We start from the raw sequence: 49,775 nt of genomic DNA on the forward strand, positions 1-49,775 counted from the left end.
GAGCGGTAGCACACGATAATAAAAAGGCAGTACGGCCGGCGAGTAAAACGGAAATCGAAGAATTGCTCAAAATACAGAAAGAAGATAAGGAGGACACACAAAATGAAAGCACATAAATATTGGTCACTTGGCGCACTTGCCTGCATGGCAGGATGCTTCTACACGGGCTGCAAAAAGCTGATGCAAGCTCACAAGTATTTCGTTTACGGCTCTCTGGTCTGCATTGGTATGGCAATCTACTCCGGTCACAAAATTGCACCGAAGAAGAAAAAAGCTGAAAAGCCTGAAAAATAAGAACACACGCCCTCGCCGCAACAAGCGAGGGCTTTTTTGAACTCCAGGAGTTCACTTTATTTCCGTCACAAACTATATACTTCCATCATGAGTCGTATTCCGACTTTCAGACCTTCCTCAAAAGCGGTCTTCTCCCATGTGCAGCACACCGTCCCCTGCCGGTCCATAATCTTTTCCCAGAGTGGGATCTTATCGCCGACATAGTCATCTACGAGCCTATCCATTCCTTCCAAGCCACGCAGCCACTCTTCCAGTTCCTTTTCCTTGGCCTTTGCTGCTTTCCCGGCAACTGTGTTTTTCTCTACTGGGTTGTTCTCCGTGTAATGCTCGTAGATCAGATCCAGCAGATTCTCCACTGGCGGGTAATACTCCAGCTCTGTTTTCTTCAAATACTCCTCCAGCATTTCCTTCAATTTTTCTATAATGCTACCATCCTTCCCAACTGAGATTCACATCCTCAGTTACGGCACATATTACCGTAGACTTTTGCACATAGCAACCTATTTTTTACGGTTTTTCAGATCCCCATCTTTTCCTTCACTTCATCTGGCACATCGATCAGCCCGAACCGATAGAACATTCCGTAGATGTAAGTCACTCCCCGGATATCGCCCAGAGCTTTCGGGCGGTCTACCACTTCTCCTTTAATATTCTTCAGCGCCAGCAGCACTGAACTCCATGCTAGACTTTTACTCTTCTCCCGGCGGTCGATCCACAGCTCTTTTGTGTACTCACCGTTCCTGCCTTTTTTAATTTCGTAAGAGAATGGCAATCCAGAGTAGGTTTTAAATCCTACCCCGGCATAGGACACAACCATGCCCCAGAAGTTTTCTTCTGTCGGATCAACCCTCCACCGCTTCATTGTTCTGTATCTCCGCTGCCGCTCTGCTCCGACACTGATCTTCTCTTTTCCTGCTGTGCTTGGGAAGTACACACCTTTCCGATATGGCAGGTACGAGGTGACAGAGGCTTTGGAAAGCTGAAGAATGTTTGCGGTTGAAAGTATGGAGGTTTTGTAGTCCTGTGTTTCTCGGTATTCTTGAAAGGTAGCTTGCACCTTCTCCGCCACTTCTGATTCATACACACCTGCCGTGATGAGCAGCTTTCTTACTTTGATTGGATTTAATCCCAGTTCTTCGCCGATGGCCTGCAAGGACATCTCAGAATCATAAAGTGCCACAGCACTTTCCATCTGCTCTTTCAGATTTTTCCCGGCATCGTACTCTGGCTTCAACTTCTTCCGGCCACCGCCTGGTTTTCTTGTTTTCTTCATTTTACTCGTGCAGCTCCAACGGCAGTCCGTCCGGGTCATGGAAGAAAGTCATCTTCTTGCCGGTGTAATCATCCACACGAATTGGCTCACATTCAATTCCTACCTCTGTCAACTCATTCACTGTCTGCTCCACGCTCTCCACACAAAATGCAAGGTGACGCAGCCCACAGGCCTCCGGGCGGTTCACACGCTTCGGAGGATTTTCCTCAGCGAAAATCTCCAGCTCTGTGTGTTCGTTAACACGAAGATCCAGTTTCCAGTCCTTACGCTCCGAGCGGTAGTTTTCTCTTATGACAGAGAATCTCAGCTTGTTCACATAAAAGTCCTTTGCAGCTTCGTAGTCGGATACGATGATTGCGATGTGATGTATTTTTGATAAGTTCATTGTTCTCACGCTCCTTTTTATTTCCGTTATAAGCTATACAGCAATCCTCAAAATATACCGTGCGTTTTCCAGCTCCCAGAGGGGCCTGTGTTCCACACACGGCATTTATTTTTCTTGTTTATTTCAGTTTTTCAAGGATCTCGTCCGCGCTCATCCCGCTTGCCAGCAGTTTCTTAACCATAGCCTCTGCTTCTGCCTTTTTCGCTTCTTCAGCAGCTTTCTGATCCGCTTTGGCTTTCTTGGCTTCGAGCTTGGCGATTTCCTTTTCGACCTGCTTGATCTCAGCTCTCTGCGGCTTCAGCGATTCACGCATAGACTTGATGTCTGTCTTTAGCTCCTCGATCTGAGCGACCGTCTTGGCTACACCCTCTTCTAAGAGAGCTTTGTCCTTCTGCAGCTTTGCAATCTGTGCATCGAAGTCGGTCTTGGCGCGGTTCTTGCTTCCTTTGGTTCTGGGCATACTTGTGTACCTCTTTTTTACTCTATAATTATATTTTCAAAATGTCAGGTATTATCTATTTCCGGATTTATCTTTGAAGCTTTCCACTTCTTTGAGAAGCTCATTGCTTTCTCTAATGCTCTCAAAATTGCCTGCATTTCATTTAAAAAATCATCACCCTGATCAAAAAATGTATCGTGCAAATCTTCATATACTGCTTGAACTCTATCCATTGCTTTCTGTGTATAATAATCGAGCTGATCATCAAATGCACACTGCGAATAATCTGACTGCATAATCTCACCGACTTCTGCTTCAGAATCAAACGAGGCCAACTTATACAAATCTCCGTCTTCGGATACAACTTCTTCTAACCACTCAATATTCAAAGCTTGGAGTTCTTCTTTTAAATCATCAAGTTCTTCATTATATCCATCATTTTCTTCGTCATATGTTTCTTCCGCAATATTACATAAACCTTCTAGTTCTTCCAAGTCTCGATATAATGCATCAAGCTCATCAACACTTATGAAAATTGTTTCCGCAACCACTAGTTTCGTTCTCTCATAATCCGTATAAACATTTGTTATTATTTTATTATAATGGTGTTCAAACTTTGCATATAGTGACAACACAAACAGACTAAATGCACTGAAGCTCTCGTCATAATATGAAAGAGATTCATTTTTTACTGCATCGAAAAATTCACTATATAATTTTTGGATGAACACCTTGTCTTCAATAATAACTCCGGTTTCTATATTATTTGCACTTTCATTTGAAAAATTGGCCGAGCCAATATAAACTATATCTTCTGTTCCTATAATTTTAGCATGATTATGAACGTTAAAGAAAGGAACAAATCCATTCTGGAAATTTTCTGGATTCAATTTCGATATATAGACATTAATATTCCGTCTTGCCGTCATCCTCATGTGATTTCCCGCATCTGAATTATAATATCTCTCCATCCTAGACGGAACATTTGTAATAATTTGAACATCAGCATTCGTTTCTTTTAATGCGTTTAGCAATTTATCGTCCTGCTGATTTCTTGAAATATTGTAGGTAAGAATTCTAATTATACTTGCACACGGAAAATGATTAAGAACCTCTTCATAATTCAGTTCTTCTCGATTGGAAACAAATCGTCCCCCATTAAAAGAAATTTCCGTCAACTCTCCTCACCCCTATATTAGTTTTTGTTTTTCTTTTCATCACATCTCAGCCGATCACCGAATCCCTGATTCTTAGATCGTTGCCTGCTGCTCACCACGGAGAGGTGTGTGATTAATCAAAAAGATTTTCGATTTGTCCGAGCAGCGTAGGGAGCTACCGCTCCCAGTATATCACAATTTCATCCAGTTTTACAGACGCTTTCTTACCTTCATCACCGCACAGTACATCAATCCGCCTATCACTCCGCCGACTGTGTTATAGAAGATGTCCGATAGCTGGAATGTACCCAAGCGAAGCAATAATTGCACCATCTCTATGCTTATCGAAAAGATAAATGCTATCTTCCCGCTTTGCCACAGGATCTTTTTCCAGCTGTTTCCTATCTTCTCTTCGAATGTCCACATCACTACTGCTGAAAACGGCACCATCATAATCACATTCTCAATGCACTCGGTTGTCAGCTTCTGTTCGCCGTTCACTGTCTCCCAGATGCCCCAGCCGCCCATGATATCAGCCAAAGGATTCATCCACTGGCTTCGATTCAACAAGGTGCGGAACAGAACAAGTGAGGTAACAAAAGCCAAGAAAAACAGTTTCCGAAAGAACACGCTCTCTTTGAACTTTTGATACCACGTCACAATGGCACTCTTCCAACCTTTTCCGGCCTCTTGAGGCTCATACGCATACAGGTAGAAAAACATTGCGAGGAAGGAAAGCAGGAGTGAAAATCCAAACGGCTCATACAGAGCAGTCAAGATGTTTCTGAGGATTTTGGCTAACATTTCAAGCACATTCATTACAGATCACTAAACAGGTCAGCCTTGTACACACCGTTCTCCAGCATCTTTTTAAAGCTATCCTTTACTGCTACTACATCCTCGTGGTAGGTCATACCATACCAGGTATCGTTGGTTTTCAAAACCTTTACGGACATCTTTCCCTGCTCCAGCAGTTCACCAATGAAGATAGGAATCAGATACTCTGCTTTCAGAGGATTGCTCGGTACTTCTTTCTCGAAAAACTCCTTGAAACCATTTTCCAGCACATCCAGAAAATCAGGAGTCAAGCCCCACATATTCATGGATACCAGAGAATTCACATCAACAACCACACCGTCTGCTTCTGCTCCAGTTGCGGTCTTTACAATGTTCTTTGTTTCCACAACCTCTGTCAGATTATTCGGGTCGTCCATCTTGCAGATGCCACGAGTCACACCACCGTTATCAGACAGAGTATTCTTCAGCACAAAACCCGCCATGCAGGACTCACCGCCATTTACAAGATACTCATGAACAGCCTTGAAGCCTTCTTTACCATAGTAGTCATCTGCATTGATGACAATGAACGGAGTATCAATCACATTTTTTGCTGCAAGCACAGCCTGACCAGTTCCCCACGGTTTTGTGCGGCCTTCTGGCAGAGTTCCCGGAATATCGTTGATATCCTGGAAAGCATAGTCAACAGTTACATTATGAGAAGAGCAAATGGAGGCAATGCGATCACCGATGACTTCTTTAAACTCCTTCTCGATATCCTTGCGGATGATAAATACCACATGATTGAAACCAGCTTCAATCGCATCATGGATTGAGTAATCCATGATGATATGTCCAGCATCATCCACTGGCTCCAACTGTTTGATTCCTGTTCCAAAACGGCTACCGATACCGGCAGCCATGATAAGCAATGTTGTCTTCATAATTTCTCCTCTTTTCTTTATGTTCCAATATGTAAAACGTAAATATCTCACCTAATAAATGTCATTAGGTTATCTCGAATTTTTCTAGGCAAGCTAGATTTGATTCTCCTTAGAAAATTCACAATTATCAAACTAATGGCAAAAACCACTGCAACAACCACCAATGAGCACAATGTATTTTCCTGAAGTTCCGTAATAGTAACATTCATGCCTACACGTTGCGTTCCCATTTCAGCAATTTTTAATACGACTCTTTTAATTGGCTCATGCACTGCTAAAATTGTAATCGTATTCTGACCGAGGAACTGTAGGAATGTATTCCGTGTAACGAACCACTTACATACAAATCCTAGCCATATGGAGCCGATAATTCCGCCTAGTATAAATAATAAATAATTTTTCCCATATGAATTACTCCACATCGACACCCCTGGATTCAAATATCCTATTGCTACTGAAAACAAAAGAAGTAGACTTGTCAAAAATATTTTCTGCTTAGATGCTAATGATATCATTCTTATATCTTGCTCAACGATTCCGCATACATATCCGAGGATGTACCACATTAAACCATTTAAAAATCGTAAAAACCACGATGACAAAAAGTTTGCTGGCAGCACCAACTTTAGAGTAAACCATAAAACAGCAACTAAGCAACATACGGAAACGATCCAAAAAGAGTTACTTTTTTTATTGTAAAAAATCGGATATGCCACAAGTTCCGCAAGATATAGTATAATAAGAAACCATATCGGCCCCATATCAAAATCTCTAAAATGAGATTCAATTACAATCCAGTATATAAACAGTAATAATCTAAACAGAATAAACGGCCAAAGAATTGATTTAGTTCGCTTCTGCAAAAATTTATGAAAAGGAATATACTTTCCAAATTTGTATAGTATGTAACCTGATAATGCAAAAAACAGTGGCATATGGAATGTATAAAGCCATTGGACTAGAAAACCTTTTGTGTTCACATGACCAATGACCACTAGGATGATTCCTATACCTTTTAGTACATCAATCCAGTCTGCTCTGCTCTGCTCTGCTCTCAAGAGTATTCTCTCCTTTGTACATCTTGTCAATCCCTTTTAAATTTCTTCTCAACTTTATTTATTGCTTGTCTTATCGTCTGTTCTCGAAATACTAACAGCGCACAAACATAAATAACAACACCTATTACTCCACCAACAAAACACCTACAAAGATCATTGAGCGAATCAACCAATGGCATGATTCCCGCAATTCCTGCGCACATACAAGTCATTGCCAAAAGTGCCTTTATAAATGTTCCAATTGCTTTTCTATATTTAAATTCATCCATCTTTTTGCACATTTGAACTAAAAGCAATATTGTACAGACCGTTGCAGAAACAGACGTTGCGAAAGCCAATCCAAGATATTTAAATTTCTTTACCAGTAAGATATTCAAACCAATATTTACAGCAACTGCAATCGATCCATTAATCATTGGTGTCTTTGTGTCCTTCATAGAATAGAAAACTTTATTCAGTACATCTCTAAAAGACGCTCCCACAATACCTAATGCGTAAATCTTCAAGGCACGGCTTACAAATAAGACTGTATTTTCATTGAATGCTCCACGTCCAAATAAAATTTGTACAATCTCTTTAGAAAACACAAAAATCAATGCGGCTAATGGAAGTACCAATAATGACACCACATTAATATAAGTCAGAGTAAAGGAATTTTTTTCTGCCTTGTCATTTCTTGCGAATAACTCAGTCATTTTAGGATACAGGATCGTTGTCAAGCTTAAAATAACGACTTGCGTAACCATATTTGCAACTTCACTTGAATAGTTCAGTGCAGAGACACTTCCCTCTATCAAACCAGAAGCCATCGAACGATCAACAATTGAATTTAACTGGTTAACACCCGTACTAATAAACACTGGGCCAACTAGAATCAGCATTTGTCTGATATTTGTATCCCGAAAGTTCAATACAGGCTTATGCTTAAAATCTGTTTTCTTTTTCACTAGCACCCTTAGATAAACAAGTTGTCCAAAAGATGCCAAAAGAAGTCCAACTGCAAGAATATATGAATTTCCACTATAAAACCCAATTGCAATAAAAACGATCTGAATCAAATTATAGGGAACATTCATCAATGAATTTTGATTGAAATATCCCTCTATTTGCAAATACGCATTATACACATATACTAGAATAATGGCAATGCATGTGGGCATAATGATCTTTGCATACTGATTGCATAAAATAAAAGTTTCACCTTTAAACCCACCCGCAAACAATTTTACAAGTTGTTTTGAAAAAAGAACTCCTAACGTTGTTAAAAGAAGAGACAGCAAGAGAAAAATATTAAACACATTATTCGCAAATGTGTCAGCCGATTCTTTGTTTTTTCTAATTTTAACTTCTGTATATAATGGAATAAACCCTGTTGTGACTGCAGTTCCAAATATCGTAAATATAATGGCAGGAATATTTTGAACAGCAACATAAACATCGGAAACATAGCTTGTTCCATAATAATTAGCTAAAACTATTTCTCTTACAAATCCAAATCCCTTTGCAACAAATGCAAAAAAAATCAATTGTATAACTTTTACTGCAAAATTACTCTTTTTTTCCATTTAGTCTATGCCTTCATCTGATTTTATTTGATATCGTTGCACGTTTTGAATTAACCCTGTCTCTCTCTCTCTTGTATTTCAGTCTAAATGCATTCAAAATCTTTTTTACAGTTATTTTATGTCGATTAAAATAAGCTACCTTTAAATAAAAATACAAAGAGCTGCAGTGCCCATATTTTTTTAAGTAAGCCACATCAACTTCTTTTGTCAAGTTTTCGACAACATGAGGTCTTGCTACATATTTACACGAGATATCAATTTTAGTTGTTCTATAGGTAATCGGTGCCGAAAAGAAATGGAGATACATGTACTCTTCTTGGCATACCGATTTTTGTTTCAAGTAATAACGTATTATTTTCCCATTATTCCAAACAAACACTTGTCTATCATTTTTATAGTCCTCTGATATCGGTTGATGCCCAAGGAAAAAGCTCGAATGAAAACGGTCAAGATGGGCAAAGTTAGTTTCTCTAAAATATGATATTTTCAGAAATTCGTATATATTTTCTATACCATTTTCATCAAAGCAATGCCCTTCTGAACTGTTAAAGATGTCTTTGTAACTCAATTGTCCAGGAATAATAGTTTTATATCTTGAGTTAACTTCCGGTGTATTTCTATATAACGTTGAATGACCTTGAAATCCAATCTTATCATACTTCTCAAGAATATCATCTGTGATAAAATTCCTAATATCTCCCCAAATCAAATCCGTATCACAGTGTCCCCAAAAATCATATTCTCTTAATTCATGAGAAAATATTTCACCATAAGCTGGTCTGAATTCGCAAAGCTTCCATGGTCTATCGATTACTACCGGAAAATCAAAGTAATCAACAATTCTCTTCTTGAAAGCATCATATGAAATATACTTTACTTTAACATTCTCAGGGTAATTATATTTAGTTCGATCGTCGGTGAATATAAGCCAGTCTATACTTGGATTTGCTTGGCATGTTAACAACCACAAATCAAATCCCTTCGGTAAATTGCCGAAATATGGAAGCAGATAACCTATTCTAAACATTCAAATTCAACTTCCTTTCCTAAAATTAAAAACAAAAACATAATAGAAAGTGTTGCCGCAGGATAGTTATATTCTCCATTAAAAAATGCATTAAACGCAAATATAAATACAGACAATAACACTGCAGCAAATTTGACTTTTTGTCTCTTTACCGTTTGCACAATAAAGTCCATTAAAGCGACAATATAGATTAATAATCCAACAACTCCATTTGCTATTAATATATTCAAATAATCATTATGCGCGTATATATAAGCATCAATCGCCTTTTTGTTAACATAATATACCAAGTTATAGCCCTGTCCAAATAATCTATGCATTATAGTTGCATTCTTGAATGCCTCAAAATCTTTTGCCCAAAAAACAGTTCTACCACTTGTAAACGATCCCCAGAAATCAAAGACACCAACTTGTTTTGGCAGAAAATACTGCATCATATCAGAATTGAAAATGATAACTGCGGAAATCAATGCAATTGGAATTATTGAAAAATAAAACAATTGTTTATTTTTTAATTGTTTATAATATGCTATTAAAAGAAATATTGCTGCCATTATCAAATAAGTTCTGCTTGTACTATTCAATATTGCAACGCACGGCCAAAGCACACAAATCCAATATCTATTATTTTTAGTTTTCTTTATATAATAATAGGATTCAAGCATCAGCAAGAATGCTCCTGATGCCATTCTGTGTCGTCCATTGTAGAAATATGATCTTTCCATAATGACGAAACCTAGCATGAGTAAATTCCCAAATAATATCGAAAATCTAATCAGTCTCAGCTTATCCTCAAGCAAATTCTTGTACACATCATACTTCGTTGTCAAATACGAAAGAAACAATACCCAAAAAGGCAAATACAAAACATCATTAAAATTAATCAGCGATTCTCCAGTAATGTTATAGTCATACAAAGCCAGCACCACTACTAGAGTCACCATTACAAAAGCTTTTATTTTTTTCTTTGTATTAGCCCTCAATGTATTCAATACAAACGACAGCAGAAGCATCAACACAAGTAAAGTAAAGAGAAATCTGTTTGGGATATTATTATATCGTTGTATAATTACTGTAATTGGGAACAAACAAATCAAGCTAATTATAGCGCTATTAACATTTATTATCATCGATCAATCTCTTTTCGTAGACTTGAATGAATTGACTCACCAATGCATCCCACGTAAATCTATTCAGTATTGTGTTTCTTGCATTCATAGAAATGTCAGCTATAGTACCATCTTTAATCTGGATAATTTTCTCAGCCCATTTCTTTGCATTTAGTTCATTTTCAACAAAGCCATTAATCCCGTTTTTAATTAACATGGTACTACCTCCATTTTCGCAGGATATAACCGGCAGACCAAAGTACATGGCTTCCATCAGAACCATTCCAAAAATCTCATAAGTTGATGGAAATAAAAACGCAGTACACGCTTTGTAAACTCTTGAAAGGTATCTTTGTTCTATACGATCCACATAGTATACATTATCATTCAAATTGTTGTTTTCAAAATATTCTTTAACGCCTTTCCCATAGTCAGTATTCGACTTTCCTATCATTATTAATTTACATTCTCTACCCCTTTTTTTTAGTTCAGCTATAATATCCCCCATAAATTTCAAATGCCGACGTGGCATAAACTCACCGACATAGAGTAATTTAATTTCCGCTTCTAAGTTTTCGATAGCAGTACATACATCGCTTTGATTTGCTTCTCTATTCTCAAGTGCATCTCTGTTCATTCCGACACCCAGTGCGAATATATGGGTTTCATCCAAGCCTTTGTCTGCCAAATATGTTTTTGACAATATGCTTTTTGTTATGAAAAATGTTCTGTTTTTCTTATATAATCTCAAACCGAACAGGTCGAAACATCTGCACCAAATATTATACTTTCTGTTTTCTTTTCCATAGTATTGTCCGTGGTACACAATGGTTTTATTAGGATACCTTTTGGCAAAAATCAGAGATTGTAATTGATTGTATTCACACGGCTGAATGATATCATATTTCTCAATCAAGTCATCAATATTATAGATTGCATTTTTCAAAAGTGTCTTTGCTCTTTTATAATATACTTCTACCGTTCCATTGCTTTTGGGAACTTGATAAATAACGCTTTGCTCTTTACCATTTGTCCAAAACACAATATCACAAGTATGCCCAGCCCTTACTAATGCTGATGCCAACCCCAACTCTTGAATGTTATAAGTTGAATTTTTTCCTATTGCCATATAATTAGGATAATTTCGTACAATTAAAATTCTCATCGTTATTTTTTGGCCTCACACAAACTTCTATATATTTCCTGATACTTCTTATTTTTTTCCTGCCAAGTATACTTTTCTGCTTTCTTTCGCGCGTTTTTCCCACGTCTTGTTACTTCATCAGGATTAGCAATACATTCAAGAATAGCTTTTTTCAAATTCTCAATGTATTCTTCTTTCGAATTTCCTTCATAAAGCCAACCGGTGTTTTCATCAAAAAGAGTTGCTCCGCCAAACTTATTAATGGTAATAACCGGAATACCTTTTGACATTGCCTCCAATAAGACCGTGCCTGTCGTCTCTCGAATGCTCGGCATAATAAATACATCCGCATCCGCATATTCCTTTTCCATTTCCATATAGGGAATGGAACCCATGCAGTGCACATGCTCAGACAAGTTCAGGTCATCCTTGCAGCGTTTACGCAGATGCCCAAGCTCCGGACCATCGCCTACAACCCTAACCTGATATCTAGTTTCCTGTGGAATTCTCATCAATGCATCAAAAAGAAAATCCAAGCCCTTTCGATATATCATTCTTCCAGCAACCAGAAAGACACATTCTTCATTTCTGCCCTTTTCTTTGCAAGTATCTTTAATATCATTTATATCTACCGCAACCTCAGTCACTGGCTCGTCACTTACATTGTAATTCTTCATTCACTTTTTCCTTTTCTGTCCAGCTCACCAATTCGTCCGGTCTTAATCCGTTATCAAAGACTAATTCATACGGACAATTTAGTTCTCTGCCCCCCCCCACGAGGAATTCTTGAGTCTCTTTATTTGCAAACATAATATAGTCGCAGCGATTTAGTTTGCCTGTGATTCTCAACTTAAAACGATACCAGCGATTTATCCCTGAACGGACGACTTCAATGATTTCATGTCCCTTTGCGTAATCTTTCAACCCATTAGGCAAAGACTCTCCTCCGCCAAGAGGCCCGCAGACAAATTTGATATTTGCTATCTTTCCATAGTCTCCAATTGCACGGAACTCAATTGGCGTAATCTGATGAATAACGTCAATTTTTTGATCCGCACAGATTTTCTTTGCAAGAGGAAGCACCCGTCTATTCCACACATTAAGTCTTCCAGAATACATGAATCCCTTGAAGATTTTCTTGTAAAAATTCGGGATGTCAACATAATAAAACTTTATATTTTCAAGTGGGTGACTCTGCAAATATTTTTCGACTGGTTCTCGTTGCTCTTCTTTCGTAATCACATAAACTTTATTTGTTTTTGAACTTTCATAAGGAACGCACCAACCGATTTTATCTTCGCTTCCAGCAAAAGGGTTACATGAATAAGCTATATACAGAATATTCATTACTTCGTCTCCATCTGCTGTGCGATATCAGCATCCACAATTTCCTCGCCGGTCTTATGCTTCAGCTGCTCTTTACTTGCCTCACTCAGACCGTTGTTGATCACACAGTTCATGTCGCAGGTGCTGCACTTATCCAGATCCTCTTTAGTAACTTTGCCGTCGCGGTAATCACGGCAAATTTTCAGCTCATACATGCTGTACGGATGCTTGGTAAACAGAGCCTTGAACTTGTGTACCAGAACCCAAGTAGCAGGCTTCCAGATATACTTGTGCATAGCAGGACTTACACTACCGATCATCCAGCAATCGCGGTCACAGCAACGAACCTTTGCACGAACCTTCTCTGCTTCAGGGCTGTTCCACAGCTCATCCCAAGCCTGATTATTCAGGTTTCCCATGACCTCTTTATCCTTGGTACCATTACAAGGCATGACATCACCATACGGGTCAATGAAGAAGGTATCGAAGCTCATATCGCAAGGCAGCAGACGCTTCTGGCCGTAGATGTAGTTGATCAGACCGTGGTTAAAATATGCACGGAACCACTTTTTCGGGCTGTTGCTACGGAGCAGTTCATTGACCAGATTCTCAAAGTTCTTTGCCACCATCGGACGGTCGTGGATGATGTTCTTCGCCTCAACGAAGTAGAAGCTGTTGTGTAGAGATGCTGTTGCGAACTCCATGCCCATCTCGTTGGAGATCTTGTACAGCGGAACCAGATCAGGAGCGTTCTTGTCCTGAACAGTCATGCCGAAGCCGACATCCTTCATGCCCATCTCACGCAGCTTTTTCAGTGTGCCATAACCACGCTGGTAGCCGTTCTGCAGACCACGGATCTCATTGTTAGTCTGTTCCAGACCCTCGATAGAGATACGGATACCGATCTGAGGGAACTCCTTACACAGATCAACGATACGGTCAGTGAAAAATCCGTTCGTGGAAATAACGATACGATCAGACTTCTTATACAGCTCACGCACGATATCTTTCAGATCGGTACGGATGAACGGTTCACCGCCGGTGATATTTGTGAAATACATCTTCGGCAGTTTCTTAATGGTCTCGATGCTGATCTCCTCTTCCGGCTTGGAAGGTGCTTTATAACGGTTACACATGGAGCAACGAGCGTTGCAGCGATAAGTGACGATGACCGTACCATTTAACTTCTTTTCTTCAGACATGATTAACTCTCCTATTGTTTACTCTCTCTTTTAAGAATGACTTACACTATATATTATGCATTTTAGTCGCGCTGGAAAATATCGCGTGTATAGACTTTCTCTTTCACATCATCCAAGCACTTGTCATAGCGATTCGCAATGATAGCGTGGCTCATTTCCTTGAACTTAGCCAAATCATTAACCACCAAGCTACCAAAGAAGGTGTCGCCATCTTTCAGAGTCGGCTCATAAATCACAACCGTCGCGCCCTTAGCCTTGATGCGCTTCATGACGCCCTGAATGGAACTCTGGCGGAAGTTATCGCTGTTACTCTTCATGGTCAAACGGTACACACCGATGGTCACAGACTTTTCCTGTTCCTTGTCGTACTCGTTATCTTCGTCATAGCCGTAGTAACCAGCCAGCTTCAGGACACGATCAGCGATGAAGTCTTTACGAGTTCTATTACTTTCGACAATCGCCTCAATCAGGTTCTCCGGCACATCTGCGTAGTTCGCCAGCAGCTGCTTGGTATCCTTCGGCAGGCAGTATCCGCCGTAACCAAAACTCGGATTATTGTAGTGGCTGCCGATACGAGGATCGAGGCAGACTCCATCAATGATCTGCTGGGTGTTCAGACCTTTGCTTTCTGCATAGGTGTCCAGTTCGTTAAAATAAGCAACACGAAGAGCCAAATATGTATTGGCGAACAGCTTAACAGCCTCTGCCTCAGTGAAGCCCATAAACAGAGTATCGATGTTGTCCTTGATAGCACCTTCCTGCAGCAAACCAGCGAACTCATGAGCGGCCTCAACCAGACGCTCATCGTTCAAGTCAGTGCCAACGATGATACGGCTTGGATACAGATTGTCATACAGAGCCTTAGACTCGCGCAGAAACTCCGGACTGAAAATGATATTCTTGCTGTTGAACTTCTCACGCACACTTGCGGTGTAGCCAACCGGAATGGTGGACTTGATGACCATGATGGCATCCGGGTTACACTCCATGACCAGCTTGATTACAGCTTCGACTGCGCTCGTGTCGAAGTGCTGCGTGTGGCTGTCGTAGTTCGTAGGGGCCGCAATTACAACAAAGTCCGCATCAGAGTATGCAGCCTTTGCATCCAGAGTTGCGGTCAGTTTCAGTTCTTTTTCTGCGAGATACTTTTCGATATAGTCATCCTGAATTGGAGACTTACGGTTGTTGATCATGTCCACCTTCTCCGGGATAATATCCACAGCAGTCACCTGATGGTGCTGAGAAAGCAATGTGGCAATCGAAAGGCCCACATAACCGGTTCCAGCTACGGCAATTTTATAATTCTTCATCTTTATTTTATCCTCCGTCACAAAGGCTATTTGTTAATTAGCCTTAATACACCTTCATAATTTTCTCGTAATACTCATCAATGGTATCGAAGCTGATGTCCTTACAGTTCGCACTGTACTCCGCACACAGCTTCTTATCACCCCAGAGCTTTTCTATCTTTTCTTTCAAATCTTTCCCGTTACCACTCTCGAACAGCTCGCCGGTCTTGCCGACCTGAATCAGCTCCGGGATACCACCGATGTTCGCTCCCAACACCGGCGTGCCGTACATCTGGGATTCCATCACAGAGAACGGGCAGTTCTCATACCACTCAGAAGGGTAAATGGAGAACCGTGCCTCACGGATGAGCTTTTCCAGTGCCTCGCCCTTCTGGAAGCCAACGTTCTTGATGTTCTTAATACCATTTACTGTCTCTTCCAGAGGACCGGTGCCAGCGAAGATGAACTGAACATCCGGCAGTTCCTTACAGACCTTGATGAGCGTGCCGATACCCTTCTCCTCCGAGAAGCGGCCGAAGTAGAGGACGTAATCCTTCTTCGGAGTCTCTTTCCACTCCACCTTGTCGATGAAGTTGTGCATTGCCACGGTCTTAGTAGCAAACAGAGGATTGCTGTCCATCTTGGTCTTCATGAACTCCGAGCAGCAGATCATAGTGTCAATGTACTTGTAGGTACCCTTCCACTTCCAGAACTCAGCCTCCATCATGCCGATGGCAGATTTCGCCGTGGAACCGTGAATACACTTGCCTTTCATGCAGTTCACGAAATGACCACCGAGGCATTTCTCACAGTTCTGGTGCGTATTCGGATTGTTCAGCATGTGGTTCGGGCAGACCAACTGGTAGTCATGTGCCGTGAAGATGATCTTACAATCTCTTCCGGTCTCCTTGCGCCACTTCACGATTTCCAGAATGATGGAAGGTGTCAGCTGGTAGTTAAAGTTGTTCAGGTGACAGACATCCGGCTTGAAGTCGTCCAGAACTTTCCGCAGCTGCACTCTTGCTTCCTTGCTGTAGATAGTTTTGATCGGGTAGGTCAGCTTGCTCAGTTTGCTGCCACCGTGGAAGTCCATATCAGATGTATAAGCATTGACCCGGTTGCCCACGCAGCGGCCTTCATGCTCCATACCGAAGTACTGAACCTCATGTCCATGCCGCTCCAGTGCCTCACCCAATTTGAATATATACGTCTCGCTGCCGCCGTTTCGGTGCAGAAATTTATTCAAAATCAGCGTCCTCACGTTGTATTTCTCCTTATTCTATGTTCTATTTCACTACCTCTGTTCAGATGAAGCACTTCCAATGTGTTGTTCATAAACCAGAGTGCTCCATACAAATGCAGGTAGTGATACTGAAAGTTCTTATGATAAAATCATCTGCTGTTACTGAACCTAGGTAGTGAGATAAAAACTGCTCTCGCAGCTCTACCCATCTCTCGAAAAGTGCCGTAAATACGCTATTTTTCAGGCGTTTTCACTATGTACATCTCACTACCTGCATTCGGTTAGAGGAGATTATTAATCATCAATACCCGCATTACTTTTCTCCCCTATATAACTTCAATGTTTCTTCCACAACCTTATCCCAGTCGTATTTCTTACAGATAAAATCCGCTGCCTGTGCTTTTAATATCATCACCTTTTCCGGATGATCACATGCCTCTTGCAGGCAAGCACACAGATCATTCACATCTGATTTCTTAAAAATCAACGCTTTATCTTGCACCACTTCTGCGCACTCCGGAATATCGGATACCAGACAGCAGTTTCCGTAGCTCATTGCCTCCAACAGACTTAACGGCATTCCCTCTAAATCAGATGGCAGGGTATAAATATAAGCATTGCTGTACAATTCCTCCAACATCTGACCCTGGACAAAACCGGTAAAGAGGATTCGATCATCTTCTTTTGCCAGTTCTCTCAATTCATTCGTAAAAGAATCGGTATCGCTCGAACCACCGGCAATCACCAGTTTCTTGTCTGTCTCAACCTGCTTAAACGCTTCAATCAGATAGCGAAGTCCCTTTTCTGGAACAAGCCGTCCCAAAAACAAAATATAGGAATCTTTGGTAAGACCAAATTTTTTCGTAATCAATTCCGCTTTCTGAATCTCCGGTCGGCTCACACCATTCGGGATAAAGTGGGTGGATCGTCCATAGGTATTTTTAAAATAATCCTGTACCCCTTTACTTAAAACGATGATCTCATCTGCATATTTCACGGCATTTTTTTCACCCTGCCGAATATATTTTGAACCAAAACCGGATTTCCACTTTTCTCTCTGCCAATCAATTCCATGAATCGTGACAATCACTCTTTTTCCAAACATCTTAGGAAGCCATGAAAAAAAAGCCGGTCCTTCTGCATGGATATGTACCACATCGTATTTTCCAAAAGCGCTACAAAGAGCTGCAAAAAATGAAGAACTAACTGCTGCTAAACCCTTCATTTCAATTGTCGGAACAGACTTTTGACGAATTCCTTCATATTCTGTTTTTGTGTTTCTGTCATACTCTGCACCGCTCACATGATGCCCCGACCTGTTGTAACAGGTCACTTGATACCCCATCTGTGCCATTCTCGTACAGAGTTCTTTTACGACAATCTCAATGCCGCCTTCTCTGGTCAGCCTTTTATGACCAAACATAGCAATTGCAAATCTTTTTTTCATAATTTTCTCCACTTTTTGCCTCTTTGCATCAACTTCAATTTTTAGCTCTTCTCCGTCACTTCCAGTCCCACCTGCATCTCCATCTCCCGTTGAAGCATCTGCGTTCTTATGATCGCCATGCGTTTATGGCGGTCAATCTTCCGAACCATGTTCTCCATTCCCCTGAGTGGTCCGGAAGAAACTTCCAAATGCCCATCACAAATACGCCCCATCGACATTTCAATTTCATGTCTATGATTCATTAATTTATTTAAGAGATGGATTTCATCATTGGAGAGTTCTACTGGCGTGTCCCCAGTACCAAGAATCTCAATTGGCTTCGGGGCTTTCTGAAAAAGTTTATATAATTGTTCTATCTGATCGGTCACTACAAAGAAGTATTTTGGAAAAAGAAGTTTTTCTTCTTCATGCCAGGCGCCCTGATATCTTTTGTAATATCGAATCCTTGGAAAAAATGCATCTTTCAGAAGATCTTTTCCGAGTGCCTGACAATAATCCAGTATCCTGCCTTCCTGATCCTGCCTGTCTATATGAATCGCATACCAGTTCGCGGTGTTTTCCTGCATCATCATCCTCCATCGCACTCTCTATAACCTGTACACACTTTCCTGTCGACATTCTACTACTTTCTTTTTGGAAAGTAAAGTGTTTTCTTTTATCGAAGCATTTTCTTTATTTCTAATCTTTTCCACATCTTATTCAATATCACCAACCCATTTCTGTTAAGATTAGACAATAAGTACATCTGTAAGGCAATTTTGGACAAGCATTTAGTTGCTTATCTGACTACTAAAACTTTCCGCAACTTCCATTTACAATATAAACATCTAAAGAATCTTGTTTTTCTACAAAATGATGAAACGGAGGGGGTTTTATGGATATTATCGGACGCATTGATGAATTGTGCAGTCAGCGTGGAATCACGAAGTATCGCCTTTCTCAGATGACAGGAATTTCTCAGTCTGCATTCTCCAAAATGAAACGGGAACAGAATACTTTGTCTGTCGAAACAATCAATCGAATCTGTGAGGCACTCGGAATCTCTGTCGCACAGTTTTTCTCAGAAAGCGGAAATTACCCGGATCTCACCGGCGAACAGAAGCAAATTCTTGACCGCTGGGAGAAACTTGATCCCGAAAAGAGACAGTTTGCCTTTCTGATGCTTGAGCAGCTTGGCGGATTGTAGAACCAAGCAACTACTCGACAAAAAGATACAAAAAGATTTTTCAAAAGATCACATAATTGCGGAATTTTCAACCATACTTCTTCATATTTTAAAGGGATAAGGAAAATCAAGATTACGGGGATTTTTCATGAACTCATGGAACTTAAATAATAGAAGAACGAAAATGAAACTTAATCGGAAGACACTGACGATACAGGAAACGCCGAAACCCGCACAGGTAAGCTTGAGTGCTTTTGGCTCGCTCCAGATCCAGGCGGTTCGCTCGGATAATCGTTTTCCGATCCAGGATGCAACGGTTTCGCTGTCTATACCGGACGCACCGGATCAAATTGTGGAACAGACGACGACCGATGCTTCCGGTCAGACGGATGCGCTTCGCCTTTCAGCTCCTCCGCTTGAATACAGTCTGACGCCGGGAAGTCCACAGCCCTACGCCAACTACAACATCCGCATCACCGCTTCCGGTTTTAAGAGTGTGACAATCCATGGATGTGAGGTTCTCCCGGATGCCTTTGCGATTCAACCGGTGCAGATGGAGCCGGAGGATGATCCTGCACCTCAGGAGAATCCTGTTGTCATTCCAGACCACACGCTCTATGGCACTTACCCTCCGAAAATTGCAGAGACGGAAATCCAGCCTATCAATGAAAGTGGCGAGATTGTCTTGAGTCGCGTTGTCGTTCCGCAGACGATCGTTGTCCATGACGGAGCACCGACCGATTCTTCCGCACGCGACTACTATGTTCCCTACCGCGATTATATCAAAAATGTGGCTTCGAGTGAGATCTACGCGACCTGGCCACAGGCATCGATCACCGCCAATGTCCTCGCAATCATGAGCTTTACGCTGAACCGTGTCTACACCGAGCACTACCGGAATCGCGGGTATGATTTCACAATCACCTCCTCCACCGCATTTGATCACAAATGGATCTATGGCAGAAATATCTATGAGAGCATCTCCGTCATCGTTGATGAAATCTTCGACAACTACCTGTCCCGTCCCGGCGTCAAGCAGCCGATTCTGACACAATACTGTGATGGGCGACAGGTTCAATGTCTTCAGCGCGGTTGGATGACGCAGTGGGGATCGTGTGACCTTGGAGAGCGCGGTTACAACCCGATCCAGATTTTGCGTCGTTTCTATGGAGACAGCATCTATATCAATACCGCAGAAGAGATCTCTGGAATCCCCGCTTCCTGGCCCGGATACGATCTGACGATCGGATCGTCCGGTCAAAAAGTTCAACAGCTTCAGGAACAGCTCGACGCGATCGCAACCGTATACTCCGCGATTCCGCGCGTGAGCACAGACGGTATCTATGGTCCGGGAACGGCGGAATCCGTCTCCCGCTTCCAGTCAATCTTCGGTCTCCCACAGACCGGTGTCGTCGATTTTGCAACCTGGTATAAGATTTCCCACATCTATGTCGGGGTGTCCGGAATCGGAGAACTGTACGGTTAAAGACCAAAAAAACAGAGATTTCTATAAATACAAAAAGACGCTGACTGCCGTTTTTCGCGACATTCAGCGTCTTTTGTTTAATTTTATTCTGTTTAATTATTTTGTTTCGCTTTGTTTACTTCTTTTTACTTCGCATTCTCTGAAGAAATCTCCGGAAGAATCTTCTCAATCACCTCACTCGGATGATCGATCACATACTGCGGATGGAAGGATTCAAGTTCTGCGCGCGGACGGAATCCCCAGCTCACACCGACGGTTGTGAGTCCTGCCCCGAGTCCTGTCTTCATATCGGTGTTCGTATCACCAAAATAGAGTCCATGCTCCGGTGTCTCACCAAATATATCGAGAATCCGCAGAACACCCGCCGGATCTGGCTTTTTCGGAATTCCGGGCTGTTCTCCGGCAATATAGTCAAAATAGCCTTTTCCAAACACATGCTCAATATTTTCAACTGTGCGAGCATGCGGTTTGTTGGAGAGAACCGCAATCCGGATCTTTCTCTTTTTCAGTTCTTCAAGAAGTTCCGGGATTCCCTCATACGGCTTGACCTCGTACAGACAATGCTCTGCAAAAATCTCTGTGTACAGAGTAAGGCTCTGCTCATAATGCTCGAGTTTTTCATCTCCACTGTAACGCAAAGCCCGCTCCATCTGACACTTGTATCCATCTCCGACAAACTGGCGAATCTGCTCCTCACCGACCGGCGGATAGCCAAAATGCTTGAGCACCAGATTTGTCGTGTAATTTAAAGCCTTGAGCGTATTTAAAAGCGTTCCATCCAGATCAAAAATACAGTACCGAATCATCATCCATTCCTCCCAGACGAAAGTAAAAAAGTAAGTTACAGCACTCCCTGCAAGAACAGCAGAACAATCAACAGCGGAAGCACATATTTTGCATAGGCGCGCATCCACTTCGGTATCTTCATACCTGCACCCTGGTTCGCCTCTTTCTGGTAATTCTCATATCCCCAGCCGAGTTTCCAGGTACAGAACAACAGGTAAATCAGCGATCCAAGCGGAAGCAGAAGGTTGCTGACGATGAAATCCTCAAGATCAAGAATCGCAGTACCGGCTCCCATCGGCTCAATACCGGACAGCAGGTTGTAACCCAGCGCACACGGCAGAGAGAGCACAAACAACAGTACCAGATTCATCAACGAAGATTTCTTTCTGTCCATATGGAACAACTCCATATCGCAGGCAATGATATTCTCAAACACTGCGATAACCGTGGAAAAGGCCGCAAACGCCATGAACAGGAAGAACAGGCTTCCCCAGATTCGACCACCTGCCATCGATGCAAAAACATTCGGCAGAGTGATAAAGATCAGGCTCGGACCGCTGTCCGGATTTACTCCAAATGCGAAGCAAGCCGGGAAAATGATCAGACCTGCCATGATTGCAACAAAGGTGTCAAGAATTCCGACATTGACTGCCTCACCGAGCAAGGTGTTCTTCTTGTCAAGATAACTTCCAAAGATTGCCATCGCGCCGATACCAAGGCTCAATGTAAAGAAGGACTGGTTCATCGCTGCCACAATCACATTTCCGATTCCAACCTCACCTGCGCGCTTGAAATCCGGCAGAAGGTAGAATTTCAGGCCCTCTGAACCACCCGGAAGCATCATTCCGTGAACTGCAAGCACAATAATCAGGCAGAGAAGTCCCATCATCATGCATTTTGTGATTCGTTCTACGCCATTCTGAAGTCCCTGTACGCAGACAAGAATTCCAAGCACAATGACGATTCCCATCCAGAACACATTTTGACCCGGACTTGCGAGCATTCCACCAAAAACATTCTGAACGCCATCTGCATCCTTACCGGAAAAAGCTCCTATAAGGAACTTATAAAAATAGTTAAACATCCATCCTGCTACGGTCGTATAGTACATCATCAGCATATAGTTGCCGAAAAGCGCAACATAACCGTGCAGATGCCATTTCTGTCCCGGACGCTCGAGCGCCTGATATGCTTTTACCGGACTCTTGTGACTTGCACGTCCCACCGAGAACTCCATCGAAAGCACCGGAACTCCCATCAGTGCCAGAAAGATCAGGTAAAACAGTACAAATACACCGCCCCCGTTCTGTCCGGTCACATACGGAAATCTCCACACGTTTCCGATTCCGATGGCACATCCTGCTGAAAGCAACAGGAAACCAAGTCTTGATCCAAAAGTTTCTCTCTGTTCCATTTCTTTTCGTTTTCCTCTTCCATATCCATTTTCTTTTTCATTGAATGTCAGAATAAAATCATTGCTCCCTGTCAATCAATCAAATTCTTGCATTCTCACTTTCCCATACGGGTAACCGACTCGGTAATCAGCTGTTTAAACAGCGGAGCCACACGGTCAGCGGTCTCCTTGACTTCCTCATGTGTGAGTGGCTGGTCGCTCATTCCAGCTCCCATATTGGAAATACAGGAAATTCCGCAGACCTTCATTCCCATATGGTTTGCCGCAATCGCCTCGCACGCCGTGCTCATTCCAACCGCATCACCGCCGAGAATCCGACACATCTTTACCTCATGCGGGCTCTCAAAATTCGGTCCGGTGAGCTGAATATACGTTCCCTCTTTGAGATCAATATTCAGATCTTTTGCAGTCTGGCGAATGATCTCACACAGATTCTTGTTATAGATCTCACTCATATCCGGGAAGCGCAGACCAAGCTCCTCAATATTGGGTCCGATGAGCGGAGACGGCACAAAATTCGCAATCTGGTCGGTGATCATCATGAAATCGCCAGCCTTGTAGTCAAAGTTGACTCCACCCGCTGCATTCGTCAGGAACAGGATATCCGCGCCCATCATCTTCATCAGACGAGTCGGAAGTACCACATCCTCCATCGAGTATCCCTCGTAGTAATGCACACGACCCTGCATGATCACAACCGGAACCTCATTGACATAACCGAATACAAAACGTCCCTTGTGTCCGCTCACCGTCGATACCGGGAATCCATCGATCTCATGGTAATCAAGTGTTGTCTCAATCTTGATTCCATCCGCATAGTCTCCAAGACCAGATCCAAGAATCAGTGCCACCTTCGGGGTGAAATTCACTTTCTTCTTAAAGCACTCGTAGCAGTTTAAAAGACGCTCATAAGCCTTTGTCATAAATATCTTCTCCTTTTCTTATCAATTGCCTGTTTTTGTTTCTTTGACTCTTACCTTTTCTGATCCGTGCCACAGAGATTCCTCAGGCGCCCCCTTTATTTCTGTATAGATGCCTATTAAGTATACCGTTCCGATGGACATTCGTCAAGAAGCTTGCCAATTCTGGCACAGATTCCGACACAAAAAGAAGACCTTGCTAACCACGAGCACAAGGTCTCCCGAAAATCTTTTAAAGCACCTTATTCCCTATGCTTCCTTCTCCTCTTTTGCATCCTCAATCAGGCGCATACCCGCAGTTGAGGTCACCGGAAGAGAAAATACAATCGTTCCTGCCTTGCTCTTCACGCCGGCGTCTCTCATGATCGCCTGCATGATGTCGTTTTTCTGCTCCTTCTTGACAACAATCAGGACGACATCTTTTTCTGCGACGAGCACAACCCCGAGGAAATGCTCTGCGCGCTCCATTCCTGTTCCCTTCGCATGAATCACCGTGCCACCGGAGGCCCCCGCACTCCGCGCTGCATCCATCACCATCTCGGTATAGCCCTGATTGGAAATCGCAATCAACAGCTCGTATCTGGTATCCTTCAAGATCGACTCCTCCTCTTTCTCAAAATTCTGATTTTCCGTAAGGAACTGCAACGCCCTCTTTCCTCCGATGCTTGAAAGAGGAATGATAAATGCCACTCCCATTCCCGGAAGGTCAATTCTCATTTTCGTCTGAAGCCCCATCTTGATCTTCTTCCAGACACTCTTCGTCACAAATGACCAGATCAGTGCCTTTTCCGAGCTCTCTAAACCGAGCAGATTCAGCGTCTCATTCCCGGCTGTTCCACGTCCGACTGTTCCAAAGGAGATCGTCAATCCTTCTTCCTGATAAAAGTTCTGAAATTTCCGGTACATCGACCGATTTGTGATCGTCATCATCATATACAGTTCGCTCATATTCGATCTAATCCCACCTCTCTCCTGCACATTATTTTCCTCACACGTTAATGCCGTATGCCCATTTCCATTTTATCTTATCTTTCATGTACCTTTTTATTTTCTTAATTTCTACACCGTTATTTACAGCTCAATGATTGCATCCTCATCCAGCAAATCCCAGGCTGTTGCGCCTGCCGGAAGCGGTGCTCTTCCCTTTGCCTTCTTGCTCTTGAGCTGGAAAATCATACCGAGAATCTGAATCGTAATTAGCGGTGTCATCGCAACCATTGCGACCACGCCAAACGCATCCTGCACAATATTTCCGCCAACGGCACTGCACGCCCCCTGTGCTAGCGGAAGCAGAAACGTCGCAGTCATCGGACCGGAGGCAACACCACCCGAATCAAATGCGATTGCCGTGAAAATCTTTGGCACAAAGAACGAGAGTCCGATCGCAATCCCGTATCCGGGAATCAAAATCCAAAGAATCGGAATTCCCGTGAGCACGCGAAGCATCGCAATTCCAACCGAGCATGCCACACCGATCGAGAGACTCGCACCCATCGCACTCGCCGGGATTGCTCCGTCCGTGATCTCCTCCACCTGCTTGTTGAGCACATAGACTGCGGGCTCTGCCTTTACGATAAAATAACCGATTAACATGCCGATCGGTACGATAATCCATCGATACGGAAGGCTTGCAAGTACCTCGCCGAGATACGTTCCCGCCGGCATGAAGCCGACATTTGCACCCGTCAGAAACAATATAAGACCCACATAAGTATACACAAGACCAATTCCGATTCTCGTCAATGAGCGTTTGCCAATCTTTAAGACAAACACCTGAAAAAGCCCAAAAAATCCAAGGATCGGAAGCAGAGAAACCGCAATCTCCTTTAAATACTCCGGAAGTTCTTCCATAAACATTCCTGCCAGCTCTACCGAATCCGCAACGGTATGGATCTGAGTGACTGCGTATGTACTGTTCTCCGGCTGATAGATTTTCACGAGAAGAAGCACTGCAAGGATCGGACCAACCGAGCACAGAGCAACAAGACCGAAGCTGTCGGAGGCTGCATGGCGGTCACCGCGGACTGCCGAGATACCGGCTCCAAGCGCAAGAATAAACGGCACGGTCATCGGTCCTGTCGTCACTCCGCCTGAGTCAAATGCAACACCGATAAAATCTTTCGGAATCTGAGATGCCAGAAGAAAGACAAAGGCATAACAGCCAACAAGGAGCGGAGGAAGCGCAATGCCAAGAAGCATACGAAGCAGGGCAATCGCAAGAAAAATCCCGACACCAACTGCGACCGCAAGAATTAACGTCATATTGGGGATCGAGGGCACCTGTCCCGCAAGTACCTGAAGATCCGGCTCTGAGATCGTGATCACAAAACCGAGCGCAAATGTCACTGCCGTCAACACCAGAAGACTCCGGCACTTAGACAGACTTGAGCCGACACGCTCTCCCATCGGACTCATCGACATCTCCGCTCCCAGTGTAAAAAACATCATTCCGACAATCAGCAAGACCGCTCCGCACAGGAAACATAACAAAATTCCCGGCGAGATCGGAGCGACTGTAAAGCAGAGCACCAGCACAATCGCAATGATCGGAAGCACTGCACTGAGAGCTTCCTGCAATTTTTCATGTAATTTTGTCTTCTCTCTGATCAACTTCTTCCTCCTTCACTCTTCGCTTTCTATTTTTTGTTTCTGTCCCAACTTAAGCAAAATCTCATTTTGGTTTGAGACCTTATTGTAACATAAAATCTGTGAAGATTCTGTGATTGTTAAGAAACTTTAACGGAAAAAGGAACTGCTCTCACAGTCCCTTTTCCATCTCCCGCTTCGAGATCTCAAGAAATTTTCTTGCGCTCAGCGGAAGCTCTTCTTCTTTTCGGTATGCCGCCACAAGTTGCCAGAGTGCATGCACGCTCCGATCGATCGGGAAATACTCAAGCCCCTCTGTTCCCGAAAATAGAGTCAGATACGAGCGCGGGAGGAAGGTCGCCCCAAGTCCCGCTGCGACAAGGCGTTTCGTCGTCTCCATGCTCTTTGAAACATATCTCACATCCGGAATGATTCCCGCGCGATTCAGGATCTGATCCCCGACAAGACGTAGTTTCTGTCTGCTCTCGACAAGAATAAATGGCTCCTGCGCAAGCAGAGAGATCTGAACCGCCGTCAGAGGTTGATTCTTCTGAAATGGAAATCTGCCGTGCCAGCTCATCGGAAGCACCAGATAGAACGGGTCTTCGAGAAACTTTTCATACTGAAGTCCCGGGGACTCCTCCTGAAAATGCATCACACAGAAATCCACTTTTTTCTGAAACAGCAGACGCTCAAGCTCCATAGAATTATTTTCGCGGAACTTGACCTGAATCCCCGGATAGAGCTCCGAAAACTCCGGAAGCACCGCCGGGAGCACATAGGCGGCGAGATTGACCGGAATTCCAACCGTCAAAATTCCTTTTTTCATCTGTTGGTATGCCTCAAGCTCCACGCGCATCTGGCGCGAAAGTGCCTGCACCCGCTCAAGCCGATCGAGAATGATCCCTCCTGCTACTGTCTCCTCGACGCCCTCACTCGTTCTCAAAAACAGCGAGATTCCGAGGCTTTCCTCGATTTGAATCACCGCCTGACTCAGCGACGGCTGTGCGATAAAAAGCTCATCCGCTGCCCGGGAAATATTTTTCTGCTGGCGAATCTCAATCAGATAGCGGACATCACTCTCTGTCCACTCGCGCAAGTAGGAAGTCTCAATATTCCCGAGTGTGCGAATTTTCATAAAGATCTCTCGAATCCTTCTGCCAAATGCCAGAACAACCTCTCCCTCCGGTGTCGGCACAACGCCACTGTGACTGCGCCGAAACAGAGTCACTCCGAGTTCTTCCCCGACGGACCGGACAACCCGGTTTAAAGTCGAGGCATCGCGCTTGAGCAGAGAGGAAGCCTTCTGGATGCTTCCCTGCTCTGCAATCGTCTCAAGGTAACGCAGTTGCCGTTCATTCATCTTCTCTCTTCCCCTCTTTCTTCTGTAATAACCAAAATCTCCAAACTAAAATCTTTTATCTCAGCAAATCTCTCCGGCTGTGATACGTTGTGTGAAGCAGTTTGTGGGAGCGCTCACCGAGCGGTTCTCCGAGATACTCCTCGTAAAGTCTCTGCACATACGGATTCTCATGGGATTTGCGGATCGGCAGGCTTCTGTCCTCCTCATAGATTGCGCGTCTTCTCTCTGCAAGAATCCGGCGCGTCTTCGGCGCATTTCCGCCACCTCCGATACATCCGCCCTCGCACGCCATGACCTCAATGAACTGATATGGGGAGGTTCCCGCCTTGACTTCATCGAGCACCTTTCTCGCATTGCTCAGAGCATGAACGACTGCGACGCGAACCTTCATTCCATTGAGATCGATCTCCGCTTCACGGATTCCCTCTGTTCCACGCACCTGGTCAAACTCGAGACGCGGTAAAGTTTCTCCGGTTACAACCTCATAGACCGTGCGCAGAGCTGCCTCCATCACACCGCCGGTCGTTCCAAAGATCTGACCGGCTCCGCTTCCGAGACCGAACGGGCTGTCAAATTCCTGATCCTCGAGATCGTCAAAATGAATTCCTGCGGTGCGGATCATCTTCGCAAGCTCCTCAACCGTGATCGAGATGTCGACATCCTGATAACCGCTGTCACACATCTCCGAGCGCTTGCACTCAAATTTCTTTGCGGTACACGGCATGACAGAGACACTGCAAATATTCTTCGGATCGATCTCTGCTTTCTTCGCGTAGTAAGTCTTGATCACAGCGCCGAACATCTGCTGTGGGGACTTTGCGCTCGAGAGATGAGAGAGCTGTTCGTAACCATAGGTCTCACAGTACTTGACCCACGCCGGACAGCACGAGGTCATCATCGGGAGAGTTCCACCATTTTTCAGGCGATTTAAGAACTCATTTCCCTCCTCCATAATCGTCAGATCTGCGGTGAAATCCGAGTCGAACACTTTTGAAAATCCGATTTTTCGCATTGCGTGGATGATTTTTCCTGTCGTCACCGTGCCGGGTGCATAGCCAAGAGACTCCGCGAGCGTGATGCGCACCGACGGCGCTATCTGAGCGACAACGTGTTTTCCCTTTGCGATCTGATCGTAAACCTCATCCGTATTGTCACGGATTGAGAGTGCACCGACCGGGCAGACCTGAATACACTGACCGCAGTTGACACAGCAGGTATCGACGAGCTTCTTGCCATACGGCGGAACCACTGCGGTTCCATATCCACGATTCTCTTTTGCCATAACCGTGATTCCCTGTCCCTTTGTGCACGCCTCGACACAGCGTCCGCAGAGAATGCACTTGCTCATATCACGGACAATCGACGGTGACGAATCGTCAAACCGACTCTCTCTCACATCGCGCTCATAGCGGTTCGGGCGATTCATATTTAAGTCGCGCGCCACTTTCTGAAGCTGACATTTTCCATTCTTGGAGCAGACGAGACAGTCCTGTGGATGTCTTGCGAGAATCAGCTCCATGATGTTCTTTCTTGCCTTGATGACCTTCGGGGATGCCGTCTTGACTACCATTCCCTCCGAGACCGGCATACTGCATGCGGTCGGCAGAAGGCGCTGTCCCTCGACCTCGACCACACAGATTCGACAGACTGCCTTGACAGCCTGATCTTCATGATGGCAGAGCGTAGGGATGTGAACGTTGAGCCTTCTGGCTGCCTCCAAGATCGTCGTTCCCTCCTCTACCGCAATCGCTTCTCCATCTATCGTCAGATTAATCATACTGCATCGTCCTCCTCACTGCACACATGGCAGTATTCCCGGTCAATATGGCGCAGATAACAAGAATAAAAGTTCTGGATACTGCTCGTCACCGGAACTGCTGTGGAGTGACCAAGTCCACACAGTGCGGTCAGACGCATCGTCTCTGCCAGATCCTCAATCGTTTCAATGTCCCGGATGCTTCCGCGTCCCTCCGCGATCTTGCAGATCAGCTGATAGAGTCGCGTACCGCCCTCTCGGCACGGTGTACATTTTCCACAGGACTCATCCTTAAAGAATTCCAGGTTGTTTCGCACAATATCAATGATGCAGTTGCGATCATCCATCACAAGGATCGTTCCACATCCGAGACGACCGCCCGAGTTTGACACCTGATCGATGTCGAGCGTCATGTCGATCTGGGACGCGTTGATGATTGCACCGGATGCACCACCGGTCTGAACCGCAAGCAGCTCGCGACCTTCCTCCATGCCACCGCAGACCTCATAGATCAGATCCTTTAAATTGATTCCCATCGGGAACTCAAAAACACCTCGGCGCTTGACATTTCCGCAGACCGTAAACAGCTTTGTGCCCGGGCTGTTGTCGGTTCCGATTGTGCGGTACCACTCCCAGCCGTTCCGAAAGATCGGTGCAATATTTGCGAGTGTCTCGACGTTGTTGAGCACCGTCGGCTTTCCGAAAAGACCTGAGATACCCGGAAACGGCGGGCGGAATCTCGGCTCTCCTCGTTTTCCCTCGATCGATTCAAAGAGTGCGGTCTCCTCACCGCAGACGTAAGCGCCTGCACCGGAGCGGAGCTTGATGTCAAAGTCAAATCCGCTTCCCATGATGTTATTTCCCAGACAATGCTCCTCTCTCGAGGATTCCAACGCCTGCTCAAGTACCGGAACAAGGTAGGCATACTCGGCGCGCAGATAGATGAAACCGACATGGGCATTGACTGCCTTTGCGACGATCGCCATTCCCTCAAAGACCGCACACGGATCACAGGAGAGAAGAATACGGTCTTTGTTTGTTCCCGGCTCTCCCTCATCGGCGTTGCAGACGATGTATTTCACATCACCCGGAGCGTCATAGGCAAACTGGATTTTGCGGAAGGTCGGGAAACCTGCGCCTCCGCGTCCGCGAAGCCCTGCAAGGCGAAGCTCCTCGATGATCTCCGCTCCGGTCATTGAGAGTGCCCGCTTGAGCGCCTCATATCCACTGGTCGCGATGTACTCGGATGCCTTTCTCGGATTGATTTTTCCACGATTTCTCAAAAGAATCTGTCGCTCTTCCATCTCCTACACCTCCCCGCGGATATACCGCTTCACGATATCCCGGACACTCTCCGGTGTCAGGTTGACGTAAGCCTTCTCATTGATCATGATTGCCGGTGACTGCTCGCACACGCCGAGACACGGACAATATTCAAGCGTAAATCTCCGATCCTCCGTCGTCTCACCCATCTTGATCTGAAGCAGATCTTCCAGTGCCCGGACAATCTCTTTTGCGCCACGCACATGACAAGGAGCACTCTTGCACATGCGGATCACATATTTTCCGCGCGGTTTTACGGAAAGCATCGCATAGAACGTGACAAAACTGTAAACCTGCGTCTGCGGGATATCCATCTCTCGCGCAATCACCGAGGCAACTGATGCAGAAAATGCCGGTTCAATCTTTTGAACCTTTGTAATCACCTTCATCAGCATCTCCGGTCTCCCTTTGTAGTGGGAAGCAATCTCCGCAATCTTCACCAGCTGGGATGACGGGGTCTTGTAACTGTAATTCTCCTCTTCTCTCATCCGGACTCTTCTCCTTTCAAAACAGGTCTGAAACATAGCCCTTGCTTGTCCAACAAAATCTCTTATCGAATATTTTCTTAAATATTCTCTCTGACCTGCCCGTTTTTTCTGAAAATAAGTATAGGAGAAGATGCACTTTACGTCTAATATGGAAAATGCGTGCCATGTTATAGATTTTATGCGTTTTTATTTATTTTTTATCATTAACAAGTGCATGAAATCTATGTTTGTTAAAAAACAAACGACAGTCATCTAAGTCCTCAGGTAATAATAGTCTCAGCTTAGATAACTGCCGTATCCGTAAAATAATAAACAATAATAAACGCTCCAGCAGTGAGTAAGTTCCTGCAAACCCGTGTGAGACGTCGGTGTTTAGACTGCGTATTTTGCAGTCTTATGCACCGTTACGTCGAACCCGGAGTGAAAACGAGTTTGCAGAACTTTGCTCACTGTCGGAGCGGAACTATCACCATTATAATCCTCACAACATAAAAGCTCTCATCAATTCGCAAACTGGCTGTTATACAGCGTTGCGTAGAATCCATTCTTTGCAAGCAGGCTTTCGTGATTGCCCTGCTCGATGATATGACCATCCTTCATCACAAGGATCACATCTGCCTCGCGGATCGTCGACAGACGGTGAGCAACGATAAAGCTCGTTCTTCCCTGCATCATCGTTGCAAATGCTTTCTGGATTCGAATCTCGGTCATTGTATCGATCGACGAGGTTGCCTCATCGAGAATCAGCATCGGAGGCAGGCAGAGCATCACACGCGCGATACACAGAAGCTGTTTCTGACCCTGAGACAGGTTTCCGCCGTCCTCAGAGATCACCGTATCATATCCCTGTGGCATACGCTTGATGAAGCTGTGTGCATGGGCGGATTTTGCTGCCTGAATCATCTCTTCCTCGGTTGCATCCGGCTTGCCGTAGCAGATATTCTCGCGGATTGTACCGGACTTGAGCCAGGTCTCCTGAAGCACCATTCCGTAGCTTGCGCGCAGGCTCTTTCTCGTCGCATGGCGAATATCCGTTCCGGACACCTTGATCGAACCGTCATTCACGTCATAGAAGCGCATCAGCAGGTTGATGATCGTCGTCTTTCCACATCCGGTCGGTCCGACAAGTGCAATTCTCTGACCCGGCTTTACGTCAAGGTTCAGATCCTCAATCAGCGGAACTTCCGGCACATAGGAGAATTTTACATGGTCGAGTGTTACACTTCCGTCCACATGGTCGAGTGTCACTGCGTCTGCATCCTCTGCCTTGAATGCCGGCTCATCGATGAGCTCAAGGACACGGGCTGCACACGCAAGTGCATTCTGAAGCTCAGTCACAACACCGGAGATCTCATTGAACGGCTTTGTGTACTGATTTGCATAGCTCAAGAAAATCGAGAGCTGACCGACACTGAGCATTCCGCGGATCGCTGCAAATGCACCGACAACACCGACACTCGCATATACCATGCTGTTGACGAAACGTGTTGACGGATTCGTGATCGAGGAGAAGAAAATTGCGCGCAGACTGCATTTCTGAAGACGGGAGTTGATCTCCTCAAAGCGCTTCTGCGCCTCATCCTCATAGCCAAATGCCTGTACCACCTTCTCATTTCCAATCATCTCATTGACGAGGGAGGTCATCTCACCTCGGGTCTGAGACTGGAGTTTGAACATCGAAAACGTCTTCTTCGCAATGAAACTTGCAACAAACAGAGAAAGCGGAGTTACCAGTACCACGACAAGAGTGATGATCGGATTGACAATCAGCATGAAACCGAGAGTTCCGAGAATCGTCAGCACACCGGTGAACAGCTGGGTAAAGCCCATCAGAAGTCCATCGGAGAACTGATCAATATCCGCGATGATTCGGCTGATGATATCACCGTCCTGATGAGAATCCAGATAAGACAGCGGAAGTTCTTCAAGATGATTGAATGCCTTGGTACGAATATCTTTTACAACCTGGAACGTGATCTTGTTATTGATATGGTTCATCAGCCACTGTGCGCCTGCTGTGATACAGATCACAATTGCAACTTTTCTGAGGATTACAAAAAGTCCTGCAAAATCCACCTGATCCTGTCCGACAATCAGATCCACACCGTTACCGATCAGAATCGGAGCATACAGCGTCGTCGCCACAGTCACTCCCGCAAGCACAAGAGACAGCAGGACCAGCCATTTGTAAATACCGATGTAATTCAAAATCCGCTTGAGTGTGGATTTGTGTTTTCCAAAATCAATTTTCTGCTTTGCCATCTCACTTCACCTCCTCTTTGGAAAGCTGGGACAGACAGATCTCCTTATAAATCTCACAGGATTCAAGAAGCTCTGCATGAGTGCCACAGCCTGCCATCTTTCCATCGTCGAGAACAACGATCTGATCGGCATTCTTGATCGTCGTCGCACGCTGAGAGACGATAAAGACCGTCATGCCGTCCGTGTTCTCCCGGATTGCATGGCGAAGCTTTGCATCCGTCGCAAAGTCGAGCGCGGAAGCACTGTCATCCATGATCAGAATCTCCGGATTTCTGACAAGCGCACGCGCAATCGTCAGACGCTGGCGCTGACCACCCGAGAGATTGCGTCCGTTCTGCTCAATGAACAGATTCAGACCCTTGCCCTTTCCGTCGACAAACTCTCTCGCCTGAGCAATGTCAAGTGCGCGGTAGATCTCCTCATCCGTCGCATCCTTCTTGCCCCATCTCATATTTTCACGGAGTGTTCCCTCAAACAGAACCGCCTTCTGCGGAACGACACCGATGCGATTGCGCAGATCTTTGAGTGCATACTCGCGCACATCCACGCCATCGATGCTCACACTTCCCTGACGCACATCGTAAAAACGCGGAATCAGGTTGACAAGTGAAGATTTTCCAGAGCCTGTTCCTCCGATGACGCCGATTGTCTGTCCGCGCTTCACGGTCAGGTTGATGTCGGTGAGGGAATCCTCTTTTGCATTTTTATACGCAAAATCCACATGATTGAAGACAACGGCATCAACAGGATTTCCCTCGGATTTTGCAGAATCTGCTGTCTTTGCATTCGGCACCTCCTTGATACTGCTTTCCGTATCGAAAACTTTGTTGACACGGTTTGCGCACGCGAGTGCCTTGGAAATCGAGACAATCAGGTTTGCCATCTTGATCAGCTCAACAAGAATCTGGGACATGTAGTTGACAAGAGCTACGGTCTGACCCTGGGTGATGATACCCTGATTTACCTGTTTTCCGGCAATCCAGACGATCGCGATCGTCGCACCGTTGATAATCACATAAGTCACCGGATTCATCATTGCAGAAATCTTTCCGACAAAAATCTGCATATCAACAAGCAGGCTGTTCTCCTGATCGAAATTCTTGATCTCATCCTCCTGACGGTTAAATGCACGGATGACGCGCACACCGGTCAGGTTCTCTCTCGTCGAACGGGTCACACTGTCGAGCTGTCGCTGTACCTTCTTATAAAGTGGCATACTCACAAGCATGATACCGAAGACTACGACACTCAGTGCCGGAATCGCGACAACAAACACAAGTGCTGCCTTCACGTTGACCGTAAATGCCATAACCATCGCACCGAAGACGATGAACGGGGAACGCAGAAGCAGACGCAGTGCCAGATTCAGTCCGGACTGCACCTGGTTAATATCACTCGTCATTCGCGTGATCAGCGTCGCCGTTCCCATCGTATCCTGCTCACTGTACGACAACATTCCAATATGTTTAAACAGATCTCTTCTCAGTGCTGTCGAGACTCCTACCGCCGACTTTGCAGCAAAATACTGCGCGGTCAGAGAACAGGTGAGTCCGATCGCAGCGAGAAGCAGTAAAAGTCCGCCCATCTTTACGATATAGCTTCCGTTCTGATCGCGGATGCCGACATCGATGATCTGTGCCATGACGAGCGGGACAAAGAGTTCAAAGCTGGCTTCCAGCATTTTGAACAGCGGTGCAAGAATACTCTCGCGCCGGTACTCCTTTAAGTACTTCAGCAATCGCTTCATAACCTACAACCCTCCAGTAAAAATATCGTTACAATTCACCAATACAGTGTTATCAGTATACCACCGCATGCATAAAAAATCTAGCTACGATTATTATCTGAGTCTCATTATAAATTCTTTCTGTCCGCAATTTGTGGGAATCGATGGGGATTCTTGTACTTTTTTTCTTCCCATGATAATATAATACTGATAATGTAATACACACGGCACATACCCATTCAAGTGCCCGCAATCACCGGAGTAAATTATTTATGATAATCAATCTGATCCTGCTATTTAAACGAATTTGGAAAATATGGAAGAAGTACACGGAGGATGAAGTCACCGTCTATGCGGCTCAGGCATCCTTTTTTATCGTGATCGCTTTTTTTCCATTTATTATGTTGCTTTTGACAACGCTTCAGTTCATCCCCAATGTCAACAAGTCTGACCTGCTGACACTCCTTGTGAAAATCATGCCAAACATGCTCGACTCCCTCGTCGTCGGGATTGTCGATGACCTCTACATCAAGTCGCCGGCAACCATCCTCTCGCTCTCCGCAGTCTCGACGCTCTGGTCTTCCGCCCGCGGAATGCTCAGCATTGAGCGCGGACTGAATCGAATCTATGGAATCACAGAAAAGCGCAGTTACCTTCTTCGCCGTCTGATCTGCTCATTCTACACGCTGATCCTCATGGCAGTCTGTGTCTTCGCGCTCGTGCTCCTCGTCCTCGGAAATGCGATCCACGCTCTGGCGGTTCGCCTGTTTCCATTTTTGAATCCCCTGCTCACCAATGTCATCAGTCTGCGAAACTTAAGTGCTCTCGTCCTGTTTTTTGCGTTCTTTGTGGGGCTCTACTCAGTTGTTCCTACTAAACATCAAAAGCCCCGAAATCAGATTTCCGGGGCTCTGTTTTCCACCGTATGCTGGTTGGGATTTTCATACGGATTTTCGTTATACTTTTCAAATTTCAGCAACTTCTCGTACATGTACGGAAGCCTGACGGCGATCGTTCTGCTGATGCTGTGGCTCTATTTTTGTATCTGTATCCTGTTTATCGGGGCAGAAATCAACTGTTGCACAAGCCAGGACCTTACCAATCACAAATAATCTTCCAATTTATTAAGATAAGCACAAAACCCATTTACCTGGTCTAATTCTGCTCGAGGATCTGCTCCCCCGTGATCAGCGGATAGCGGATCAGATCTTTTCCGTCCAGATTTTCGCGGTGCATATGAACTGCCGTGATCTGGTGGTTTTCATACGTTGTATAATAGTAAATCCCCTTGCTCGCATTGCAGCAGGAAGTATAGAGCGTGATCTCATATTTCCCATCTGCGACCTCACAGCATCCGCGTTGCTGATCCACCGATCCTAAAATGTGGAAAAACTGGCTGACACTCTCCTTCTCGGAATCTCCGGAAACAGCATGCATCTTTGTAAACGCGACCCGAACAAATCGGGACATCGACGAGAGATCTCCCGGAAGTCCAAGTGCTCCCATGCCACGGCTGTATGTGTGCAGAGAAAGCTCATCGGAAAACTGGTTGGTCGGCTGTTTGGGAGAGAGATGCATGTAGTTATTCAGCTGAAACATCTGCTGTTCAAATGGCGGATTGTTCGTCAGCGCCCCGACCGGATTGTCATAAATATGAAGCCCATCACTCATCGATTCCACGGTGATTGCCCCAGTCTCATCCGCAATGATCCAGTGCAGAGGAGACGTCGGAAGTCCCTCACTGAATGGCGTCTTCGTCAGATTGATGCGAGAAAGCAAAGTCTTCGCCTCCTCAAGCGTTGCACAATTTCCAAGAATCCATGGGATGAACTCAAACTGCGTGATATTGTCTTTTCCTTCTTTTTCCTCCTGGTAAACGGCATTTCCGACGAAATTCAGTCCTGCCATTCCAAGTCCCTTCTCATTGATCGCATCATAGTAAAGCGGATACGCCCCCGCCACATGTGCCATTCCGATTATGGCATATTTTGTCTGAAACACATTTTCCTGTAAATTTCTGTGTGGATGACGGAGCACAAATCCATATCCTCTCGGTGTGATCGTCACCTCATCCCCGTAGGAAAACTCATAATCCAAAGTCCGTCCCATATAAAAATCTTTTGTCTGGTAGGTTACTGCTGTACACATCGTTTCTTCTTCCTCTCTTCTTCCTAAATTATTCGGGTGTGAGTTTTTTAATTTTTTATCCACCTGTTTCAAAGTGATATAACTCAGAGTGGATATTCTCCTCCTCGCGTCGACTTAAACGTTATCGTGACGCAAGACGGGTAAGGCAACGCAAACCCTACTCACACCCCAACGCCTTCCCTATCATCTCAAACTCATCAAGACGAATACAGCTCTTGATTTCTTCTTTCTTCAATTTCTCCCGGCACTCCTGATAATCCATCCACCGAACACTCTCGACTTCTTCATTCTGTAGTTTCAGATTTTCGATCTGAACCGGTTCCTGATACAGATAGACTGCGCTGATTTCATGATCTTTAAACGGCTGTCCGTGAAAAACTGCCTCGCTTTTTGCCTGATGCATGCCGATAAAATGAAGCTGATCGGCTGTCGCCCGAATTCCAAGCTCCTCTCTCAGCTCGCGCACTGCCGTCGGCAGATACTCCTCCCCCGCCGACAAATGCCCCGCTGATGAGATGTCATAGCACCCCGGATACGAATCTTTCTGCTCACTCCGCTTTTGAAGAAGCACCTCATATCCGCATCCGCCATTTGCATTCGGGCGAACCACCCAGATATGCGCCGTTCCATGCGGACTTCCGTCCCGATGCGCGACCCCCCGCTCCCTGCGAACTCCGGTCTTTTCCCCTGTCTTTTCATCAAGCACATCAAAAAGTTCCATCTCTTTTCCATCGAGCGAAGCAGAAACCAGACCGCCTTTTCCATCATAGACAAGCTTGAGCGAGAAAAAGTCGGATCTCTCATTTAATAATCGGAAAAAGATCTTGTCTCCCTCCCAGATGTTCAGTTTGAGCGCTTCCTCCTTATCGACCCACGCAAGCTCGCCCTCGTCGCACGCAATCGGCTCTCCCGTAAATGCATCTGCGGTGAACAGCGACATATACTCTGTCTCACCATCTCCAGAAACAAAGGTCACAATCGCACGATACTTCCACGAAGTCAGCGTGTATCCAGTCTCCTCCCGGACTTCCCGAAGCACACACTCCTCCGGACTCTCATCCGCCTCAAAATGCCCTCCAACTCCGATCCATTTATCCTTATTTATATCATTCTTTTTTACGGTTCGGTGCAACATCAAATATTGACCGTCTTTCTCTATATAACACAAGGTGCTCAACGAGATCATTTTTTCTCTATCTCCTCTCCACTGGCAAATTATTTCTTCTTGCCAATCTTGTCTCACCAAAAAGTGAACTACCCCGACTTAAAAAATCCGGTTTCTTACATAGCAAACAGCAAAAGGGAGCCGGTTTTCTGACTCCGACTCCCTCCATTATATCACATACTCGCACACTCGTGCTAGCGCACTTATCGCGCACTTATTGCATATTTATCGCACGTTTATCTGCCCGATCACACAGGCGTGATAACTCTCTCTCCCTCTTATTTCTCAATCTCGCGAATCAGATTTACCATCTCAATCGCACTCAGTGCACAGTCATATCCCTTATTTCCTGCCTTTGTTCCCGCACGCTCAATCGCCTGCTCAATATTTTCTGTTGTCAGGATACCGAAGAGAACCGGAATTCCGCTATCCAGAGATACGCTCGCGATTCCCTTTGATACCTCGTTGCACACATAATCGTAATGGCTTGTATTTCCGCGGATCACAGCACCCACACAGATGACCGCATCGTACTTTCCACTCTTTGCCATCTTCGACGCGATCAGCGGAATCTCAAATGCTCCCGGCACCCACGCAACATCAACCTGCGCCTCGTCCACGTTGTGACGTTTAAGACCGTCGAGTGCACCACCGACAAGCTTGTTCGTGATAAACTCATTGAAACGGCTTGCTACGATTCCCACACGAATTCCCTCTGCTACTACTTTTCCTTCCAGTACTCTCATGATTATTTCCTCCATTTTCTTGTTTTCTTCATCTTTTCTTGTTTTCACAATTTTTTATCTCATTTTCTATTTGATTACTTTTTTATTACTGTCTGCTTTCTGATTTCTAAGTTTTTTATTTTTTCGAATCTTTGAGTTTCTAAGCAGGTTTACACGAATACTCTCTCCATGTCTTAAATATTTAACAGATGTCCCATTCTCTGCTGTTTGGTCTTCAGGTAAAACCGGTCATAGCGCGTCGCCTGCATCTCGATCGGAACCCGCTTTGTAATCTTCATTCCAAACTCTTCCAATTGGTAAACCTTATCCGGATTGTTCGTCAGAAGATTCAGGCTCTTTACGCCGAGATCACGAAGAATCTGCGCTCCGATGTAGTATTCTCTCTCATCTCCACCAAATCCGAGTGCAAGATTTGCCTCAAGCGTATCCATGCCTTTTTCCTGAAGCTCATAGGCTCTGAGCTTATTGATCAGACCGATTCCACGTCCTTCCTGACGCATATAGAGCAGAATTCCGCGTCCCTCTTTCTCAATCTGCGTCATTGCCGACGCAAACTGCTGTCCACAGTCACAGCGCAGAGAGCCAAACACATCTCCTGTCAGACATTCCGAGTGAACACGACAAAGCACATCCTTCCCATCTCCGATCTCGCCCTTCACAAGCGCAACGTGATGCTCTCCATTTAAGCGATTCACATAACCGTAAGCCGTAAATTCGCCGTATTTCGTCGGCATCTTTGTCACAGTCACTCGGTCAATCAGACAATCATGGATCTTTCGATATTCCTGAAGATCCTTGATTGTAATAAAGGTGAGATTCCATTTTTTCGCGAGTTCCCGAAGCTCTCCGGTTCGCATCATCGTACCGTCCTCTCTCATGATCTCACAGCAAAGTCCGCAGGCTTTAAGTCCCGCAAGACGACACAGATCCACCGTTGCCTCGGTGTGACCATTTCTCTCAAGCACACCATTTTTCTTTGCAAGAAGCGGAAACATATGACCCGGTCGTCTGAAATCCTCCGGTTTTGCATTCTCCGCGATGCAACACATCGCTGTCATTGAGCGCTCCTTTGCCGAAATTCCTGTTGTCGTCGTGATCGCATCGATTGAGACTGTAAACGCTGTTTCATGATTGTCGGTATTGTTAGCAACCATCTGTGGAATCTGAAGTTTTCTTACATATTCCTCCGACATCGGCATACAGATCAGTCCTTTTCCGTGTGTCGCCATGAAATTAATGTTCTCTGTCGTCGCAAATTCTCCTGCACAGATGAAATCTCCCTCATTTTCCCGATCCGGATCATCCGTCACCAGAATAATTTTTCCCGCGCGAAGATCCTCAAGTGCCTGCTCAATCGTATCAAACTTCTCTGTCTGTTTTATTTCCATCGCTGTTTCCTCCACCTTTTTTCTTTATTCAAATTTCTTTATCCAGGTCCAAGCAACGAATTCTCAATAAATCCTTGAATTCTTTTAAAAAATTCTTTTAAAATCCATATTTTTCAAGAAATTCTCTTGTCAGTCCACCACCATCTGTTCCACCTTTGGCTTCATCAGCTTGATCGGTCTTACTGGCTCCATTTTCTGTCGTGAGAAGACGCTCCACATATTTTCCAATCAGATCTGTTTCCAGATTGACCAGATCGCCTCTCTTTCGCTCCCCAAGTGTCGTCACCTGGGCGGTGTGCGGAATGATTGAGACAGAAAAATCTGTCGTTCCAACTTTAGCCACTGTCAGGCTGATTCCATCAATCGCGATCGACCCTTTTTCCACAATATAGCGCAAAAGTCTGGAACTTGCCTGAATTGTGTACCAGACAGCATTGTCATCTTTCCAAATCTCCTCAATCCGTCCAGTTCCATCGATATGACCGGAAACCATATGACCACCAAATCGTCCTCCCGCAAGCATCGCCCGCTCCAAATTTACCCGTTTTCCCGGTTTGGCATCTGATAATGAAGAGCGGTTCAGTGTCTCATGCATCACATCCGCCGTGAAGCGATTTTTCTGAAACGAGGTTACCGTCAGGCAGACTCCATTGACGGCAATGCTGTCTCCCAGATGCACATCCTCTAAAATGTGATCTGCACAGATCTCAAGGACTGCGGAGTGTGTGCCTTTTCTGACTGCGATCACACTTCCAACCTCCTCTATAATTCCTGTAAACACGTTTTCCTCATCTCCTCTCATTCACATCATCCACAGTTTGCTCGATCATCTTCATCTGTCCCACTGTCATTATCCTCTCCGTGCTCGATCTCGCCCTCAATCAGGAAATCCTCTCCAAGTCTTGTCACTGTCATAGTGTCTGCGCGGAGTCTGACTGCCTGTTTTGGTGTTCTCACACCCTCCCCCTCAATCGGTGTCTTTGCTTTTCTTCCTCCAAAAAGTTTCGGTGCAAGGTAAGCCTGCACATGATTGACAAGTCCGGCATTCAAAACAGACCAGTTGAGCGTTCCCCCGCCTTCAAGGAGAATACTGTCAATTTTCATTTTTCCAAGTTTTTGCATCAGATCGTTCAGATCAAGATGACCGTCTCGCTCTTCTGTCACCAGAACCTGGCATCCGCTCTGCTCATACAAGGTTTTGCGCTCCGCATCCTGACAACAGGTGGCAAGAATGACTGGGGCACTCTCTCTGTCCGCCGTCTCCACAATCTTGGAAGTGAGCGGTGTTCGAAGATGCGTGTCGCAGACAATGCGAATCGGATTTCGCCCACCCGCGATTCGACAAGTCAACAGCGGATCATCCGCAAGCACCGTTCCGACTCCCGCCATAATCGCCGTATAGCGGTTTCTTTGCCCTTGTACATGTGCTCTCGCCTGCTCTCCCGTAATCCACTTCGATGCGCCTGTCGCAGTCGCAATCTTTCCATCGAGTGTCATCGCATATTTCATCACGACATACGGAAGTCCTGTGCGGATATACCAGAAAAATATCCGATTGAGTTCTCTGCACTCCTGTTCAAGCACATGCTCGGTGACCTGCACGCCGTGATTTCGTAAAATCTCAATCCCCTTTCCGGCGACAAGCGGATTCGGATCTCCGCTTCCAACCACGACTCTCGCAATCTTTGCCTCGAGAACCGCCAATGTGCACGGTGGCTGTTTGCCATAATGACAGCACGGTTCAAGTGTCACATAGAGAGTCGCTCCCTCCGGAGACTCGGTACACGAGGCAAGCGCATTTCGCTCTGCATGCGCTTCGCCGTATCTCTCATGATACCCGCTCCCAATGACCTCTCCATTTTTTACAAGAACCGCGCCGACTAACGGATTCGGAGAAACTCGCCCCGTCCCCTTTTTTGCAAGTTCAAGCGCCATCCGCATATATTTCTGATCGATGTTGTTCTGCTCTATATCATTCTGCTTTGTATCATTTTGATCTGCCACTTCTCACTCCCTGCCTTTCTTCTTTTCCTTGAATCCAACAGGAGCTCGTCTTAGAACATTTTCCTCTGTTCAGGACATTTCTGATTTCCATTTCAATCTGTTTTAAGGTTTTAACATCTCGACACACTCAAAATATTCAAATAAACTTTTCTTTTAAATTCTCGTCTTATTGCTTATCAGCCTCTCATAATCTCATAAATACAAAAAGCTCTGGAATTTTCATTCCAGAGCGATGATATTCTGTGACTGATCAATCTTTTGTCTGATATCGAGTTCATATCTAATCTGATCCTGATACCTAACGGATATCCAAATAGTTCTATCTGTCTATTCTGCGTATGTGCGATTGTGTCATAATCTTCTTTCATCCAGACTATACTGTCGGCCTCGGAATTTCACCGAATCATGCCTTACGGCTCGTGGGCTATCACCACCGGTGGGGAAACACTCCCCGCCCTGAAGACGTTGTTCTGTTGTTGATTTTTAATATACTCCCCTCTCCTTCATTTGTCAATCTATTTTTCAGACTTCTTTTCTCAATAGTCTGACAACATATTATCTTACGGCACTTTCGGTTCCAAAAGTGCCTACCTCTGAACAGCAGCGAACAACATTACGCTTCATACGGAGTTTTCAGATTGGCAGAATCAATCCACAAAGGCTTTCACCGCTTTCTCAAGCCCTGCATCATCCGTTCCACCTCCAAAATCAAGAATCACCAGGCGATTTTTATCACTCAGCACCACCTCATCCACAGCAACTGCCGTCGCCTCCTCTTTTCGGATCGTGTAACGACACCAGATCACCTTCACATTCTCTGGAAGATTCAAAAAGGTCTCCGTCTCAGGAAGTTCCTGTTCGCTCTGCTCCCACAGATCAGTCATATCCTTGGGATAATTTTTCTTTGTCTGACTGATCACCCATGGAATCGGGCTCTTGAAAATCGTCACTCCAACCGGATTTCCTGCACCATTCACACGCATATCGCTCGTCTGATAACTTGCAAACACGGTATGCTTCTCGTTTAAGTTGCTTAAATTACTCGGATTGCTCGAGTGATTTAAATTTGAGTCTATCTCCGTCTGACTTTTTTCTTCCGCCCGCATGAAGTACCCAACCATCGCATTGCACAGTGGAAATGCGATCATGCTGATCACGACAACACCCACAAAATAACCGATCCAGTCTTCCCTGTTGTTTCCACTTCCGTTTTCACGAATCCATCTCTGCATGAACAGAACAATCCCAAACATAAGAAACATAGAGACCATACCGCTGATAAAAACCGGCAGAGAAACCGCATACAGTGCTGACAAAATGATGAAAATCAGGAAAATCCACGTTGCCTGCCCGATTTTTCTCCATTTCAGTCGCCGGTTCACCTCCGTTGCCGTAAGTTTCTCTGGAGATATCGACTGCTTCCCGCTCCTCCTCAGAATCTTATTCTTTCTGTGCACCCACAACATAAGTCGAACATAGAGCATGCCCCAGGAAACCATGATCATCGTCGTCACAATCACAGAGAGGAAATTCAAGGGATCTGCAAGCACAACTCCCGGATTTTGTAAACTCCGACACAAAATCCAGCAATTCAAAACAATCAAAATGGGATACAGAATTCGCGTCGACCAACCCCACACAAGAGATTTCTGGATCTCAAACTGCCTTGCCTCGCTCATCTCTTCTGTCCGCTTCACATTCTCATCTGTCGTATAGAAAACCTGCCAGTTTATTCCCCTGCACTGGAACTTCCATCCCGAATCTTCACACCGCTCCTGAAACTTCTTTTCCGCCCATGAATCTACTCCCGTCAATGTCGAGCTTCCCGGAACGAGAACAGTTGCATATCTTCGCTTTTCCGGCTTTCCATAAGAAAACTTGATCCCGAAATTGCCAATTTTCTCCGGAAACCATCCCTGCAATGCCTGATCCTCCAGATACTGTTCAAATAGGTCTGCCTCCCACGCTGAAAAACTCCACCAAACTCGTTTCTCCTGTCTCATCGCTCCGCCTCCCTTCCATTGACCCTTCGTTTGATTTTATTATACAGAATTTGGTTCAGTCATTACAAGAACGAAGGACTTACTCTTTCCTTACATTTTCGTTACCGGATTTCAGAGATTCTTTTCTTTTGGTGGATTTGACGTTGCAGAGAAAAAGATTTTGCTGTACAATCTGCTGTGCACGAATCAACATAAAAAACAAATCAGAAACTAAGAAACAAAGAAAAAGAAAACAAGAAAATAAAAATGATTTTACATACGAAAGGATTTAAATTTTACTTATGAAAGACCTCACAAAGGGATCTCCCGCCAAAAATATGCTGGAATTTGCGCTCCCAGTTGCGCTCGGGAATCTGTTTCAGCTCTGTTACAGCCTTGCTGACACCCGCGTTGTCGGCAGTACGCTCGGAGAGACCGCGCTTGCCTCTGTCGGTGCAACTACCTCGATCAGCACGCTTTTCATTGGCTTTCTGTCCGGACTCACAAACGGTTTTGCCATTCTGATCTCTCGGCAGTTTGGTGCAAAAGATGAGCGCGGAGTGCACCGATTCGGAGCCGGAAGTCTGCTTCTCGGCACTCTGACCTCCATTCTCCTTACTGTTCTCTGTGTTGCCGGACTTCCGACCCTGATGAGAATCCTCAATGTTCCGGATACCCTGTTGCCACAGTCCACCTCTTACATTCGAGTGGTACTTCTCGGACTCTCTGCGACGATGCTCTACAATGCCTGCGCTTCAATTCTTCGCTCCGTCGGAGATACGACAGCCCCACTCCTGTTTCTAATTTTTTCAGCCGTTTTGAATGTTGGACTGGATCTGTTCTTCATCCTCGTCCTCAAACTCGGCGTCGCCGGAGCTGCGTGGGCGACGGTTCTCGCCCAGTCGCTCTCCGCGATTCTGAGCCTGATCTACATGTTCCGGCGTTATGAAGTCTTTCATTTTAGTTTGAGCGATTTTCGCATTAGTCTTGACGAAGTCCGCGAACTCTATACCTCCGGACTTTCGATGGCAACGATGATGTCCCTCGTATTTTTCGGAACCCTGGCTCTCCAGTGTGCAATCAATACGTTCGGACAGGATATCATCGTCGCTCACACCGCAGCCCGCAAAATCACGGAATTTTTCATGCTTCCATTCAGTGTCATGGGTGTCACTATGGCGACCTACTGCGGACAAAACATGGGAGCGGGAGCCCTTGACCGCATCCGGACCGGTATCCACCATGCACTGATTCTGACCTGGGTCTGGTCCCTCGGCATGATTCTTTTAAGTTACACCGTAGCTCCACGCCTGATCTATCTTGTGACAGGGTCAGAAAATCCGACGATTCTTGCGACTGCCACACGCTACTTGAAATTTGACACCCTGTTCTACTTTGCTCCGGCTGGAATCTCTATCTTAAGAAACGGACTTCAGGGCATGGGCGATCATGTCACACCGATCGTCTCAAGCAGTATCGAGCTTGTCGGAAAAATTGTGGCATCTGTGGTCCTCGCAAGAATCTTCCAGTACTGGGGCATCATCATTGCAGAGCCGATCGTCTGGATTTTCATGGTGATTCCGCTGATTTGCAGTATGCATAATCTGCTTTCCAAGAGATCGGCTCCTCAACCTCACTGACCAGTAACCCGAACCAATCAGCGATTGTCCACCTTCTCCGGATACAGATCATGCTGAGACAGTCTCTGCCATGCAACTTCCTCCCAGCGCGTTCCCGGCTTTCCATAGTTGCAGTACGGATCAATGGAAATGCCACCGCGCGGAGTGAATTTGCCCCAGACCTCAATATACTTCGGGTCCATCAGACGAATCAGATCCTTCATGATCACATTCACGCAATCCTCATGGAAATCCCCATGATTTCGAAAACTAAACAGATACAGTTTCAGCGACTTGCTCTCAACCATTCTCTCGCCCGGAACATAGGAGATCGTGATCGTCGCAAAATCCGGCTGTCCGGTGATCGGGCAAAGACTCGTGAACTCCGGACAGTTGAATTTTACAAAATAATCATTTCCCGGATGCTTGTTCAAAAACGTCTCCAAAATCTCCGGTGCATACTGATCCGGATACTTCACTTTCTGATTTCCCAACAGGCTGATGCCCTCTTTCTCAAGCTCTGCTTCTCTGCTCATCGTCTCTCTTCCTCCATATTTCTTTTGTTGTTTTTTTCTACATTTTTGTATCTTTGTACTCTCGTTATTCTCGTGTTTCTCTATCTTTTCTGTGTTTTTTCGTGGCTTTTTCTGATCTTTTTCGGATCTTTTTTATTTTTTCAGCTATCCAAATTTCTTTTTTTAACTTTCAAAGATGTGAATTACCCCAACTTAAAATTTCTTTGTCAGCGCCGGATCTTCCACGCCGTTGAGGCGAAAGGCTTCCATTCGATCCACACAGGTTCCGCAGACTCCACACGGGGTTTCCCCGCCCTCATAACAGCTCCATGTCAGCTCATACGGAACGTTCAGTTCCAGACCTTTCTTTACGACCTGCGCCTTCGTCCAGTTGACAAACGGTGCCTCAATCCAGAGCTGTTTTCCGCTCCCCTCATAGATTGCCTTATTCATCGCCTCATGAAAGACACTGCTACAATCCGGATAGGCATTTCCCGCGGAATCATCCGCATGTGCGCCATAATAAATCACACTACATCCCTTTGAGAGCGCAATGCTTGCCGCTGAGGACAGAAACAGTCCATTTCGGAACGGAACGTAAGTGGATACCGGTGTCCCATTCGTCTCCTCAAGCTGTTTTGCATAGCTCTCGTGTGGAATCTCTCTGTCCGAATGCTTTAAGAGTGAACAATCGCTGTACTGAAAAATCGGCGCGAGATCCAGATAAAGGTGCTCCACGCCATAATACTCTGCCACTTTTTGAGATGCCTCAATCTCTTTCTGGTGTTTCTGTCCATAGGAGATCGACAGTGCAATCACCTGATCTTTTCCGTACTTCTCCACCGCAATTCTAAGGCAGGTCGTGGAATCCACGCCACCGCTCGATAATACAAGAGCTTTCTTTTTTGTTCCTACTTCATTCATTTCTTTCCATCCTTTCTCTTCTCTCGTTTTGTCTGTATTTGGTTTGTTTTCCTGTCTTCCAGTTTTTATTCTTCCAGTCTGTATTTCCCTATGTATTCCCTAAGTGTTTTCCCGATTTTCCTTTTCTTTGTATATTCCTTTGTATATCCTTAATTCTTTTTGTCCTCTTCGCTGGTGTTTGAAGGGAATTTTTATTTTGACCGGACTTTTATCGTGCCTGTCTCCCCATTTGAAGCTGTTGAAAGAGATTCATCTGCAACATCGGATCAACTTTAAATCGACCGCGAAGTGTCGTCGTTGTCGTCATCGCATTTGTCTTCTTGATCCCGCGAGCAGTCATACAGCTGTGACATCCCTCAATAATCACAGCAACATCGTGAGAATCTGTCGCAAGCTCCATAATCTCTGCAATGTCACTGCCGATCCGCTCCTGAAGCTGGAGTCGCTTTCCTACCATATCCGCGATTCTTGCAATCTTGCTCAATCCAAGCACTTTTCCCTTCGGGAGGTAGGCGACACTGACCCTCATGTCATACATCAGTGCAAGGTGATGTTCACAATAGCTGAAAATCTCAATGTCCTTCACAAGCACGAGATCCCTCGAATCCTCTGCGCTCCTCTGGACAAAATTTTTCCGAAACATCTCGGCAATCTCCTGATTCGAGTAGCACATTCCCTCAAAGACTTCCTCGTACATCCTTGCGACCCGCTCCGGTGTCTCTTTTACTCCCTCCCGGTCTGGATCATCGCCGAGTGCCTGAAGAATCCCGCGGATGTGCATCTTGATCGCTTCCGTGTCGATCTTTTTTCGATTATTTTCACAGTCACATGTTTTGCAATCCTGTTCCTCTCTCATCTCGTCTTCCTTCATCTCATTATCCCATCTATCTTTTTATCGTTCTCGATTTCTCTATCTGGCTCTTTCTAATTTTTCTTGTTCTTTCTAGTTTTCTCTTAATTCTTTCTTGTCTTTTCTTAGATTCTTCTTTCCTGTTTTTGTTTTCTTGATCTCTGTCTGTTTTTCTGTCTATTTTGTTTTGGGGTCTGTCTTTCCGAAATCTAAATTACACACCACGTTTCTGCGGGTCCCAGATCACCTTGTGAAGCTGAATCTGAATTTTCACATCATTAAGTTTCTTTTCCATCAGAAAATCAACCATCTCAACCGGCTCGATTCGTCCAAATACCGGGCTGAAATAGACTGCCGTCCACTCTCTCAAATCATACTTTTCAATGATCTCAAGCGCACGCTCCATATCCGACCGACTGCTTACCACGAATTTCACAGTATCCTCGCTTGAAAGCTTTTCCATGTTTGATAAGCACATCGCATGCTCCATCCCGCTGTCGGGCATTTTATAATCCATCGTAAATGACGGTCTTCTCTCAAGCTCACAGTAAGGTGAAAGATCCACACTTCCGTTTGTCTCGATCTCCACCCGTCTCTGCGGATCGCTTAAAATCGCCGTGATCAGCTCTGCCATTCCCTCTCGAAGAAGCGGTTCTCCTCCGGTCAGAGTCACATTTTTGACTTTGCTCTCCTCAATGTAGGAAACAATCTCATCGACGGTCATCTCAGTGCTCTCACAATCTGCTTCATTCGCCCAGAGGGTATCGCAGTATGTACAGCGAAGATTGCATCCCTTCATGCGGATAAAGACTGCAAGTTCGCCTGCGCGCCGTCCCTCTCCATTGATGCTGACAAATTTTTCCACAACCTGATAAACAGGGGTTGTCTTTTGGTTTTCCATCATTTCTTGGTTTTCCTTTACCGATTTTCCTTTTTCTCCACTGAATTTTCTTATTTTTCTTATTTAAGCTTACTTATTCTCGCGATAAACGGCACAGTTGTTTGGTGTCTCATAGACGGTCGCGCTAGATACCGGATACCCGAGTTTGCTCATCTTATCAAAGAAATATTTGGAAAAATTCTCCGCTGTCGGTCGAAATGCCACTTCTGTCAGGCGAAATCCTTCTTCAAGAAGAGCCTCCACCGTCTTTGCTCTCAGCGTTCCACTCTCATAAATCAGGGTGTGGTCAAGTTCATCTGCAAGTGCTTTCAGATCTCGTTTCAAATCTCCGAAATCCACCAACATTCCTCGCATCTGACCTTCGCTTTCCAGATGCTCCGCCTGAATTTCCACCTCCACATGCCATCTGTGACCGTGAATATTTGCACATTTTCCCTGATATCCGGAAAGAAAATGTGCGGAATCAAAATCTGCAACTGTTCTTAACTGGTACATGTCCAAACTTCCTCTCTGAATTTGCATTGTTTAATTTGATTTGTTTTGATCTGTTTTGTTTGTAATTTTGTAAATCTGTAAATC

At 45.1% G+C, this 49,775-nt stretch carries 47 protein-coding genes and 1 riboswitch; of the genes, 5 read left to right on the forward strand and 42 right to left on the reverse strand.

The window, feature by feature from the left end:
* The first annotated feature begins 102 nt into the window (after window positions 1-102).
* Complete coding sequence (locus tag AC4EVX_RS08920; RefSeq protein ID WP_490160025.1) at window positions 103-294, forward strand: DUF6219 family protein; 192 nt, start codon at window positions 103-105, stop codon at window positions 292-294.
* 65 nt (window positions 295-359) lie between these two features.
* Here the strand turns inward: AC4EVX_RS08920 and AC4EVX_RS08925 are convergent, their stop codons facing one another.
* The 19 genes from AC4EVX_RS08925 to loaP all read right to left on the reverse strand — a co-directional run bounded on the left by AC4EVX_RS08925 (window position 360) and on the right by loaP (window position 18,251).
* On the reverse strand, window positions 360-698 hold the full coding sequence (locus tag AC4EVX_RS08925; RefSeq protein WP_490160026.1) for a hypothetical protein: 339 nt from the start codon (window positions 696-698) through the stop codon (window positions 360-362).
* Between the two features lie 113 nt (window positions 699-811).
* Complete coding sequence (locus AC4EVX_RS08930) at window positions 812-1,567, reverse strand: hypothetical protein (RefSeq protein ID WP_490160027.1); 756 nt, start codon at window positions 1,565-1,567, stop codon at window positions 812-814.
* A gap of 1 nt (window position 1,568) precedes the next feature.
* A complete protein-coding gene (gloA2, locus tag AC4EVX_RS08935; protein WP_490160028.1) occupies window positions 1,569-1,952 on the reverse strand; it encodes an SMU1112c/YaeR family gloxylase I-like metalloprotein in 384 nt (127 codons plus the stop codon).
* A 118-nt stretch (window positions 1,953-2,070) separates the two neighbouring features.
* The gene (locus tag AC4EVX_RS08940) at window positions 2,071-2,412 is read right to left on the reverse strand and encodes a hypothetical protein (protein ID WP_490160029.1); all 342 of its coding nucleotides are present in this window, start codon (window positions 2,410-2,412) and stop codon (window positions 2,071-2,073) included.
* 44 nt (window positions 2,413-2,456) lie between these two features.
* Window positions 2,457-3,569, reverse strand: a complete 1,113-nt coding sequence (locus tag AC4EVX_RS08945) for a phospholipase D-like domain-containing protein (protein ID WP_490160030.1) — start codon at window positions 3,567-3,569, stop codon at window positions 2,457-2,459.
* A 189-nt stretch (window positions 3,570-3,758) separates the two neighbouring features.
* Window positions 3,759-4,352: a VanZ family protein gene (locus tag AC4EVX_RS08950; RefSeq protein ID WP_490160031.1), complete on the reverse strand. Its 594-nt coding sequence runs from the start codon at window positions 4,350-4,352 to the stop codon at window positions 3,759-3,761.
* 14 nt (window positions 4,353-4,366) lie between these two features.
* Window positions 4,367-5,269, reverse strand: a complete 903-nt coding sequence (locus AC4EVX_RS08955) for a sugar phosphate nucleotidyltransferase (RefSeq protein WP_490160032.1) — start codon at window positions 5,267-5,269, stop codon at window positions 4,367-4,369.
* Window positions 5,270-5,316: 47 nt separating this feature from the next.
* Window positions 5,317-6,327 (reverse strand): acyltransferase family protein, encoded by a 1,011-nt coding sequence (locus AC4EVX_RS08960; RefSeq protein ID WP_490160033.1) that lies wholly within the window; start codon window positions 6,325-6,327, stop codon window positions 5,317-5,319.
* A 26-nt stretch (window positions 6,328-6,353) separates the two neighbouring features.
* Window positions 6,354-7,892, reverse strand: a complete 1,539-nt coding sequence (gene murJ / locus AC4EVX_RS08965; RefSeq protein WP_490160034.1) for a murein biosynthesis integral membrane protein MurJ — start codon at window positions 7,890-7,892, stop codon at window positions 6,354-6,356.
* 13 nt (window positions 7,893-7,905) lie between these two features.
* Window positions 7,906-8,919 carry a DUF6625 family protein gene (locus AC4EVX_RS08970; protein ID WP_490160035.1) on the reverse strand — a complete coding sequence of 338 codons (1,014 nt, stop codon included), beginning with the start codon at window positions 8,917-8,919 and terminating at the stop codon, window positions 7,906-7,908.
* Window positions 8,907-9,608, reverse strand: a complete 702-nt coding sequence (locus AC4EVX_RS08975; protein WP_490160036.1) for an O-antigen ligase family protein — start codon at window positions 9,606-9,608, stop codon at window positions 8,907-8,909. The genes AC4EVX_RS08970 and AC4EVX_RS08975 overlap by 13 nt, the downstream gene beginning before the upstream one ends.
* Before the next feature lie 424 nt (window positions 9,609-10,032).
* On the reverse strand, window positions 10,033-11,193 hold the full coding sequence (locus AC4EVX_RS08980; RefSeq protein ID WP_490160037.1) for a glycosyltransferase family 4 protein: 1,161 nt from the start codon (window positions 11,191-11,193) through the stop codon (window positions 10,033-10,035).
* A gap of 2 nt (window positions 11,194-11,195) precedes the next feature.
* Window positions 11,196-11,849: a glycosyltransferase family 4 protein gene (locus tag AC4EVX_RS08985; RefSeq protein WP_490160038.1), complete on the reverse strand. Its 654-nt coding sequence runs from the start codon at window positions 11,847-11,849 to the stop codon at window positions 11,196-11,198.
* Window positions 11,827-12,519: a hypothetical protein gene (locus AC4EVX_RS08990; RefSeq protein WP_490160039.1), complete on the reverse strand. Its 693-nt coding sequence runs from the start codon at window positions 12,517-12,519 to the stop codon at window positions 11,827-11,829. The genes AC4EVX_RS08985 and AC4EVX_RS08990 overlap by 23 nt, the downstream gene beginning before the upstream one ends.
* Entirely contained in the window at window positions 12,519-13,700 is a 1,182-nt protein-coding gene (locus AC4EVX_RS08995) for a radical SAM protein (protein WP_490160040.1), read from the reverse strand. The genes AC4EVX_RS08990 and AC4EVX_RS08995 overlap by 1 nt, the downstream gene beginning before the upstream one ends.
* 62 nt (window positions 13,701-13,762) lie before the next feature.
* Window positions 13,763-15,010: a nucleotide sugar dehydrogenase gene (locus AC4EVX_RS09000; protein WP_490160041.1), complete on the reverse strand. Its 1,248-nt coding sequence runs from the start codon at window positions 15,008-15,010 to the stop codon at window positions 13,763-13,765.
* 43 nt (window positions 15,011-15,053) lie between these two features.
* Complete coding sequence (locus tag AC4EVX_RS09005; protein WP_490160042.1) at window positions 15,054-16,250, reverse strand: glycosyltransferase; 1,197 nt, start codon at window positions 16,248-16,250, stop codon at window positions 15,054-15,056.
* Between the two features lie 295 nt (window positions 16,251-16,545).
* Entirely contained in the window at window positions 16,546-17,679 is a 1,134-nt protein-coding gene (locus AC4EVX_RS09010) for a glycosyltransferase family 4 protein (protein WP_490160043.1), read from the reverse strand.
* A 41-nt stretch (window positions 17,680-17,720) separates the two neighbouring features.
* On the reverse strand, window positions 17,721-18,251 hold the full coding sequence (gene loaP / locus AC4EVX_RS09015) for an antiterminator LoaP (protein ID WP_490160044.1): 531 nt from the start codon (window positions 18,249-18,251) through the stop codon (window positions 17,721-17,723).
* A gap of 302 nt (window positions 18,252-18,553) precedes the next feature.
* On the opposite strand from loaP, the gene AC4EVX_RS09020 reads away from it, so the two are divergent.
* Entirely contained in the window at window positions 18,554-18,865 is a 312-nt protein-coding gene (locus AC4EVX_RS09020) for a helix-turn-helix domain-containing protein (protein ID WP_177977928.1), read from the forward strand.
* 163 nt (window positions 18,866-19,028) lie between these two features.
* A complete protein-coding gene (locus AC4EVX_RS09025; RefSeq protein WP_177977929.1) occupies window positions 19,029-20,330 on the forward strand; it encodes a peptidoglycan-binding protein in 1,302 nt (433 codons plus the stop codon).
* A 125-nt stretch (window positions 20,331-20,455) separates the two neighbouring features.
* Here AC4EVX_RS09025 and AC4EVX_RS09030 read toward each other — a convergent pair whose 3' ends face one another.
* From AC4EVX_RS09030 to AC4EVX_RS09080, 11 genes are all read right to left on the reverse strand, one after another.
* On the reverse strand, window positions 20,456-21,136 hold the full coding sequence (locus tag AC4EVX_RS09030) for an HAD-IA family hydrolase (protein ID WP_177977935.1): 681 nt from the start codon (window positions 21,134-21,136) through the stop codon (window positions 20,456-20,458).
* A 35-nt stretch (window positions 21,137-21,171) separates the two neighbouring features.
* Window positions 21,172-22,530: a sodium-dependent transporter gene (locus AC4EVX_RS09035; RefSeq protein WP_177977930.1), complete on the reverse strand. Its 1,359-nt coding sequence runs from the start codon at window positions 22,528-22,530 to the stop codon at window positions 21,172-21,174.
* A gap of 95 nt (window positions 22,531-22,625) precedes the next feature.
* Window positions 22,626-23,453: a purine-nucleoside phosphorylase gene (locus AC4EVX_RS09040; protein ID WP_177977931.1), complete on the reverse strand. Its 828-nt coding sequence runs from the start codon at window positions 23,451-23,453 to the stop codon at window positions 22,626-22,628.
* A 246-nt stretch (window positions 23,454-23,699) separates the two neighbouring features.
* Entirely contained in the window at window positions 23,700-24,398 is a 699-nt protein-coding gene (locus AC4EVX_RS09045; RefSeq protein WP_177977932.1) for a P-II family nitrogen regulator, read from the reverse strand.
* 123 nt (window positions 24,399-24,521) lie between these two features.
* Entirely contained in the window at window positions 24,522-26,060 is a 1,539-nt protein-coding gene (locus AC4EVX_RS09050) for a DUF1538 family protein (protein ID WP_177977933.1), read from the reverse strand.
* Between the two features lie 148 nt (window positions 26,061-26,208).
* Window positions 26,209-27,399, reverse strand: a complete 1,191-nt coding sequence (locus tag AC4EVX_RS09055; protein WP_490160045.1) for a LysR family transcriptional regulator — start codon at window positions 27,397-27,399, stop codon at window positions 26,209-26,211.
* Between the two features lie 55 nt (window positions 27,400-27,454).
* Entirely contained in the window at window positions 27,455-29,176 is a 1,722-nt protein-coding gene (locus AC4EVX_RS09060; protein WP_490160046.1) for an NADH-dependent [FeFe] hydrogenase, group A6, read from the reverse strand.
* Entirely contained in the window at window positions 29,173-30,459 is a 1,287-nt protein-coding gene (locus AC4EVX_RS09065; protein ID WP_490160047.1) for a complex I 51 kDa subunit family protein, read from the reverse strand. Before AC4EVX_RS09065 ends, AC4EVX_RS09060 begins: the two co-directional genes overlap by 4 nt.
* Before the next feature lie 3 nt (window positions 30,460-30,462).
* Window positions 30,463-30,966, reverse strand: a complete 504-nt coding sequence (locus AC4EVX_RS09070) for an NADH-quinone oxidoreductase subunit NuoE family protein (protein WP_177977270.1) — start codon at window positions 30,964-30,966, stop codon at window positions 30,463-30,465.
* Between the two features lie 501 nt (window positions 30,967-31,467).
* Window positions 31,468-33,228: an ABC transporter transmembrane domain-containing protein gene (locus AC4EVX_RS09075; RefSeq protein ID WP_177977269.1), complete on the reverse strand. Its 1,761-nt coding sequence runs from the start codon at window positions 33,226-33,228 to the stop codon at window positions 31,468-31,470.
* A 1-nt stretch (window position 33,229) separates the two neighbouring features.
* Window positions 33,230-34,975 (reverse strand): ABC transporter ATP-binding protein, encoded by a 1,746-nt coding sequence (locus AC4EVX_RS09080; RefSeq protein ID WP_490160048.1) that lies wholly within the window; start codon window positions 34,973-34,975, stop codon window positions 33,230-33,232.
* Window positions 34,976-35,229: 254 nt separating this feature from the next.
* Between AC4EVX_RS09080 and AC4EVX_RS09085 the strand changes: the two genes are divergently transcribed.
* On the forward strand, window positions 35,230-36,066 hold the full coding sequence (locus AC4EVX_RS09085) for a YhjD/YihY/BrkB family envelope integrity protein (protein WP_177977275.1): 837 nt from the start codon (window positions 35,230-35,232) through the stop codon (window positions 36,064-36,066).
* A 43-nt stretch (window positions 36,067-36,109) separates the two neighbouring features.
* On the opposite strand, the gene bsh is transcribed toward AC4EVX_RS09085, so the two are convergent.
* The 7 genes from bsh to AC4EVX_RS09120 form a co-directional block, all read right to left on the reverse strand.
* Window positions 36,110-37,102 (reverse strand): choloylglycine hydrolase, encoded by a 993-nt coding sequence (gene bsh, locus AC4EVX_RS09090; RefSeq protein ID WP_177977267.1) that lies wholly within the window; start codon window positions 37,100-37,102, stop codon window positions 36,110-36,112.
* Between the two features lie 157 nt (window positions 37,103-37,259).
* A complete protein-coding gene (locus AC4EVX_RS09095) occupies window positions 37,260-38,288 on the reverse strand; it encodes an NUDIX domain-containing protein (protein WP_490160049.1) in 1,029 nt (342 codons plus the stop codon).
* 257 nt (window positions 38,289-38,545) lie between these two features.
* Window positions 38,546-39,013 (reverse strand): 6,7-dimethyl-8-ribityllumazine synthase, encoded by a 468-nt coding sequence (gene ribH / locus AC4EVX_RS09100; protein WP_177977265.1) that lies wholly within the window; start codon window positions 39,011-39,013, stop codon window positions 38,546-38,548.
* A 173-nt stretch (window positions 39,014-39,186) separates the two neighbouring features.
* Window positions 39,187-40,401: a bifunctional 3,4-dihydroxy-2-butanone-4-phosphate synthase/GTP cyclohydrolase II gene (locus AC4EVX_RS09105; protein ID WP_177977264.1), complete on the reverse strand. Its 1,215-nt coding sequence runs from the start codon at window positions 40,399-40,401 to the stop codon at window positions 39,187-39,189.
* A 97-nt stretch (window positions 40,402-40,498) separates the two neighbouring features.
* A complete protein-coding gene (gene ribE, locus AC4EVX_RS09110; RefSeq protein ID WP_177977274.1) occupies window positions 40,499-41,182 on the reverse strand; it encodes a riboflavin synthase in 684 nt (227 codons plus the stop codon).
* Between the two features lie 26 nt (window positions 41,183-41,208).
* Window positions 41,209-42,405, reverse strand: coding sequence for a bifunctional diaminohydroxyphosphoribosylaminopyrimidine deaminase/5-amino-6-(5-phosphoribosylamino)uracil reductase RibD (gene ribD, locus AC4EVX_RS09115; RefSeq protein WP_490160050.1), 1,197 nt, complete (start codon window positions 42,403-42,405; stop codon window positions 41,209-41,211).
* Between the two features lie 352 nt (window positions 42,406-42,757).
* Window positions 42,758-42,873, reverse strand: a riboswitch (FMN riboswitch).
* A 179-nt stretch (window positions 42,874-43,052) separates the two neighbouring features.
* Window positions 43,053-44,408, reverse strand: a complete 1,356-nt coding sequence (locus tag AC4EVX_RS09120; protein ID WP_490160051.1) for a hypothetical protein — start codon at window positions 44,406-44,408, stop codon at window positions 43,053-43,055.
* 281 nt (window positions 44,409-44,689) lie between these two features.
* Here AC4EVX_RS09120 and AC4EVX_RS09125 point away from each other — a divergent pair, with 281 nt between their 5' ends.
* Window positions 44,690-46,027 (forward strand): MATE family efflux transporter, encoded by a 1,338-nt coding sequence (locus AC4EVX_RS09125; RefSeq protein WP_490160052.1) that lies wholly within the window; start codon window positions 44,690-44,692, stop codon window positions 46,025-46,027.
* Between the two features lie 17 nt (window positions 46,028-46,044).
* Here the strand turns inward: AC4EVX_RS09125 and queF are convergent, their stop codons facing one another.
* The 5 genes from queF to queD all read right to left on the reverse strand — a co-directional run bounded on the left by queF (window position 46,045) and on the right by queD (window position 49,691).
* The gene (queF, locus tag AC4EVX_RS09130) at window positions 46,045-46,542 is read right to left on the reverse strand and encodes a preQ(1) synthase (RefSeq protein WP_177977261.1); all 498 of its coding nucleotides are present in this window, start codon (window positions 46,540-46,542) and stop codon (window positions 46,045-46,047) included.
* Between the two features lie 192 nt (window positions 46,543-46,734).
* Window positions 46,735-47,445: a 7-cyano-7-deazaguanine synthase QueC gene (gene queC / locus AC4EVX_RS09135; RefSeq protein ID WP_490160053.1), complete on the reverse strand. Its 711-nt coding sequence runs from the start codon at window positions 47,443-47,445 to the stop codon at window positions 46,735-46,737.
* A 208-nt stretch (window positions 47,446-47,653) separates the two neighbouring features.
* On the reverse strand, window positions 47,654-48,301 hold the full coding sequence (gene folE / locus AC4EVX_RS09140) for a GTP cyclohydrolase I FolE (protein ID WP_177977259.1): 648 nt from the start codon (window positions 48,299-48,301) through the stop codon (window positions 47,654-47,656).
* A 208-nt stretch (window positions 48,302-48,509) separates the two neighbouring features.
* Complete coding sequence (queE, locus tag AC4EVX_RS09145) at window positions 48,510-49,199, reverse strand: putative 7-carboxy-7-deazaguanine synthase QueE (protein WP_490160054.1); 690 nt, start codon at window positions 49,197-49,199, stop codon at window positions 48,510-48,512.
* A gap of 66 nt (window positions 49,200-49,265) precedes the next feature.
* Window positions 49,266-49,691: a 6-carboxytetrahydropterin synthase QueD gene (gene queD, locus AC4EVX_RS09150; protein ID WP_177977258.1), complete on the reverse strand. Its 426-nt coding sequence runs from the start codon at window positions 49,689-49,691 to the stop codon at window positions 49,266-49,268.
* Window positions 49,692-49,775: the final 84 nt, after the last annotated feature.

Source organism: Brotaphodocola sp., from assembly GCF_983179755.1.

Coding starts and splice junctions, on each gene's coding strand:
- AC4EVX_RS08925 (WP_490160026.1), bottom strand. CDS start 698: ATGCTGGAGGAGTATTTGAAGAAAACAGAGCTGGAGTATTACCCGCCA.
- AC4EVX_RS09105 (WP_177977264.1), bottom strand. CDS start 40,401: ATGGAAATAAAACAGACAGAGAAGTTTGATACGATTGAGCAGGCACTT.
- AC4EVX_RS09045 (WP_177977932.1), bottom strand. CDS start 24,398: ATGAGCGAACTGTATATGATGATGACGATCACAAATCGGTCGATGTAC.
- AC4EVX_RS08920 (WP_490160025.1), top strand. CDS start 103: ATGAAAGCACATAAATATTGGTCACTTGGCGCACTTGCCTGCATGGCA.
- AC4EVX_RS08930 (WP_490160027.1), bottom strand. CDS start 1,567: ATGAAGAAAACAAGAAAACCAGGCGGTGGCCGGAAGAAGTTGAAGCCA.
- AC4EVX_RS08950 (WP_490160031.1), bottom strand. CDS start 4,352: ATGTTAGCCAAAATCCTCAGAAACATCTTGACTGCTCTGTATGAGCCG.
- AC4EVX_RS08990 (WP_490160039.1), bottom strand. CDS start 12,519: ATGAATATTCTGTATATAGCTTATTCATGTAACCCTTTTGCTGGAAGC.
- AC4EVX_RS09030 (WP_177977935.1), bottom strand. CDS start 21,136: ATGATTCGGTACTGTATTTTTGATCTGGATGGAACGCTTTTAAATACG.
- AC4EVX_RS09055 (WP_490160045.1), bottom strand. CDS start 27,399: ATGAATGAACGGCAACTGCGTTACCTTGAGACGATTGCAGAGCAGGGA.
- queC (WP_490160053.1), bottom strand. CDS start 47,445: ATGAATGAAGTAGGAACAAAAAAGAAAGCTCTTGTATTATCGAGCGGT.
- queE (WP_490160054.1), bottom strand. CDS start 49,199: ATGATGGAAAACCAAAAGACAACCCCTGTTTATCAGGTTGTGGAAAAA.
- AC4EVX_RS08980 (WP_490160037.1), bottom strand. CDS start 11,193: ATGAGAATTTTAATTGTACGAAATTATCCTAATTATATGGCAATAGGA.
- loaP (WP_490160044.1), bottom strand. CDS start 18,251: ATGATGATGCAGGAAAACACCGCGAACTGGTATGCGATTCATATAGAC.
- AC4EVX_RS09040 (WP_177977931.1), bottom strand. CDS start 23,453: ATGACAAAGGCTTATGAGCGTCTTTTAAACTGCTACGAGTGCTTTAAG.
- AC4EVX_RS08985 (WP_490160038.1), bottom strand. CDS start 11,849: ATGAAGAATTACAATGTAAGTGACGAGCCAGTGACTGAGGTTGCGGTA.
- AC4EVX_RS08970 (WP_490160035.1), bottom strand. CDS start 8,919: ATGTTTAGAATAGGTTATCTGCTTCCATATTTCGGCAATTTACCGAAG.
- AC4EVX_RS09020 (WP_177977928.1), top strand. CDS start 18,554: ATGGATATTATCGGACGCATTGATGAATTGTGCAGTCAGCGTGGAATC.
- AC4EVX_RS08975 (WP_490160036.1), bottom strand. CDS start 9,608: ATGGCATCAGGAGCATTCTTGCTGATGCTTGAATCCTATTATTATATA.
- AC4EVX_RS08940 (WP_490160029.1), bottom strand. CDS start 2,412: ATGCCCAGAACCAAAGGAAGCAAGAACCGCGCCAAGACCGACTTCGAT.
- folE (WP_177977259.1), bottom strand. CDS start 48,301: ATGAGAGAGGAACAGGATTGCAAAACATGTGACTGTGAAAATAATCGA.
- AC4EVX_RS09025 (WP_177977929.1), top strand. CDS start 19,029: ATGAAACTTAATCGGAAGACACTGACGATACAGGAAACGCCGAAACCC.
- AC4EVX_RS09070 (WP_177977270.1), bottom strand. CDS start 30,966: ATGAGAGAAGAGGAGAATTACAGTTACAAGACCCCGTCATCCCAGCTG.
- ribH (WP_177977265.1), bottom strand. CDS start 39,013: ATGAGAGTACTGGAAGGAAAAGTAGTAGCAGAGGGAATTCGTGTGGGA.
- AC4EVX_RS09065 (WP_490160047.1), bottom strand. CDS start 30,459: ATGGAAGAGCGACAGATTCTTTTGAGAAATCGTGGAAAAATCAATCCG.
- AC4EVX_RS09000 (WP_490160041.1), bottom strand. CDS start 15,010: ATGAAGAATTATAAAATTGCCGTAGCTGGAACCGGTTATGTGGGCCTT.
- AC4EVX_RS09095 (WP_490160049.1), bottom strand. CDS start 38,288: ATGATCTCGTTGAGCACCTTGTGTTATATAGAGAAAGACGGTCAATAT.
- AC4EVX_RS09080 (WP_490160048.1), bottom strand. CDS start 34,975: ATGAAGCGATTGCTGAAGTACTTAAAGGAGTACCGGCGCGAGAGTATT.
- AC4EVX_RS09125 (WP_490160052.1), top strand. CDS start 44,690: ATGAAAGACCTCACAAAGGGATCTCCCGCCAAAAATATGCTGGAATTT.
- gloA2 (WP_490160028.1), bottom strand. CDS start 1,952: ATGAACTTATCAAAAATACATCACATCGCAATCATCGTATCCGACTAC.
- AC4EVX_RS08995 (WP_490160040.1), bottom strand. CDS start 13,700: ATGTCTGAAGAAAAGAAGTTAAATGGTACGGTCATCGTCACTTATCGC.
- queD (WP_177977258.1), bottom strand. CDS start 49,691: ATGTACCAGTTAAGAACAGTTGCAGATTTTGATTCCGCACATTTTCTT.
- bsh (WP_177977267.1), bottom strand. CDS start 37,102: ATGTGTACAGCAGTAACCTACCAGACAAAAGATTTTTATATGGGACGG.
- AC4EVX_RS09075 (WP_177977269.1), bottom strand. CDS start 33,228: ATGGCAAAGCAGAAAATTGATTTTGGAAAACACAAATCCACACTCAAG.
- queF (WP_177977261.1), bottom strand. CDS start 46,542: ATGAGCAGAGAAGCAGAGCTTGAGAAAGAGGGCATCAGCCTGTTGGGA.
- murJ (WP_490160034.1), bottom strand. CDS start 7,892: ATGGAAAAAAAGAGTAATTTTGCAGTAAAAGTTATACAATTGATTTTT.
- AC4EVX_RS09010 (WP_490160043.1), bottom strand. CDS start 17,679: ATGAAAAAAAGATTTGCAATTGCTATGTTTGGTCATAAAAGGCTGACC.
- AC4EVX_RS09035 (WP_177977930.1), bottom strand. CDS start 22,530: ATGGAACAGAGAGAAACTTTTGGATCAAGACTTGGTTTCCTGTTGCTT.
- AC4EVX_RS08955 (WP_490160032.1), bottom strand. CDS start 5,269: ATGAAGACAACATTGCTTATCATGGCTGCCGGTATCGGTAGCCGTTTT.
- AC4EVX_RS09120 (WP_490160051.1), bottom strand. CDS start 44,408: ATGAGACAGGAGAAACGAGTTTGGTGGAGTTTTTCAGCGTGGGAGGCA.
- AC4EVX_RS09060 (WP_490160046.1), bottom strand. CDS start 29,176: ATGATTAATCTGACGATAGATGGAGAAGCGATTGCGGTAGAGGAGGGA.